Annotated in this window: 37 protein-coding genes (1 of these 37 running past the window's edge); 16 read left to right on the top strand and 21 right to left on the bottom strand. The window is 55.4% G+C overall.

Annotated features, from left to right (window positions below):
- Window positions 1–301: 301 nt before the first annotated feature.
- Window positions 302–1903, top strand: a complete 1602-nt coding sequence (locus WG929_RS15245; protein ID WP_416206757.1) for a DUF4124 domain-containing protein — start codon at window positions 302–304, stop codon at window positions 1901–1903.
- Window positions 1904–1940: 37 nt separating this feature from the next.
- Here the strand turns inward: WG929_RS15245 and hrpB are convergent, their stop codons facing one another.
- Complete coding sequence (hrpB, locus tag WG929_RS15240; protein ID WP_416206756.1) at window positions 1941–4544, bottom strand: ATP-dependent helicase HrpB; 2604 nt, start codon at window positions 4542–4544, stop codon at window positions 1941–1943.
- A 61-nt stretch (window positions 4545–4605) separates the two neighbouring features.
- On the opposite strand from hrpB, the gene WG929_RS15235 reads away from it, so the two are divergent.
- Window positions 4606–4788, top strand: coding sequence for a tRNA (uracil-5-)-methyltransferase (locus WG929_RS15235; protein WP_416206755.1), 183 nt, complete (start codon window positions 4606–4608; stop codon window positions 4786–4788).
- Window positions 4789–4881: 93 nt separating this feature from the next.
- Window positions 4882–5148 (top strand): sulfurtransferase TusA, encoded by a 267-nt coding sequence (gene tusA / locus WG929_RS15230; RefSeq protein ID WP_416206754.1) that lies wholly within the window; start codon window positions 4882–4884, stop codon window positions 5146–5148.
- A gap of 47 nt (window positions 5149–5195) precedes the next feature.
- Here tusA and WG929_RS15225 read toward each other — a convergent pair whose 3' ends face one another.
- Both WG929_RS15225 and WG929_RS15220 read right to left on the bottom strand, forming a co-directional pair.
- The gene (locus tag WG929_RS15225; protein WP_416206753.1) at window positions 5196–6404 is read right to left on the bottom strand and encodes a PQQ-dependent sugar dehydrogenase; all 1209 of its coding nucleotides are present in this window, start codon (window positions 6402–6404) and stop codon (window positions 5196–5198) included.
- 244 nt (window positions 6405–6648) lie between these two features.
- Complete coding sequence (locus WG929_RS15220; RefSeq protein WP_416206752.1) at window positions 6649–9366, bottom strand: DUF349 domain-containing protein; 2718 nt, start codon at window positions 9364–9366, stop codon at window positions 6649–6651.
- A 230-nt stretch (window positions 9367–9596) separates the two neighbouring features.
- Here WG929_RS15220 and sbcB point away from each other — a divergent pair, with 230 nt between their 5' ends.
- Complete coding sequence (gene sbcB, locus WG929_RS15215; protein WP_416206751.1) at window positions 9597–11039, top strand: exodeoxyribonuclease I; 1443 nt, start codon at window positions 9597–9599, stop codon at window positions 11037–11039.
- A 3-nt stretch (window positions 11040–11042) separates the two neighbouring features.
- Here sbcB and WG929_RS15210 read toward each other — a convergent pair whose 3' ends face one another.
- Window positions 11043–11318 carry a hypothetical protein gene (locus WG929_RS15210; RefSeq protein ID WP_416206750.1) on the bottom strand — a complete coding sequence of 92 codons (276 nt, stop codon included), beginning with the start codon at window positions 11316–11318 and terminating at the stop codon, window positions 11043–11045.
- On the opposite strand from WG929_RS15210, the gene WG929_RS15205 reads away from it, so the two are divergent.
- From WG929_RS15205 to WG929_RS15195, 3 genes are all read left to right on the top strand, one after another.
- Window positions 11311–11562: a helix-turn-helix domain-containing protein gene (locus tag WG929_RS15205; protein ID WP_416206749.1), complete on the top strand. Its 252-nt coding sequence runs from the start codon at window positions 11311–11313 to the stop codon at window positions 11560–11562. The genes WG929_RS15210 and WG929_RS15205 overlap by 8 nt on opposite strands.
- 217 nt (window positions 11563–11779) lie before the next feature.
- Entirely contained in the window at window positions 11780–11926 is a 147-nt protein-coding gene (locus WG929_RS15200) for a hypothetical protein (protein ID WP_416206084.1), read from the top strand.
- 44 nt (window positions 11927–11970) lie between these two features.
- On the top strand, window positions 11971–12177 hold the full coding sequence (locus WG929_RS15195; RefSeq protein WP_416206748.1) for a CPXCG motif-containing cysteine-rich protein: 207 nt from the start codon (window positions 11971–11973) through the stop codon (window positions 12175–12177).
- Window positions 12178–12332: 155 nt separating this feature from the next.
- Here WG929_RS15195 and fabF read toward each other — a convergent pair whose 3' ends face one another.
- The 9 genes from fabF to WG929_RS15150 form a co-directional block, all read right to left on the bottom strand.
- Complete coding sequence (fabF, locus tag WG929_RS15190; RefSeq protein ID WP_416206747.1) at window positions 12333–13625, bottom strand: beta-ketoacyl-ACP synthase II; 1293 nt, start codon at window positions 13623–13625, stop codon at window positions 12333–12335.
- Window positions 13626–13777: 152 nt separating this feature from the next.
- A complete protein-coding gene (locus WG929_RS15185; RefSeq protein WP_416206746.1) occupies window positions 13778–16852 on the bottom strand; it encodes an efflux RND transporter permease subunit in 3075 nt (1024 codons plus the stop codon).
- Window positions 16849–17949, bottom strand: a complete 1101-nt coding sequence (locus WG929_RS15180) for an efflux RND transporter periplasmic adaptor subunit (RefSeq protein WP_416206745.1) — start codon at window positions 17947–17949, stop codon at window positions 16849–16851. The genes WG929_RS15185 and WG929_RS15180 overlap by 4 nt, the downstream gene beginning before the upstream one ends.
- 560 nt (window positions 17950–18509) lie before the next feature.
- Window positions 18510–19124: a TetR/AcrR family transcriptional regulator gene (locus tag WG929_RS15175; RefSeq protein WP_416206744.1), complete on the bottom strand. Its 615-nt coding sequence runs from the start codon at window positions 19122–19124 to the stop codon at window positions 18510–18512.
- Window positions 19125–19183: 59 nt separating this feature from the next.
- Window positions 19184–20233, bottom strand: a complete 1050-nt coding sequence (locus tag WG929_RS15170) for an extracellular solute-binding protein (RefSeq protein ID WP_416206743.1) — start codon at window positions 20231–20233, stop codon at window positions 19184–19186.
- Complete coding sequence (gene potC, locus WG929_RS15165; RefSeq protein ID WP_416206742.1) at window positions 20233–21018, bottom strand: spermidine/putrescine ABC transporter permease PotC; 786 nt, start codon at window positions 21016–21018, stop codon at window positions 20233–20235. The genes WG929_RS15170 and potC overlap by 1 nt, the downstream gene beginning before the upstream one ends.
- Complete coding sequence (potB, locus tag WG929_RS15160; RefSeq protein ID WP_369857625.1) at window positions 21002–21871, bottom strand: spermidine/putrescine ABC transporter permease PotB; 870 nt, start codon at window positions 21869–21871, stop codon at window positions 21002–21004. The genes potC and potB overlap by 17 nt, the downstream gene beginning before the upstream one ends.
- 16 nt (window positions 21872–21887) lie before the next feature.
- Entirely contained in the window at window positions 21888–22988 is a 1101-nt protein-coding gene (potA, locus tag WG929_RS15155) for a spermidine/putrescine ABC transporter ATP-binding protein PotA (protein ID WP_416206741.1), read from the bottom strand.
- Window positions 22989–23224: 236 nt separating this feature from the next.
- Window positions 23225–24391, bottom strand: coding sequence for an MFS transporter (locus WG929_RS15150; protein ID WP_416206740.1), 1167 nt, complete (start codon window positions 24389–24391; stop codon window positions 23225–23227).
- Window positions 24392–24580: 189 nt separating this feature from the next.
- On the opposite strand from WG929_RS15150, the gene WG929_RS15145 reads away from it, so the two are divergent.
- The 7 genes from WG929_RS15145 (at window position 24581) to WG929_RS15115 (ending at window position 31468) form a co-directional block, all read left to right on the top strand.
- Window positions 24581–25531: a LysR family transcriptional regulator gene (locus WG929_RS15145; protein ID WP_416206739.1), complete on the top strand. Its 951-nt coding sequence runs from the start codon at window positions 24581–24583 to the stop codon at window positions 25529–25531.
- Between the two features lie 320 nt (window positions 25532–25851).
- Window positions 25852–25923: a pyrroloquinoline quinone precursor peptide PqqA gene (gene pqqA / locus WG929_RS15140; protein ID WP_283171941.1), complete on the top strand. Its 72-nt coding sequence runs from the start codon at window positions 25852–25854 to the stop codon at window positions 25921–25923.
- Window positions 25924–26150: 227 nt separating this feature from the next.
- A complete protein-coding gene (gene pqqB, locus WG929_RS15135) occupies window positions 26151–27065 on the top strand; it encodes a pyrroloquinoline quinone biosynthesis protein PqqB (protein WP_369857629.1) in 915 nt (304 codons plus the stop codon).
- A gap of 177 nt (window positions 27066–27242) precedes the next feature.
- Complete coding sequence (pqqC, locus tag WG929_RS15130) at window positions 27243–28022, top strand: pyrroloquinoline-quinone synthase PqqC (RefSeq protein WP_416206738.1); 780 nt, start codon at window positions 27243–27245, stop codon at window positions 28020–28022.
- The gene (gene pqqD / locus WG929_RS15125; protein ID WP_369857631.1) at window positions 28019–28291 is read left to right on the top strand and encodes a pyrroloquinoline quinone biosynthesis peptide chaperone PqqD; all 273 of its coding nucleotides are present in this window, start codon (window positions 28019–28021) and stop codon (window positions 28289–28291) included. The genes pqqC and pqqD overlap by 4 nt, the downstream gene beginning before the upstream one ends.
- Complete coding sequence (gene pqqE, locus WG929_RS15120; RefSeq protein ID WP_416206737.1) at window positions 28263–29459, top strand: pyrroloquinoline quinone biosynthesis protein PqqE; 1197 nt, start codon at window positions 28263–28265, stop codon at window positions 29457–29459. Before pqqD ends, pqqE begins: the two co-directional genes overlap by 29 nt.
- Window positions 29456–31468 carry an alpha/beta hydrolase family protein gene (locus WG929_RS15115; RefSeq protein ID WP_416206736.1) on the top strand — a complete coding sequence of 671 codons (2013 nt, stop codon included), beginning with the start codon at window positions 29456–29458 and terminating at the stop codon, window positions 31466–31468. Before pqqE ends, WG929_RS15115 begins: the two co-directional genes overlap by 4 nt.
- A gap of 84 nt (window positions 31469–31552) precedes the next feature.
- Here the strand turns inward: WG929_RS15115 and WG929_RS15110 are convergent, their stop codons facing one another.
- Together WG929_RS15110 and WG929_RS15105 are read right to left on the bottom strand one after the other, a co-directional pair.
- Window positions 31553–33511: a methyl-accepting chemotaxis protein gene (locus WG929_RS15110; protein WP_416206735.1), complete on the bottom strand. Its 1959-nt coding sequence runs from the start codon at window positions 33509–33511 to the stop codon at window positions 31553–31555.
- A 341-nt stretch (window positions 33512–33852) separates the two neighbouring features.
- Window positions 33853–34404 (bottom strand): hypothetical protein, encoded by a 552-nt coding sequence (locus tag WG929_RS15105; protein ID WP_416206734.1) that lies wholly within the window; start codon window positions 34402–34404, stop codon window positions 33853–33855.
- Window positions 34405–34690: 286 nt separating this feature from the next.
- Here WG929_RS15105 and WG929_RS15100 point away from each other — a divergent pair, with 286 nt between their 5' ends.
- Entirely contained in the window at window positions 34691–35332 is a 642-nt protein-coding gene (locus WG929_RS15100) for a cytochrome b/b6 domain-containing protein (protein ID WP_416206733.1), read from the top strand.
- A 102-nt stretch (window positions 35333–35434) separates the two neighbouring features.
- On the opposite strand, the gene WG929_RS15095 is transcribed toward WG929_RS15100, so the two are convergent.
- The 5 genes from WG929_RS15095 to bioF form a co-directional block, all read right to left on the bottom strand.
- Complete coding sequence (locus WG929_RS15095; RefSeq protein WP_416206732.1) at window positions 35435–35902, bottom strand: c-type cytochrome; 468 nt, start codon at window positions 35900–35902, stop codon at window positions 35435–35437.
- 239 nt (window positions 35903–36141) lie between these two features.
- Complete coding sequence (bioD, locus tag WG929_RS15090) at window positions 36142–36948, bottom strand: dethiobiotin synthase (RefSeq protein WP_416206731.1); 807 nt, start codon at window positions 36946–36948, stop codon at window positions 36142–36144.
- A gap of 5 nt (window positions 36949–36953) precedes the next feature.
- Complete coding sequence (locus WG929_RS15085) at window positions 36954–37847, bottom strand: methyltransferase domain-containing protein (protein ID WP_416206730.1); 894 nt, start codon at window positions 37845–37847, stop codon at window positions 36954–36956.
- Window positions 37844–38695, bottom strand: a complete 852-nt coding sequence (locus tag WG929_RS15080) for an alpha/beta hydrolase family protein (RefSeq protein WP_416206729.1) — start codon at window positions 38693–38695, stop codon at window positions 37844–37846. The genes WG929_RS15085 and WG929_RS15080 overlap by 4 nt, the downstream gene beginning before the upstream one ends.
- Window positions 38692–39954: an 8-amino-7-oxononanoate synthase gene (gene bioF, locus WG929_RS15075; RefSeq protein WP_416206728.1), complete on the bottom strand. Its 1263-nt coding sequence runs from the start codon at window positions 39952–39954 to the stop codon at window positions 38692–38694. Before bioF ends, WG929_RS15080 begins: the two co-directional genes overlap by 4 nt.
- Window positions 39955–40201: 247 nt before the next feature.
- Between bioF and bioA the strand changes: the two genes are divergently transcribed.
- A complete protein-coding gene (gene bioA, locus WG929_RS15070; RefSeq protein ID WP_416206727.1) occupies window positions 40202–41587 on the top strand; it encodes an adenosylmethionine--8-amino-7-oxononanoate transaminase in 1386 nt (461 codons plus the stop codon).
- Window positions 41588–41631: 44 nt separating this feature from the next.
- On the opposite strand, the gene WG929_RS15065 is transcribed toward bioA, so the two are convergent.
- Window positions 41632–42832, bottom strand: partial view of a PAS domain-containing hybrid sensor histidine kinase/response regulator gene (locus tag WG929_RS15065; protein ID WP_416206726.1) — the 3' portion only. The gene runs 599 nt beyond the window's last position; 1201 of the gene's 1800 nt are visible here — the last part of the coding sequence; the start codon falls outside the window, past its right edge; the stop codon is at window positions 41632–41634.

Here is a 42832-nt window from a genome sequence, read left to right as displayed (position 1 = left end):
TAACCGTTGTAACCGTTGTAACCGTTGTAACCGTTGTAACCGTTGTAACCGTTGTAACCGTTGTAACCGTTGTAACCGTTGTAACCGTTGTAACCGTTGTAACCGTTGTAACCGTTGTAACCGTTGTAACAAGAGTAACGCCAGGATATATCCTGGCGTTACTCTAATATCTGTCGCAGATTTCCATGCCCGCGTAGCCTGAGTTAATAGCATCCGGTTATTCGTCATCAATGTGAAAAGGCCGACACCTTTTTATCAAAAATTCCATTAATATAATCGCCTGAATTATTCTGGAGTTGCCATGAACCTTGTCTGGATTGCACTGTTATTGTCGTGCCTGATGGGGTCTCAGGTGGTTGCTCAGGTCTACCAATGGGTCGACAGTGATGGCCGCAGCCACTTTTCTGATCGTGCGCCTTCCGGACGTAATACCGAAAACCCGGCTGAACAGGCTTTTGTCAGCCAGAGCAAGCATCCTGCCTCCCACTCGTCGATTGTTCTGGAAGGTATCTCCAGTCGCGATTATCTGCATTTACGCAAGTTGTTGCGGGCACGCCAGTTTGGTGTGCTGAATGACCGCCTGGAGCAATATCAGCGGACGCTGGATGAGGACATCCGTTCTGAGTCGCACTTGGCAGCTGTCTATCAAGTGTTCGATTTGGGTAAACCCGGCATGGAACATTACTTCAATGACTGGGTGCGCACCTATGCCAGCCTGGAGTATCCGTATCTTGCCCGCGCCACCTACCTGACCGGGCTGGGTTGGGATATTTACCACCAGTCAACTGCCAATCGCTCGCCTGAACAAACTGATACCATGCGGCGCTATTTTTATGCCTCCCTGACCGATATTGATGCCGCTTTGCGAGTGAATCCGCGTTCGGGACTGGCCTACAGTTTACTGATCGGTGCGGCGGTGGCTCTGGGAGATGATTCCCAGCATCAGGTTTACCTGCAGCATGCGCTGGAGGTTGTGCCTGAATCGCTGCTGGTAGCACGAACAGAACTGAGTTTTCTGACGCCCCGCTGGGGTGGTTCGAAAGCCAGAATGCAGGCCTTTGCCAACAGGATTATGGTGAATAAGGCCAGTAATCCGGCACTGGCGATATTGCCCGGATATGTGCAGGCCTTACTGGCTGAGGCCCAGCTTGGGCGTCGCCAGTATGTAGCGGCGGAAGCTGGATTCAGCCGCGCCCTGGCTTATGGCAATGTTGCCGGTTTTTATCGTCAGCGCGCAGAAGCGCGGTTGGCATTAAAAGACTATCCTGAGGCACTGGATGATTTTGCTCAGGCGCTGCAACTGCATTCTGCCGATGCCGACAGTTATCTGGGCCGCGCACAGATCTATGGTGATTTGCGGCAATATCGTAATGCGGCGGCAGAACTGGCTTATGCCACAGAAATTGATCCAGAATCAGCCAAACTTCGTCTTTATCGTACCCAGCTGGTCACTAGTCTGACTGGCCTGGGCTTACGCGCCCGAGAGAGTGGTCATCCAGATGAGTCTCTGGACTATCTTGGCAAAGCCTTGATGCTGGATCCTGCGGATGGTTCGGCCAGTTATCAGCGGGCAGTCACCTGGCTGGGAATGGGAAAACTGGCCAATGCCGAAAGTGATGCGGAGGTGGCGCTGGCATCACCCAATGCCAGTTCCGAATGGTTTGTACTAATGGATAATCTGCTTACCCGCCGGCAGCGTTGGGGCGACATGGTGACCCTCTGGGATGATTACATCTCCCGTTTTGGTGAAACCCAGGATGCCTTGCTGGCACGGGCCAATGCCTATTTTGCCAAGCAGGAATATCAGGCTGCGATGGCTGATGCCAGTAAGGCCGCCGAATTGGGTGCCCCCACCGCCGCCGGTCTAATTAGCAAGGTTGAGCCTTTTCTCGATAAACCCTGATATGTCCAGATATATCCAAATAGCAGCTCTGACTATTTCAAGATGATTTTACCTGGCGTCGGGCCAGTGCCGCTTTGGTCAACGCGGTTGCCTCGGCACTGAGCGGGTCTTCCGGCCAGGGATGCTTGGGGTAACGGCCGCGCATTTCCTTGCGCACCTCGGCATAACCATGACGCCAGAAATGGGGCAGATCCTGAGTCACTTGCAGGGGTTTTTGGCCCGGCGATAATAGCTGGATTTTCAGCGCCAGACGCCCGGACAGTACCGCAGGCTGTTGCGGGTAACCGAACATTTCCTGCAGTTTGACCGCCAGTACTGGCGGTGTCTCCGTGTAATCAATACGAATACGGGAGCCACTGGCAACCTGCCAATGGGTCGGAGCCTGTTGTTCCAGCTGTTGTTGTTGCGGCCAGTCGAGCAGGCTGGTCAGCAGGGTCACCAAATTGAGTTGCTGCAGTTGCCGTTCATTACGACAGCCATCCAGATAGGGTAACAGCCAGTCATCCAGACGTGCGAGCAAGCCCTGGTCGGAGACATCCGGCCAGCCTCCCGCAGTGCTCTGGCACTGGTCATGATTGTGCAAAAGTAATAGCCGCTGCCGTAACTGTGTGGCTTCCGCATTCCAGTTGAGGCTGGCCAGCCGCTGCTGAACCTTGACTGCGGAGCTGGCCGCCGAATTAAAATAGTCACGCCAGACCTGTTGCCATTGTTGGCTGCCGAGCGTGTCCAGCTTGCGACGACGCCAAATCAATTCACCAATCCGACTTTGTTCTTCCGCCAGCAAGTTGCCTTGTGACTGCCATTGCACCACCGTGTGCTGTGACAGCCAATGCGGATTGGCTGCCAGAGTGGCCGCCAGTTCAGACTCATCAATGGCAATGGCGAGACGAATCAGATGGTTGCCCGCGCCAGACAGATCCAGAACCACCAGCCAAGGGCTGCCGATCAGGTCGGAATTCGGGTGCAGTTCCGCGCCGCTGCCGCTGGCCATCAGATAGCGTAAGGCATTGTGGGTATTGCCAGTGCCTGGTGCACTGCTGTTGGAGCGGCAGCGGGCCAATCGTTCAGGGAAGGCCAGCAAGGCCCAACGAGCCAACGCCACCGGTGCGCCATTGATGACTCGGGTTGTGCCGACGGGCAAACACTTGAGCCAGCGCTGAGCCAGAGGGGCGACCCGTTGTTGCCACAACGGCGTCGAGCGGCTGGCATTCCACAGTCGCTCGACATCGTCACTGCGGCGCTGCTGGTGGGGCCATTGCTGTAATAACGCGATCAATTCCGCAGCCGGGCGAGCTTGCCCTTGTTGTTGGGCTGCCACCAGGGCGGAGGCCCAACGGGGTTCAATACCGAGACGGGCGCATTGTTGGCCATGCTCAGACAGGACGTTACTGTCGGGGGATGAGAGGTAACCCAGACCATGAAGCAGACTGCGGGCCTGATTGAGTGCCGCCGTTGGAGGCGAATCGAGCCAGAGTAACTCATCGACCTCGGCACCCCATAACAACAGTTCCAGTAACAGTGATGCCAGATCGGCATTCAACAGCTCCGCTTCAATATGGGGTGGGCGCTGCTGGTGCGTGCTTTCCGGCCATAGCCGGTAACAATGGCCAGACTGCTGCCGACCCGCGCGCCCCATGCGTTGGGTCGCGGATGCCTGGCTGATCGGGCGGGTTTTTAATTCACTGAGACCGTTGGTCGGGCTGAACTCCATACGTCGTTCAAGGCCACTGTCAACCACGCAGGTGACGCCGTTAAGGGTTAATGAGCTTTCGGCAATATTGGTGGCCAGTATTATTTTGCGCTGACCTGCGGGCAACTCTGCCAGGGCCTGTTTTTGTTGCTGCTCACTGAGCTGTCCATGCAGTGGCAGTATTTGAATCGGCAGTACCTTAAGGGAATCAAGGGAATTGTTCTGTGGGTAACGTCGTTCCAGTTCATCGCCGAGACGCCGGATGTCGGCCACGCCGGGCAAAAACACCAGCAGGTGGCCGTCACTGCGTTGCAGTGCTTCATGAATCACCCGGCTGGCATGCTGGCTGAGTGACTCGTTGGCCGATTGTGGTGGCCGGTAATCCAGCGTTACCGGAAAGCCCTGGCCAGGGCAGTGGAGCAGGGGTGCTTGCAGCCGCTGCGACAGCTCATCGGTGTCCAGCGTGGCTGACATGATCAGCAGTTTCAGATCCGGCCGTAGCAGCTGCTGGCATTGATGCGCCAGTGCCAGTGCCAGATCGCTGTTCAGGTGGCGCTCATGGAATTCGTCAAAAATGACCAGGCCGACGCCTGTCAATTCGGGATCGTCTTGCAGCATCCGAGTCAGGATACCCTCGGTCACAATCAATATCCGGGTACGGGCAGATTCCTTGCTGTCGAGCCGCACCCGGTAGCCTACCTGTTCGCCTGCGGCTTCTCCCAGCTGGCTGGCCATAAACACAGCGGCATTGCGGGCGGCCAGACGACGAGGTTCGAGCATGATAATCTGCTGTCCGGCGAGCCAAGGTGCTGCCAGCAGTGCTAGCGGTACGCGGGTTGTTTTACCGGCACCGGGTTCAGCAGTCAGCAGTAAGGTCTGGTGGGTTGCCAGTTGTGCCGTAATGCTGGCAAGCTGAGTATCGACAGGAAATGCGGGTCGGCAAGGATTCATTGGTATAATTATGGGTCTATAGCTAGCATTGAAGTATATACCGGTCAGGAGGTAAGCCGTTATGGCAAACGACACTGTGGTGGATTTTGCGTCAGCCAGCGCAAAACATCGTCATGAGCGTTCCCACCGTGACAAGGAAGCCAGGGTGGAATCGATCCGTGAACGTTTTGAACAGGCGTTACCGAATCGTAAAACACCGGTTAAGGATTATTTACGTAAAAAGCGAGCAAAGAAAAAGCGCTGAGCAAAGGCTTCACTCGGCTTCTTATTTGAATTGTTGAGCCCGCTATCCGTTATATTGCCTCATTTATTGTCCCTTTACTGACTGGAGTTACCCTTGAGTTCGTCAGAAACCACGACCCATTTGCCGATTCAGCATCAGCTGGATGCTCGCGGCCTGTTTTGTCCGGAACCCGTCATGCTGCTGCACAACCTGGTTAACGATGCCGCATTGGGGGATTGTATCGAGGTGCTGGCAACAGATCCTTCGACGCGCCGGGATTTCACCCGTTTTTGCGGTTTTCTGGAACAGGAAATGCTGCTGCAGGAAGAGCTTGATGGGGTTTACCGGTTTGTGATTCGCAAGCGTTCAGACACGGTTTAACGAACTCTTTCCGCCGACTGCCGCTTTGGTGGCAAGCAATGATCCGCTCAAGGTGCCGGTTTCAGGCGGATAATCTTGCCATCGGCATCATCGGTTACCAGATACAGCAGGCCATCCGGTCCTTGTACTACGTCGCGTATACGCTGATCCAGGTCGGGAATGTTGATCCGTTCTTCGGCGACCACCTTGTTACCTTCCAGCTCCAGCCTGACCAGTTGGTGGAATTTTAAGGAGCCGACAAACAGGTCGCCTTGCCATTCAGGAAAGGCCGATCCGGTATAAAAGGCCATGCCGGATGGCGCGATCGAAGGCACCCAGTAATACAATGGCTGATCCATGCCGTCTTTGTGTGTTCCCTCGCCAATGCTGCCACCAATGTATTCCTCACCATAGGTGATCACTGGCCAGCCATAGTTGTGTCCGGGTTTGATCAGGTTGAGTTCATCGCCGCCTTTGGGGCCGTGTTCGTGTATCCAGAGTTCACCGGTGGCCGGGTTGATGGCGGCGCCCTGAGGATTGCGGTGGCCATAACTCCAAATTTCCGGCATTGCCCCTCGTTGGCCAACAAAGGGATTGTCATGGGGTACGGTACCGTCGGCTTTCAGCCGTATGACCTTGCCGAGGTGATTCCCCAGGCTTTGGGCATCGTCGCGCGGAAAAAAGCGCTCGCCGAGCGTGATATAGAGGTAATCCTGTTGGTCAAATACCAGACGTGAGCCAAAGTGGGCGCGTGACAGATACTTCGGGGCTTGCCGGAACAGTAATTGTTGCCGCGTCAGTCGGTAGCTGCGGTTGCCATTGTCGATGAGTTTGGCGCGCATCACGGCGGTCGAATTGGTCAGCAGGTCGCCCGCTTCGGCGTAGCCGAAATAGACCCAGTCATCGTGCCAGGCGACATCCAGCAACCCCCCCTGACCTCCGGTCCATATGTCGGGTAAACCGGTAATGGGCGGGCTGAGCAAAAACGGTGAGTCGTCGTTCAGGTAGGCGTGGCTGGCGATACGCAGGCGACCGGGACGTTCGGTAATCAGCAGTTTATCGTTGTTAATAAAGGCGACGGCCCAGGGGTTTTCCAACCCGGAAATAACCACTTCAGGAATGAAGTTACCCTGTTGGGAATGTACGGCTGCGAGTGAAGACAGAGGATGTAAAACCGGTTTTCCTGCCGGGCTGGCCATGGCTATGGCGCTGCTGGAAAGACTGCAGGTCAGCCAGCACAGCAGGGTCGCGGCCATCAATGAATGAGCAACAGACATGCCATACCCTCCCTGTCATTGTGCCGTGCGTTGACGAATAAGCCTGGCTAATGGGGATAACAGCCACGGGACAGCGCCGTGGCCGATTATATTTCAGGCAGGTCAAACAGTAGCTGATTCTTGTGTTCCGAGTAAATCGATTCTGCTGCGGATCCGCAAGCAGGGGATGAACGGTTATGGGCTGGCATTCCCTGAACTGACCAGGGAATGCCATTTTCCAGCGCTTAGTCGAAGTGGAGAACCCCTAATCCAGACTCGCTTTTAATGCCTGAATAAACCGTTGTTGCTGGGATGCGCTGGCAGGCGTTTCGAGCCATTCAAGTACCAGTGTGCGACGTTCATCGGTGTGTCCGATACTCTGCCCCATCGCTTGTGCCAGGCGTTGCACTTGCAGCTGCATGCGCCGACCCTGATCGTCAGCCGGCGACTCCAGCCCGCCAATGACTTCCATCCGAATACATAGGTCGCGGGCGGCCTCGGTGTCGACAGACACGGAAGTTTCCTGATCCATTTGCCAGCGTTGTTCAAACGCGGCCAATGGGTAAGCAGACGGCAGCTGTTCGGCCTCGTGCCAGAGTGTTTCATTGTGATCGGCCAGCGCTTGTAATCGATCCAGCAAACCCTGCCAGCGCTGACGTTCAGCGGCCTGGCTCTGGGCAGTCCGGCGGTCGTCCAGTTGAGCAGAAACGTCCGTCAGTTGCTTGCGTAGCCGCTGATGGGCGGAGCGGGGCAGTTCGATGGCTGCAAACTGTTGTTCGTACTGACTGAGCTGCTCGAGTGCATCTGCCGCTGGCAATGCACTGACCGGCAATTCTGCCGCCTGATTGATCAGTGCTTCTGCTTCCGTTACCCGGCTGTTCAGTTCAGCCTTGCGTTCGGTGCGCTGTTCATCAAGACGGGCAAAAACAGCGTCACACTGGCTGCGGAACTGGCGCCAGTATTTTTGATCCGGCGCTCGTGGGGTAATGCCGATTTCTTTCCACTGTTGCTGCAACTCTTTGACGCGATCCACGACATCGACCAGATCATCCGCTTCTGCCAGTGCTGCGGCGTCTTCAACCAGGGCGGATTTGGCTGCCAGGTTGCGGTCGTATTCGGCTTTGAGGTGACTGTAAACGGCGTCACAGATGTCACGGAAGCGTTCCTGGGTATCCTTGTGGGCTGCCCGATCAACCGGCGAATAGCTACGAAAGACTTCCCGAGCGGTTTCCAGGGTTTTTTGCACCACCTTCCAGTCGGCGTTGTCCCAGTCGAGATGGGCTTCGTAGTGACGTAATTCGTCGATCAGCTGATTACGTAATTCAACGTTGGTTTCCCGTTGCCGCGCCACGTTGGCAAACCAGGCCCGGCATGGTTCGAAAGCCTTGTCGCCAGCGGCCTGAAAACGATCCCATAATTCCTTGTCGGGTTGTGAGGAATTGAGTGTTTTCCACTCATCCTGCAGTACCTGGATTTTGTCGGCCAGTACATCGGGGCTGATATCGGCGTCGACCAGGGCTTCCATCGACTCGCACAGGGCTTCTTTTTTCGGCGTGGTGACAAAACCTTGCCAGTCACGCATTTCATTCAGCCGCGCCGCCAGAGACTTGATGCGGTTCTGGAAGGCATGGGCAGCCTTGCTGTCAATCTGGCGCAGGCTCTGGTGAACCTGACCATAGAGCTTGCTGGCGTCTTTCAGGTGACCGTCGTCGATGTGCTGTTCAAGTGTGTCGAGCTGGCGTTGCAGTGCATCGGTACGGGCTGTTTGCTGGTTTTCCAGATTGGCCAGCTGGGCTTCTGCCAGCTGACGCTTGCCAGACAGGGCCGCCAGCCATTCCGGTTGTTCCAGATGGGTTGGCCATTTCAGCTGGGCTTGCCATTTTTTGCCGCCCTGGATCACCTGTTGCAAACCGCGCATATCGGCAGGAAGATCTTTCTCCAGCCATTGTGCCAGCTCAGCCTGTTTGGCGTTGACTTGTTCCAGAGTGGCTTGCAAGGCGAGCGCTTGTTGCATGGTATTTTCGAACTGTCGCTGGACGTCGGCGGCGGCTTTTTGCTCTGCCTGAGTTGCACGCCAGCGCTCATCAAGCGTCAGTAATTGCTGTTTCAGTTGTTCCGGATCGGCACTGGCGGCCGGTGCTGCTGTCAGGGCATCGTCGAGCTCGGTAATCAGCTGTTGCTGTGCCGCCAGAGCTTCTGTACGGCGTTGTTGTTGTTCTGCCAGACGCTGTTCTTCCGCGTCGTGTTGTTCAAGAATCAGGGCGGCCTTGACCAGTTCTGCTGCCAGTGCTTGGCGCTGGCTTGTGGTCAGGCTGTCGTCCAGCTCCTGTTGCTGGCGCTGCAATACCTGCAGGCGGCCGTTAAAATCGGGGCCATAACCAACCCGATTCAGATAAGCGGCCTGATCCAACACATGACTAATCTGTTGTTCTCGGGCGGCGATGGCTTCCTGATTCGCTTTGGCGGCGGCCAGTCGCTCCTTGCACAGTCGATAGACGGCCTTGTCTTTGGCCTGGGCAAATTCCAGCAATTGCTGTAACAGCGCCCGTTGGTCGATACCTTCGGCAGCGGCCAGACGCACTTTGGCGACCGGGTGGTCTCGGGCAATCGACAGACGTTCGTGCTGATCGGAAATTCGCGCAATGGCGTCGAGGCGCAGCTGCTGGTCTCGGGTCAATCCGGCGATACGCACCAGCGTGGCACTGTGAGTGATGCTGTTGATGTTTGCCGAGGCGGGCAACAGCAGGGTCAGCCAGTGTTCGCGGGCGGCATCACGAACATCCTGATGGTTGTGGCCCAACAGGCTTTCCAACAGGGCTTCATCACGAATACGTATCACAGCGGCCTTGCGAAGTTCGGCTTCAGGCTCCGTGTCGATAAAATTGGTGAGTTGTTCGGCGGCCATCTCGGCCAGTGCCTGGCGTCGAACATCCGGATTGGCGTGTTGCCATTTTGGTTTCAGAAACTTCTTGAATAAAGACATCGAGCTGATCCGTCCAACCTGCACAAAGGAAAAAAGCGTGGCCATTGTACAGTGCACGGCATATTAGGGAAGTCCGTCACGGTTTGAATCGTACCGTCGGTTTGTCTCGGGCGTTATGACCGTACAGTAAGGGCGGCGTGCGTGGTGGGGGTTCAAGCTGTTACCATGCGCACCTATTTGACCGGATGCACAGAGTCCGGGTACAGCGTCGGCGATAGCAGGAGAATCATGTGAGCAGCATTGTCTGGTATGACTACGAAACCTTTGGAGCCAGCCCGGCGTGGGATCGTCCGGCACAGTTTGCTGCCATTCGTACCGACGAAGACCTGAATGAAATCGAGCCACCGATCGAGCTGTTTTGCAAACAAAGCGATGACTACCTGCCACACCCGCAGGCGGTGCTGATTACCGGCATAACACCGCAGGACTGTCAGCAACGGGGGTTGCCCGAGGTTGAGTTTATTCGCCAGATTAATGAGGTGTTCTCGGTGCCGGGCAGCTGCAGCGCCGGTTACAATAGCATCCGCTTTGATGACGAATTCACCCGTTATGCCTTGTATCGCAATTTTTTTGATCCTTACGCACGGGAGTGGCAGGGCGGCAATTCCCGCTGGGATTTGCTGGATGTGGTGCGTTGTGCCTATGCACTACGCCCGGACGGTATTGAGTGGCCACAACACGAAGACGGTCGGGTCAGCTTCAAGCTGGAGCACCTCACCGCCGCCAATGGTCTTAATCATGGCAAAGCCCATGATGCGGTGTCTGATGTGCGGGCAACCATTGCCCTGGCGCGCTTGATTCGTGATAAACAACCCAAATTATACCGTTATCTATTTGAGCTGCGCCGCAAGCCAGCCGTCGCCGATCTGATCGATGTGGCTCAGCGCAAGCCGCTGGTGCATATCTCCGGTATGTTTCCCGTTGAGCAGGGCTGCATGGCGATCGTTGTTCCCTTGTGCATGCACCCGAAAAACAAAAACAGCGTGATTGTGTTCGACCTGCACCAGGATCCGACGCCACTGTTTGAGCTGACAGCGGAAGAAATTCGCCAGCGGGTGTTTACCAAAACCGATGACTTGCCAGAGGGAGTGGAGCGCTTGCCGTTAAAAGAGCTGCACCTCAACAAGTCACCGGTGCTGGCACCAGCCAAAACCCTGACGCCGGATCAGGCCGCACGCTGGAACCTCAGTGGTGATACCTTGCGCAAGCATCTGGGCATGATCAAGCAGGGCGTGGATATCACCGCCAAGCTACAACAGGTGTTTGCCGAGCGTGAGTTTGCCGCGCACACTGATGTGGATACCCAGTTGTACGATGGCTTTTTCTCGCCCGCTGATCGTAATCTGATGAACGAACTGCATAACGCCTCGCCGTGGGATCTGCCTTCATTTCAGGGGCGCTTCAAGGATCGTCGCGGCGATGAGATGTTATTCCGCTACCGCGCCAGAAACTTCCCGGAAACGCTGGAAGGCAATGATCGTCTGCGTTGGGAAAGCGTGCGTCGCGAACGCCTGTTTCATAACAACCCCGCCTGTCGGGCATTAAATTTCCAGCAATTTGCCGATGAATTGCAGCTGGCGGCAGAGCAGGTGATGGATGACTCACGTAAGCTGCACTGGATGCAAGACCTGCAACTTTACGCCGAATCGATTTATCCGTTGGATGAGGACTAACGGCTACAACGTCAGCGCCATCCGCATCGATTGAGTAGCAATCAACAACCCTGCCGGTTCTACCCACTGCAGAACTTTGGCGATGCTGTTTATCAAGCCATCGTACGAGATACTGCCCAGTCTGCTGCCCATCAGTGCAAGAGTGTGTGCCCGTAAAACAGCAGCATTCAACGCCAGCGAAGTACCGGCCAGTGAGCCAATATTCACAAAGCGCAGCGGCTTTTGTCCATGACCATCGGCCAGCTTACCGACATCATCAACGCCTGACACTATGGGCAAACGGGATCCGCTGCTGTTCCTGCCTTTACCTGACGATCCACGGCTTCTCAACATTTGTTACCAGCTGCAGCAACAGCCAGAAGACAGCCGCACGCTGGCCGAGTGGGGCGCTCAAGTCGGCGCATCGGAGCGAACATTGCAACGGCTGTTTCAGAAACAAACCCGGCTGACGTTCCAACAATGGCGTCAACAGCTGAGGTTACAGATTGCACTGCAACGCCTGATAGACAGTGTGATTCCATAACGGCCATTACCCTTGGTCTGGGTTATGATTCGGCTTCTACTTTTGTTGCCATGTTTCACCAACAGTTAGGCAAGACTCCTGGCGACTACTGTAAATGGAAATAGATGGCTGCTCATTTCCAACAATATCAATGAGTCTCTGGAGACCTTATGGGGACATCTATTTAATCCTGCACGGCTCTGCGCGAGTGTTGCCGTTGTTCAGGGCAAGGCGACGAATGCAGCGAAATGACGCGTCCTTTTCAAATTCGTCAACACTGCACTGGACGGCGGCAACCCGCGCCCTTCGGGGGCTGCCGGATGATCTCGACTCGGTGTCGCCGACTTTTGACTTGACCCGTCAGGCCTGCAAGTCGGCTTCGTGATTCGAAACCATCCGGTGGCCCAGAGTGAGCACCGGATTAAATAGATGTCCCCTATGCACCTACTGCAAGAAAAACGAATTGGCTGCCCCTATTGTGGCGAACTGATCGGAATATTGATTGATCTTTCAGAACCAGAGCAGGAATACGTAGAAGATTGCAGCGTCTGCTGCCAGCCCATGCGGCTGGTGGTGACGGTTCCAGCCGATGGTGAAGCCGACGTTCAGGTGCTGACGGCGGATGACAGCTTTTGAAATAGTCTTTCTCGCAAAAGCCGGGTTTATTTTTCAGTTGATGTGGATGATGTCTGCATCCACATAATCACCACAATACTTGAACACCCTTTAGGGGACATCTATTTAATCCAGTGCCCGCGCAGTGCGGTGCAGGATTAAATTAGACGATTCCTTTACGATTCCGGCTGCCAGCGACGGAACAGGACGCTGGCATTTACGCCGCCAAAACCAAACCCATTCGACAAGGCATAGGTCATCGGCATTTTCCGGGCTTGCAGACCAACCAGATCCAGTCCGTCTGCTGTCGGATCGGGATGAATTAGGTTGAGTGTAGGCGGCACGATTTGATCGCGAAGCGCCAGCACCGTAAAGATGGCTTCAATGCCCCCGGCGGCTCCTAACAGATGACCCGTGGCGGATTTGGTGGAGGTGATGGCAACGCCGGAGCCGTTGCCGAATACCGCACGAAGTGCAGCCAGTTCGCCCTTGTCGCCGACTTGAGTTGAGGTCGCGTGGGCATTGATGTGATGCACATCGGCGGGGTTTACGCCAGCCTGTCGCAGCGCCTGCTCCATCGCCCGTCGCGCACCGCTACCGTCTTCAGGGCCTGCTGTCAGGTGATAGGCGTCGGCGCTGGTGCCATAGCCTGACAACTCTGCCAGTGGTTGCGCGCCACGGGCGAGGGCGTGCTCAAGTGATTCAATCACCAGCAGTCCTGCACCTTCGGCCATAACAAAACCGTTGCGGTCGCGCTCGAAAGGGCGTGAAGCCTCTTGAGGGGAGTCGGCAAAACCCGTGGCAAGCGCTCGTGCAGCAGCAAAACAGCCGAGGGTTACCCGATCAATCGCGGCTTCTGTACCCCCGCAGATGGCGATATCTGCCTCGCCACTCCGGATCAGTCTGGCAGCATCGCCGATGGCTTGCCCACCCGCCGCACAAGCGGTTACCGGGGCACCGAGTGGGCCTTTGAATCCATGCTGAATAGAGACATATCCGGCTGCCATATTGGCGAGAAAGGAGGTTGCCGTAAACGGTGATAATTTGCGTGGCCCCCGATTATCGGTGGTGCGAATGGCATCCGCAATTGCTCCAAAACCCCCAACCCCTGACGCGATGATGGTCGCCGTCCGTTGTTGGTCTGTTTCGGCGGTTGGATGCCAGTCTGCCTGTTCCAGCGCTTCGTGGGCCGCCATGAGTGCAAACTCGATGAAGCGATCCATCCGCTTGCGATCCCTGCTCGAAAGCAGTCGATCCGGGTCGTAGCCTGCGACGCTGTCTTGCTCGTGGGTCGGTACTTGTGCACCGACGATAATACCGGTGCCGTCGGTAATCTCGCTGGGGAGGTTGCGGATACCAGACTGTCCTGACAAGAGTCGCTGCCAGGCTGTTTCAACACCGCAGCCCAGCGGGCTGACAAGACCGGTTCCTGTTACGACGATTCGTTTTTGGCGATTGATATTCATCATTACATTTCTCTTTGCCACGGTCGGCATCCGCTGACGGGGGATGATATGCCGCAATATCTATAGGGCACATTTTCAGATGCGCCCTATATAGATAGATTGATGAGTGCAGATGACCAACAAATGACAAGCACGTTTTGCTGGTCGTTTGCCTTTCATATTGGTTTTGCCGTTTTGGCGGGGCGAATCTTGAACCAGATGGCGTACAGCGCTGGCAAGAACACCAACGTCATCATCGTGCCGCCAAGGGTGCCGCCAATTAGGGTGTAAGCCAGTGTTCCCCAGAACACGGAGTGGGTGAGTGGGATAAAAGCCAGAATCGCCGCCAGCGCGGTGAGCAGCACCGGGCGAGAACGCTGAACGGTCGCTTCGATCACGGCGTGGAACTGACTCAATCCCTTGCGTTCATTGTGCTGAATTTGTCCAATCAGGATCAGGGTATTACGCATCAGAATGCCCGACAGCGCGATCAAGCCGACCAGGGCGTTAATGCCGAATGGCTGTTGGAACAGCAGCAGTGTCGGTACGACGCCAATCAAGCCCAGTGGTGCGGTGAGGAACACCATGGTCATCGCGGAGATGGAGCGTACTTGCAGGATGATAAACAGCAGCATCATGGCAATCATGATCGGAAACAGCGGCAACATGGCCTGACTGGCCTTGCCTGATTCCTCAATCGCACCCGCTTGCTCAATCCGATACCCGGTCGGGAGGTGATCGATGATGGTTTGTAACTCTTTGGTGATTACCTTGGAGACGTCGGGCGGCTGCAGGCCGTCAGCAATATCACCACGTACCGTGATGGTTGGTGTGCGATCACGGCGGCGTAAAACGGCATCTTCCATACGCACGCTGACTTCGCCAACCTGGGACAGTGGGATGCGCTGACCGGCGGAGCCTATCAGTGTGACGTTGGTTATTTTCTCCGCATCGTTACGTATGTCGCTTGCGGCACGGCCAATGACCTCGACGGAACGAATGCCTTCGCGGACGCTGGTGATGGTTACTCCGGAGAGCAAAAATTGCAGTTGTTGGGCGATGGCTTGGGAGGTGAGACCCATTGCCTGGATACGATCCTGGTCGAGTGAAAAATGCAGCGTAGGAAGCCGTGATCCCCAGTCGCTATTGACGGTTCTCATCATCGGATTCGCTTGCATCACAGCGTCTACCTGAGATGCAATTTCACCTAGTCTGGACGGATCCGGTCCCATCACCCGATAAGCCACGGGGTATGGCGAATACGGCCCAAATACCAGCTGGGTAACCCGCACCTGTGCTGCGGGTGCCAATCCGGCAGCAACCGCCTCGCGCATACGCAACTTGAGTGCATCGCGTTTTTCCTGACTGTCGGTCAGCACGACAATTTTAGCGAACGAAGGGTCGGGCAGCTCCGGTGCCATTGCCAGATAAAAGCGCGGGGCACCTTGGCCGATGTACGAAGTGACAATTTTGGCTTCGTCCTGCTGTTGCAGCCAGGCTTCTATGTTGGCAGTGGTGGCGCTGGTCTGTTTTATCGACGTGCCGTAAGGCAGCTGTACTTCGATCAGAACCTCTGGCCGGTCGGACGTTGGGAAGAACTGTTTATTGACGCTGCCCAGACCAAGCACGGCGGCTATAAACGAGGCAATGACGACACCAACCACCAGCCATTTATAAGCAATAACCTGCTCCAGTGCGCGGCGAAAACGGTTATAACGGGGGGTGTCATACAGGGCTGTGTGGCTGCCTGTGACAGATCGGTGCTCCGCTAGCAGATTGACACCGAGATAGGGGGTGAACACCACCGCCACCACCCAGGAAGCGATCAGGGCGATACCGACAACCCAAAACATATTGCTGGTGTACTCACCGGCGGTCGATTGGGCAAAGCCGTTAGGCATAAAGCCGATCGCTGTCACCAGGGTGCCAGAGAGCATCGGGGCTGCTGTGCTGCTCCAGGCGTAGGCCGACGCCGCTATACGGCTGAAGCCTTCCTCCATTTTGACCACCATGATTTCGATCGCAATAATGGCATCGTCGACCAGCAGACCCAGCGCCAGAATCAGTGACCCCAGGGTAATACGGTCGAAGTTCTTACCGGTGGCCGCCATGACCAGAAACACCACCGCCAGGGTCAGTGGAACAGCCGCCGCGACGACAATGCCTGCCCGCCAACCCATGCTGATGAAGCAAACCACCATCACCACCAGCAGTGCGACAAAGAACTTGACCATAAACTCGTTTACGGCTGAGCGGATGTTTACCGATTGATCCGTTACCTTGCTCAGTGTCATACCCAGCGGCATATCGGCGTTGATTCTGGCCGTCTCGGTGTCGAGCGCCTTGCCCAGATCCAGGCCATTCCAGCCTTCGCGCATCACGATGCCGAGGAGCAGCACGGGTTCGCCGTCGTTACGGACAATAAACGTTGCCGGATCTTCATAACCACGCTCGACCGTAGCCACGTCGGACAGCTTCAGGGTTCGCCCATGCGCGGCAATTGGTGTGTCACGGATTTTCTGCAGCTCATCAAAAGCGCCTTCCAGACGCAGCAAAATCTGCGGGCCGGTGGATTCGATCGCGCCTGCAGGGGTCAGCATGTTCTGGCTGTTCAGTATTGAAAAAATGTCCTGCGGCGAGATCCCCAAGGTGGCCAGCCGCTCATGAGAAAAGGAGACAAAGATACGTTCCTGTTGCTCGCCAAGAATATTGACCTTTTTCACGCCAGGGACGTGTAACAACCGTTGGCGCAATGATTCGGCATTACGGACCAATAACCGCTGCGGTTCGCCTTTGGCTTTTAAAGCAAAGAGGGCAAAAGTCACATCAGAATATTCGTCATTCATCATCGGCCCGATGACGCCTGCGGGCAAATTTCTGGCTTCATCGCCAAGCTTCTTGCGGGCCTGGTAAAACTCGTCCTGCACTTTTGCTGGCGGTGTGTTGTCGAGTAATGACAGGGTTGTAAAGGCCATGCCGGGACGGGTGTAGGTTTCTGAACGGTCGTACCAGGTCAGTTCTTGCAGCCGTTTTTCCAGCGGATCGGCCACCTGATCTTGCATTTCTTGCGCCGTAGCGCCTGGCCATGCCGTGATCACGGTCATCTGTTTGACGGTAAAGGGGGGATCTTCTGCCCGTCCCAGCTTGAAGAACGACAGTGTGCCAGCAATAAAGATCAGGATGATCAGAAACAGGGTAATGGAGCGCTCTTGAACGGCGAGCGCAGACAAATTAAAACGCGGCTGGCTCATAGCCGTTCCTCAACACTGTCCTGTTGTGTCAGTCTGACTTTTTCTCCATCCCGCAGCAGCTGTGCGCCCAGTGCCACGATCTGTTCTCCAGGCTGGAGATTGCCTGTGACCTTGGCCAGCTCGTAGCCCAAGCCCTGCAGCTGGACTGGTCGCCAGGTCACTGTTGCCGGAGTGCCAGCGATGACCCATACGCCGGTGCCTTTGCCAAAGTCGTAAACGGCCGCGATGGGTATTCGTAAACTCCGGGTTGGTGTTGGGCCTGCGGTGATTTGCAGGGTAACGGTTGCACCGAGCGGTGCAGAGGACAAATCTCCTTCCAGTACATACCGTGCTTCGAAGGTGCGGGTGACGGGGTCGGCAGCGTCGGAAAGTAAGCGCAGTGTCGCTCTGACAGGGGCAATCGGGTTGCCATACTGGGTTGCCTGAGCGACCGATCCTACGTTTGGACGCAGGGTCTCTGGCAGATGAATGATGGCCTCCCGTTGCCCGGCCTGTGCCAGTCGAACCACGGGTTGTCCGGCACTGACGACTTGTCCGGGTTCGGCCAAGGTCTGCACCACAACCCCATCGGCATCTGCCACCAGAGTGCTATAGCCAGAGGCATGGCTGGAAACCATCGCCTGGGCTTCTGCGGCGCTGAGATTAGCCTTGGCAGTAGCCGCTGCGGCCTTGATCTGTTCATAGGCCGATACCGAAACGGCTCCGGTGTCGATCAGGTCGCGATAACGTGTTTCCTCGAGTGCGGTTTGTCTGGCCAAGGCATGAGCTGCGGCGACAGATTGTTGTTGTACTTGCGCTTGCAAGCCAAGGTCTATCGGGTCGAGCCGCATCAGTGGCTGGCCACGTTTGACCGTTTGTCCGGTATCGATCAAGCGTTCCAGCACCTTGCCAGAGACACGAAAGCTCAGTTCAGCTTGCACGCGCGCGGCGACAACGCCGCTGAAAGAGCGCGAGCTATCGGACGCCTGCTGAACGGTAGCGGCTTTGACTAGCAGGGGCTGATTACGGGGATCTTCAATGGCAGTAGAGCCTCCACACGCTTCCAGCATGAGAGACAACAAACCAGCGGCGATAAGAGTGGATAGATGTGGAAACATGGATTCCCTTGTTTGATAAACAGAACAAGTGCTAATCCTGTTTCTTGTGACCAAAAAAGTCAATGGTCACAGAGTGGTGAATACCAGGGGGCGTTCTCAATTAGTTAACGCGTCCTGTTATGGAGAAAAAATCCATCAGGCAAGGCGTTGAACGCAGAGAATGGTGGGCCCTTTTCAAGTTCAACAACACCGCATGATGGATGTTTAACCATAACCCTTCGGGCTGAGGCCAGTTGACTCCAGAACGGTGTTATTCGTCACTTATTTAGCACGCCCTGTTTATTAAACACAGGAGGCACTCCTCATGGCTTGTTCTGAAGCCAACGGGCTCTCAGCAGGTCCGATTGACCAATTGAGAACGCCCCCTAGCCCCATTCGTTGATTTATTGTCCGCCATTTTTTAGCGGCTTACGTGCATGTGCACCGGTTGCCGATTTAACGCTGCAGGTTTAACCGCATGGGGCCATGAACAAGCCCCGGTGAAAAATGACGGTTACCGATAAAGGGAACAGAAATACGAGAGAGCAGAACACACCATTCCATCAGGGCACTAAAAACACCTAAGGTGCCAGGCTTCGTAATATCAGTGTCGACAGCAGGTCTGCCGCTTCTGGTGCCTGTTCCAGGTTGTGTTGTAATTGCACCGGATTGGCGTATGGCCGCATGATCAGGTAGATGCCATCGGCGACTTCGTCCAGTGGCGTTTGGGTTTCAAACTCACCCGACTCGCGCCCTTCACGGATGATTCGCTGGATGAGTAAGCGCAGGTGCTCACAGTGCTGCTGAGCCGATGGCCAATGCTCCCGCGAGGAGACAGCAGCAATGTCGTAGAGTTTACGGTCATGGAAAAACAGGTTGCTGCCGCCGTTGACCAGCGCCAGAAAAAGACGCCTCAGAGTCTCAGAAGCGTTGGGCGCAGCCGCTGTTTCAGCGTCGACAACTTGCATCAGTTCAGCGAGTCGATTGGCACATATGACTTCTCCGATCGCCTGCTTGGAGTCGAAGAACTTGTAGATATAAGCCTTGGAGTAACCAATGGCTTTGGCCAGATCGGACACGGTGGTTTTTTCATAACCATAGTGTCCGAAGTGTTCTGTGGCCGCCTCCACTATCTGATCGCGGATGCTGTGTTCCGAAGGCCCCCGCAGGGGTGGTTCGTGTCTGGATTCAGTCATTGCTACAACTTGGTTCGAATAATCTGGAACGTAATAGTGACCGGTTTAGAGCAATCCAGCTACATCCCGGTTTTTAATGCTTCCCAGTACTGGTTAAACAACGCATTGGCTGCTTCACCGACATCTTCCTGGAATTCACCATGGCTGATGATTTCCTGTGATGGGAAAATAATCGGGTTGCTACGGGTTTCTTCATCGAGCAGCGCCAGCGCATCCTTGTTGGGGGTGGCGTAGCCGATGTAATCCACGGTACGGGCCGCAATGTCAGGGCGCAGCATAAAGTTGATGAACTTGAGGGCGGCGTCCTTATGTTCCGCGTTGGCGGGAATGGCGAAGCTGTCGACCCACAGAATCACGCCTTCGGACGGGTAGATGTAGTCCATTTCTGGCATGTCTTCCTGCGCCATGATCACTTCGCCGTTCCAGATCATACCGAGGCTGACGTCGCCTGCCAGATAAGGCTCGCGTGGGGCGTCAGAGTTGAATACCAGCACGTTGGGCATCAGCTTCTTCAGCAGTTCGTAAGCCTGTTTTATTTCAGCCGGATCACGGGTGTTGGCGGAGTGGCCGTTGATGGCCAGTGCCATCTGGAATACTTCCCGCACGTCATCGGTCAGCAGCAGGCTGCCTTTCCATTTTGGATCCCAGAGGTCTTTCCAGCTGCTGATGCTGTTCTTGTCGATCGTTGCCGTGTCGATGCCAATACCGGTGCTACCCCAAGTGTAAGGCACACTGTATTGGTTGCCGGGGTCGTAAGGCTTGTTCAGCAGGGTGGTGTCGAGGTGTTTGAAGTTGCTGAGTTGGCTTTTGTCGATGTCTGCCAGCAGGCCTTCTTTGGCCATGCGGGAAATGTAGTAGGCAGATGGCACGATGACGTCATAGCCAGTGGCATTCTGGATCTTGATTTTGGAATACATCACCTCGTTGCTTTCATAAGTGTTGTATTCCACCTCGATGCCGGTTGCTGCGGTGAACTCTTGCAGTACGCCTTCCGGGATGTACTCGGTCCAGTTATACACCACGACCTTGTCAGCTGCGCTGGCAGACATCGCCACCATCAATGCCGCCACGGTGGTGGACACAAAACGAAATACAGAGGTCATTGTCATCAAGATTTCTGCCTTTTAATGAGAGAGGATATTACGGCAACCAGTACCAGCGACATCACCAGTAGCAGGGTAGCCAATGCATTGACTTCGGGCGATACGCCCACTTTTACCATCGAAAAAATACGGATTGGTAAGATTTCAAAGCCGGGGCCGGTAACAAACGAGCTGATAATTACGTCATCCAGCGACAAGGTAAAGCTCAACAGCCAGCCCGCCAAGATGGCCGGTGCCATGAGTGGCACAATGATCACTTTAAAAATACGTGCTTCGCTGGCACCGAGGTCTTGTGCGGCTTCGAGAATATTGGGATCGAGACTTTTCATCTGGGCGTAAACGGTGATCACCACAAACGGCAGACAGAAAGTGATATGGGCAATCAGCAACGACCAGAACCCGAGCTGTACTCCCAAGGCGATAAAAATAATCAGAAAGGTAATGGCCAGGACAATATCGGGCGACATCATCAACACAAATAACAGGCTGCTGGCGGAGGCTTTCAACGGGAACCGGTAGCGGTGGATGGCCAGCGCCATCAGGGTGCCAAGCAGGGTGGCGGCACTGGCGGCCAGCATGGCAATTAACAGCGAGTGGCCGAACGCCTGCATCATGGCGTCGTTGTGCCAGAGTTTTTCATACCACTTGAATGAAAAGCCGGACCAGGTGTAACCGTAGCGGGACTGGTTAAACGAGTTGCTCACCAGCACCGCCATCGGCAGGTACAAATACAGAAAGACCAATCCGATAAACAGCCATTTGCAGACGCCGGTGCTAGAGATTCTGGTCATCCATGCCTCCCTTGCGTTGGACGTACTGGTTGGCTTTGAAGTACAACCACAGCAACAAACCCATTAAGACAATCAGGAAGACGCTGAAGGCCGAACCAAAGGGCCAGTCACGTGCCACCAGAAACTGGTTTTTGATGACGTTGCCAAGCAGCAGGCTTTTGGCACCACCAAGCAGATCGGCGACATAAAACATGCCCATGGCGGGCAAGAAGACAATCAAACAGCCCGCAATGACGCCGGGCATGGTGAGTGGCAGAATAATTTGCACAAAACGCTGGCGGGCACCGGCTCCGAGATCACGTCCGGCTTCAATTAACGCGGGGTCGAGTTTGTCGAAGCTGGCCATCAGTGGCAACACCATAAAAGGCAGCAGAATATACACCAGCCCGAATATCACCGCGAAGTCGGTGTAAATCAGTTGCATGGGCTGGTCGATGATACCACTGCCCACCAGCAGGGTATTAAACAGACCTTTTTTACCCAGCAGCATTTTGATGGCGTAAATCCGGATCAGGCTGTTGGTCCAGAAGGGCACCACCATCATAAACAGTAACAAGGCCCGGACGGTGGTGGTCATGCGGGATAACAAAAACGCGAACGGGTAGCCGACAGCGAGGCAGATCAGCGTGGTGATACCCGACAACACCAGGCTGTCCAGGAATACTCCGGCGTAGATTGGATCCATCACCTGACGGTAATTGTCGAAGGTGATGGGCCAGACGGCAAAATGCTCGGAATCGGTGGTGAAAACGCTGGTCAGTATCACCATCAGGTGGGGTAGCAGGACAAACAGTCCCAGCCAACCAAGTGTCAGGCCAATAACAACCCGGCGGAAATTGATGTGCTTCAGCATTTTGTTCTCCCGCCGTTCAGAGGCCATCGGCCCTGATCACGTGTTCCCAGCCATGCACCCAGTTGACCCAGACTTTTTGCTGAATGTTGTAGTCAAAATCCGGGTCGTCTTCATCAAAAAATTCACTGGCGACCAAGGTATGGCCGTTGTCCAGCTTGATCACGGAGTCGAGGGTTTTGCCGGTGTAGTTACGTTCCACCACGCTGCCAAAAAAGCCGGGGCGTTCGTCGGCGTCTTCTATGTACTCAATACGCAGATCTTCCGGGCGCAGCAGTACGTGCACCACTTCGTTGGCAACCAGTCGCTGGTTGGCAATGATTTTCCATTCCTTGCCGTGGATTTCGGCCATGTATTCGTAGTCGTCCAGGCACTGGGTGATACGGCCATCAAATACATTGATTTCACCGATAAAGCGCGCCACAAACAGGTTGACCGGCGATTCGTAAATTTCTCGTGGCGTACCGACTTGCTGGGGTTGGCCATTATTCATGACTAACACCCGGTCGGACATCGACAAGGCTTCTTCCTGATCATGGGTGACATAGATAAAAGTGATGCCCAGCTGACGCTGGATGCGCTTCAGTTCGATCTGCATTTGCTGGCGCAGCTTGTAATCCAGTGCCGACAGTGACTCGTCGAGCAGCAGTACCTTGGGGCGATTGACGATGGCACGGGCGATGGCGACCCGCTGTTTTTGACCGCCAGACAACTGGTGAGGTTTGCGTTGCTCAAAACCGGACAGCTGTACAACTGTGAGGGCGTCGCTCACCCGTGCGAGGATGTCTGCCTTGTCGGTGCCAGCCATTTTCAAGCCGAAGGCGACGTTGTCGAACACCGTCATATGGGGGAACAGGGCGTAGCTCTGGAATACGGTATTGGTCGGGCGCTTTTCTGCATCAAGCTGGCTGATGTCCTGACCATCAAGAATAAGCTGGCCTTCATCCGGTGTTTCAAAACCGGCAATCAGTCGCAGCACCGTGGTTTTGCCGCAACCGGAGGGGCCAAGGATGGTAAAGAACTCGCCATCCTCAATGGTGAGGTCAAACCCGGTCAGCACTTCCTGGGTCTGAAAGCGTTTGGTGACCTTGTTCAACGACAGAAACGAAGAAGCGCTCACGCAAGCTCTCCTGAATGATAAACGATGAATTTTCAGCAACCATAATGCAGTTTCGTGATGAATACATCCGTGATTCCGAATTGGTTGGAAAGGCCGTTGCGGCTAGCATATTGATGAGACAAAGCGCTGCCTATAGTCCCGTCTACGGTCACGGCGACGGGACTATAGACAGCGGCAGACCGGTATGCAATACGGCATTTTTTAATAGAAAATTCATCGTTTTAGACCGGGTCGCTTCAGGCTGCGGCCAGCTGCGCTTTTTTCTTGCTCTGCTGAAACAGCAGTACCAACACCAGTCCAAACGCTGACGTACCGGCACCGGCCAGTGCGACAGCAGGCAGGCCCAACCCCAGATGAATCACGCCACCACCCAGCGCGGCGCCGAAAGCATTACCCAGATTAAAAGCCCCAATGTTCATGGCCGAAGCCAGGTTGGGGGCATCATGAGCTTCGCGCACCACTAACGCCTGTAAGGGCGGTACAATGGCAAAGCTTGAAATCCCCCAGAGGAAAATCACTGGGGCGACGATCAGCGCAGATTGCATCGTCGCGGCAAACACAACCAGCAACAGAATGGTTGCGACTAGGCAGACAATCAGCGCACCACTGAGGTTACGGTCGGCAAACCGGCCCGACAGATAGTTACCCACGGCCAGCCCGACGCCGTACAACACCAGCATACAGGTAACAAACAGGCTACTGGCGTGGGTTTCGTCCAGTAAAATCGGCGATATATAGCTGAACACCGTAAACATCGAGCTGGCCCCCACCACCGTGAGTAGTAGCGCAAATAACACCGATCCACGCTTCAACACCTTGATTTCATCCGCCATGCTGGTTTGGCCATCCAGAGCCAGCTTCGGTAATGAAACACGTAGGGCCACCAGAGTAATCAAGCCGAGTGCTGTCATACCCAAAAAGGCGCTACGCCAACCGATGGTTTCGCCCACCCAGGTGGCCAGTGGCACGCCGCCGATATTGGCAATGGTCAGGCCGGAGAATACCGCCGCTACAGCACTGGCTCGTTTGTCGGCGGGCACCAGCTGGGTTGCCACCACAGCACCGACACCAAAGAAGGCACCGTGATTAAACGAAGTAATAATGCGGCCAATCAGCAGCGTGGTGTAACTGTCGGAAAGAGCAGAAACCAGGTTACCCAGAGTGAATATGCTCATCGACAGCATTAACAGCCGCCGTCGTGACATGCTGGCGAACCCGAGGGTCATGATCGGAGCACCAATCACCACACCAAAGGCGTAGGCGCTGATCAGCATTCCGGCGCTGGGAATGCTGACATCCAGATCCCTGGCGATCACCGACAACATACCCATCGGGGAAAATTCGGTCACGCCAATGGCGAAGGCGCCAAGGGCCAGTGCCAGTAGTGGCGTATTCAGTTTCATTGCTAAAGCTCCCGTATTTATGCTTTCGGCAATATAGTGGCATGCTGTAGCCCTGAATAGATCGCTTGTCGGTCAGGCAGCTGTGCGTAAGAATCACAAGTTGGCTCAATATTCTGCTGCTGCTTCAGTACCACGAACACGCCAAAACACACAGATAAACACACACATTAACGACACAGGAGGCGCATCATGGAGTTGGGTAGAACCGATCGTACCGGAGATATGGCGATTTTCTTGGCGGTGGCCTGTGCCGGGTCGCTCAGTGGTGCGGCCCGAGAGTTGGGGCTGACGCCATCGGCGGTGAGCCGAGTGGTGTCGAGAATAGAAAAACGCTTGCGGGTGCAGTTGATGGTACGCACCACGCGCAGCTTGCGATTAACCCGTGAAGGCGAAGACTACGCCTTGGCGGCCCGGCGAATTTTGGCCGATCTGGATCATACCGAGTCGGCCATTGCCGACCGAGCCAGACCCACAGGCCGGGTCAGGGTCAGTTCGGCCATGGCGCATGGACGTATGGTGATTGTGCCCTTGTTGCAGGAGTTCAGCCGTCGCTACCCGGATATCCTGGTGGACATGCAGTTGAGTGATGAAATATCCGATGTGCTGGCGGGACAGGCCGATGTAGCGATTCGGTTTGGCGCGTTGGCCGATAGCCCACTGACGGCCCGCCGCTTGGGAGCAACTGGTCGTATGGTGGTGGCGTCACCGGAGTATCTTGAGCGTGAAGGAACACCACAAACGCCGACCGAGCTGGTGCATCACAATTGCCTTGATTTCAGCTTCCGACGGATTGAACCGGGGTGGCCATTCCGCCAGAACAATGAGTACGCCATGTTACCGGTGAGTGGCAATATTCAGGCGAACAACGGTGAAACCTTGGTGCAATTGGCATTGCAAGGGGTGGGCATTACTCGGGTTGGTTTATTTCATATTCAACAAGAATTGGCGAAAGGGGAGCTGGTGCCGTTATTGGAAGCATTTAACCCCCGAGACTTTGAAGATATACATGCGGTGTTTGTTGGGGGAGCCAACATGCCCGCCCGAGTACGGGTGTTTGTCGACTTTCTGGTGGAAAAACTCTGCCCACCGCCATCCAAAACCGAGACCGGTAGCAGGACACACCGGGGAGTACACGCCTGACGATGACAACCAGATTTCCATCGTCGTGACCAGTGGGTTAAAACCAATACTTTGGGCCTATATTCAGGGCGCTAAAGTAGCCTTTAAAGAATTCGGCGAGTGGAAGAAACTGGATCTATCATCATCAGTAACGGCAGTGCCAATCATTTTGGCGGCCTGAAGGCTGGTGGTGTTCACAACCGGGTTTCCCCATTCAATGGGTGTAAGACCTACGGTGTGTATCCATAGACCCAAGGTGTTCTGGTTCACTCACAGATGCTTTGGGAAGCTGTTCAGGGAGCAGGAATAAACCTGTTTCATAACAATAAGAGGAAACAACTATGTGGACTAAACCAGCCTACAACGACCTGCGTATTGGCTTCGAAGTCACCATGTACTTCAGCCACCGTTAAGCCTTGAGGGGATACAGGCATCGGTTCATCTCTCTGCCAATGCCTGAAACCCGAAAGGTGGAACCGTGTGTTCCTTTAAATGCCTGGGCGTAGTTGCTATTCCCGGGCATTTTTGCAACTGCTGACGGTCTTTTTGCAGCTGTAAGAGCAACCGAATTTCCAGCGATCAACAGCGGCTGTGCGTACCAGCAAAACAATAATTAGAACAACAGATAACAGGCCATTCTATGAAAATTCACGTACTCGGCTCCGCTGCCGGTGGCGGCTTCCCGCAGTGGAACTGTAACTGCGTTAACTGCAAGGGCTATCGAGACGGCACCATCAAGGCCACCGCCCGCACCCAGTCTTCTATTTGTGTTTCTGCCGATGGCGAACGCTGGTTGCTGTTTAATACCTCGCCGGATATTCGTGCCCAGCTGGCGTCCTTTACGCCGTTGCAGCCTGCGCGTCAGGATCGTGATACCGGTATCCACGCGATTGTGCTGATGGATGGTCAGATTGATCATTCCACCGGTCTGTTGATGTTGCGGGAAGGTCTGCCGCTGGATGTATACACCACCGCGCCGGTGCACGAAGACCTCAGCAGCGGGTTTCCATTGTTCAGCATGCTGACAAAGTGGAACGGCGGTCCGGCGCATCATGAGATTCCGCTGGATGGCCGTTCGTTCTCGATACCCGGTATGGAAGCATTAACAATCACCGCCATGCCGCTCGACAGCAATGCACCGCCGTACTCGCCACGCCGTGGCAACCCCATGCCGGGCGACAATATCGGTATTTTTATTGAAGACACGACCACCGGGGGCACGCTGTTTTATGCGCCGGGGCTGGGCGTTATTGAAGATCACCTGTTGCCCTGGATGGCAAAGGCCGATTGCCTGCTGGTGGACGGCACGCTGTGGACGGATGACGAAATGATCAATATGGGCTTGAGCCAGTCGACCGGCCAGATGATGGGTCACCTGGCCCAGTCGGGCGACGGCGGTATGCTGGAGGTGCTGGCAAATTACCCGGATGCTCGCAAAGTGTTGATTCACATTAACAACACCAATCCGATTTTGAACGAAGAGTCGGAGCAACGCGCCATCGTCGAGGCACAGGGGGTTGAGATTTCCTTCGATGGTATGGAAATCGATATCTAACGGGCGTTGGGCATTAAAAAATAACAAACAACCACCGGCTTCGTGATTCGAAACCATCCGCAAGCCCAGAGCGGGCACCGGATTAAATAGATGTCCCCCTTGAGGTGCCGGTGTGAGGGGAAGCGCAGAACAATAACAATATCCCCATCAGTAACCTCTTTGAGGTGGAGACACAGCATGACAGAACACCACCGTAACCCGCCCTGGTCACGCGAAGAATTTGAACAACGCCTGCGCGCCAAAGGGGCGCTGTACCATATTCACCACCCTTATCATCAGGCGATGCACAACGGCGAATGCAACGAAGCGCAAATTCGTGGCTGGGTCGCCAATCGTTTTTACTATCAGATTAATATTCCGGTAAAAGACGCCAATGTGCTGGCCAACTGCCGCGACCGGGATGAGCGCCGTCAGTGGGTGCAGCGTATTCTCGATCACGACGGTTACGACGGCGCCCATGGTGGTATTGAAGCCTGGTTGATGCTGGGCGAAGCGGTCGGAATCGATCGCGATACCATGCTGTCACAGGAGCTGGTGCTACCGGGGGTGCGGTTTGCTGTTGATGCCTATGTGAATTTTGCCCGTCGCTCAAGCTGGCAAGAAGCCGCCTGCTCCTCGTTAACCGAGATGTTTGCCCCGGAAATTCATCAGTCACGACTGGATACCTGGCCACAGAATTATCCCTGGATTGACGCTCAAGGCTTGCAGTATTTCCGGGGGCGGTTGAGTGAAGCCCGGCGCGATGTGCAGCATGGCTTGCGGGTGACACTGGATCATTTTGTCACCCGTCAGGAGCAGGAGCGGGCGCTGGATATTCTGCAGTTCAAGCTGGATATTCTCTGGACCATGCTGGATGCCATGACCATGGCTTATTATCAAAACCGGGCGCCGTACCACAATATCGAAGCCGACGGTATGGGCAACCCGGTGCGTTATCACCACGGGGCTTATCGATGATCACCGCCGAGCAGATACCGCTACTGAACCGCTTGTACCGGATGCAATGGGAAGAAAGCCAGCAGTCACACGTCCTGTTGTACCCGGAAGGCATGGTGCAACTGAATGGCAGTGCCGGAGAAATCATGGCGCTGGTGGATGGCACACGTTCCGGGGCCGATATTATTGCGCTGCTGGAACAGAAGTTCCCGGAAGCCGGTGACCTGAGTGCCGATATTATTGAATTTCTCGGAGTCGCCCATGAGCACAACTGGATCACCTTTGGCTAACCCGGTTATTCAGCCTTCGGCGGATAACCCTCACGGTGCCGGACGACCGTTCTGGCTGCTGGCCGAGCTGACCTACAAATGCCCGTTGCAGTGCAGTTATTGCTCCAACCCGCTTGATCTGAGTGGCAGTGGCACCGAACTTACCACCGATCAGTGGCTCAGTGTGTTTGAGCAGGGCCGCAAGATGGGCGCGGCCCAGTTGGGATTTTCTGGCGGTGAACCCTTGCTACGTCGTGACCTGGAAGTGCTGATTCGTGAAGCGCGCAACATGGGTTATTACACCAACCTGATCACCTCCGGGCTGGGCATGGATGATCGCCGGGTGTCGGATTTTCGTGATGCCGGGCTGGATCATATTCAGGTCAGTTTTCAGGCCAGCACCGAAGAGCTCAACAACCAGTTAGCCGGTAGTCAGAAGGCGTTCGCGCAGAAGCTGGCGATGGCCAAGGAAGTAAAAGCCCAGGGCTATCCGATGGTGCTTAACTTCGTGATTCACCGCGACAATATCGAGCAAATCGACAAGATCATCGAACTGTCGATCGAATTGCAGGCTGACTTCGTTGAACTGGCCATTGCCCAGTACTACGGTTGGGCGTTTATCAATCGTGCTCACTTGCTGCCCACCAAAACACAGTTAATCAAAGCCGAAGCCATTACCAATCAGTACCGGGATCAGTTAAATGGTAAAGGCCCGAAATTGATTTTTGTGACCCCGGATTATTATGAAGAACGGCCAAAAGGCTGTATGAACGGCTGGGGTAATATCTTCCTCACTATTGCCCCGGATGGCACCGCCTTGCCCTGTCACAGTGCTCGGGAATTGCCGATGCAGTTCCCCAACGTCAAAGACGAATCACTGGCCGACATCTGGTATCGCTCCACCGGTTTTAATCACTTTCGCGGTTACGAATGGATGAAGGAGCCGTGCCGCTCTTGCGATGAAAAAGAAAAGGACTTTGGTGGTTGCCGCTGTCAGGCATTCAAATTGACCGGTGATGCCGCCAATGCCGATCCGGTGTGCAGCAAGTCGGAGCACCACAGCAAAATTGTGGCGGCACGCAACGAGGCCGAGCAGCTGGCAGCAGGGGTTGCACCACAATCGCCATTGCTGGCCCGTAATACCCGTAATCAGCGGATGGCACTTGATATTATTGCTCGCAGCGAATGACCGCCATCAGCGCCCAGCAGGCTGCGGCTCAAGGGAAACAATGGGCTGAACTGCGCAGTGCCGGTGGCTGGCTTGGCTGGCTGGAATTTGATCCGGTCACGGCTGTTAACCGGGTGCTGGTGGCAGCCGCAACTACACAGCCGTTAGCCCCCTGCGTTGTTACACCAACAGGATTTTCTGCCCGCAGCCGGGTACATGAATACGGCGGCGGTAGTTGGTGCCTGTTTGCGCATGGGCTGATTATTGTTAATGAAGCCGATCAGGCGTTGTATCGAGTGGATCTCTCCAATGGTCTGGCGGCGGTGTCGGCTCCTGAACGCCTGTTTCATCGCCAGGGTTGTCGGTATGGCGACCTGGTGTGGGATGCTATTCACCAGCGGGTACTGGCGGTCGAAGAAGATCATTCCGGGCCTGCGTCGGAGCCGGTCAATCGGCTGGTGGCGCTGAGCCTGACCACGCAGCAAACGCAGCAAATACCGCTGCTCTCTCAACCACTCGCCGTACCGCAACGCCAGCTACTGGCAGAAGGATGGGATTTTTATTCCAGTCCGGCGCTCGCAGAAGATGGTTGTGCGCTGGCCTGGTTATGCTGGAATCATCCTCATCAGCCTTGGCGATCGACAACGTTGCAACTGGCGGAGCTGGATGCCGCAGGGCAGCTTCAGTCACTGGTCACCGCCGCCAATCCAGTGCAAGCCGAGGTCTCGTTATGTCAGCCAGGCTTTTTAGCCAACGGTGAGTTATGGGTTGTCTCGGATCAACCAGCAGGCATGCTGTCACCTGGGCAGCAGGAGGCGGATTCTTATTGGAATTTATACCGTTATCTATCTGAATCGTCATTGGCGCCGGTGTTCCAGCTGGCGGCAGAATTTGCGACGGCTCAGTGGCAATTGGGTTTACGTCACTGGGTTGCCGGTGCCGCAGGCGTGGTGGCCAGTTTTTTCCAACAGGGCCAAGCGGGCATCGGCTGGCTGAATCCTCAATCCGGTATGTTTGAGCGTCTGTCACCCAATGACTCTGCGGCTGCTCGCTACCATGGCCTGTGTTGGAATGCACAGAGCGGGCGTTATTACGCCTTGCAGGAACGTTGGGACTCGGCATCGCAGTTGGTGAGCTGGGATCTGTCGCTTCAATCAGGGCGTGATTCAGCGTTATGTCATGCAGGGCTGGATGTCGGGGTTATGCCTGCTGTGATTACCCGTCCCCAGCCTTGTGTCATGGCTTGTGTGGCAACGCCTGAGCTGGCAGAGCAAGCGCTGTTCGGTTGGTATTACCCGCCGACAGCAGAATATTCGGACGCTCACCAACCGGCACTGATTATTCAGTTGCATGGTGGGCCTACCTCAATGGCGGATAGCAGTTTTGATCCGCAAAAGCAGTTCTGGTGTGATCGCGGTTTTGGCCTGTTAACGCTGAACTATCGCGGTAGCAGTGGCTTTGGTCGTCGCTATCGCCAGCGTCTGGCAGGGCAGTGGGGAGTATTGGATGTGGATGATGTGCTGGTGGCTTGCCAGTACGCGCTGGCTCAGGGCTGGGCGCTACCGGGCAGAATACTGGTGCGTGGCAACAGTGCCGGTGGTTATACGGTATTGCGGGTGTTGTCAGACTCGCGGGCGGCAGCGGCCGGGATTGGCGGTGGCGCAAGCCTTTACGGGATCAGTGATCTGGCCTTGTTGAATGAGCATACCCACAAGTTCGAATCAGATTATCTGTCCTGGCTGATCGGTGACCCTGAAACCGCTGCCGAGTATTATCGGCAGCGTTCGCCGATTTTCCAGCTGGATGATTTCCAGCTGCCGGTGATTTTCTTTCAGGGCCGCCGGGATCGGGTGGTGCCGCCACAACAAACCCGCCAGTTGTTTGATGCCTTGCAGGGGCGGGCGGTAACAACCGAGTACGTGTTGTTTGATGAGGAGGGCCATGGTTTTCGGCAAGCGCAAAACCGTACGGTTGTATTGCAGCGGGAGTTCGCCTTTTATGATCAATTACTGGCGGCTTCTTCTGTTTAAAGCCGTCTGTTTGGATCGCTAACCGCCAGCGGGAAGGTTGTGCACGCTCCCGCAGGCTGTGGTTGTGACGGGACGTTGAGAGAGTCAGACCCGGAAGCGGTTGACCATCTTGTCGAGTTCGCTGGCCAGCTGGTTGAGGTTTTCACAGGAGGAGCGGGTCTGTTCTGCGCTATTGACGGTCTGGTCGGCGGCATTCCGCACGTTACTCAGCCGCTCGTTGACTTCCCGCGCCATGCTGGATTGCTCTTCTGTGGCACTGGCAATATTGAGGTTACGATCGTTGATCTGGCTGATGACCGTGGCAATCTGATCGAGGGCTTCGCCGGACTTGCGCGATATATCCAGCGCCTGTTTGACACTGAGATTGCTGCTGTTCATCGCGTTCATTGCCTTGTCACTGCCATTCTGCACTTCGCTGATAATGGTGGAGATTTCTCGTGTCGAGGCTTCGGTACGATGCGCTAATGAGCGTACTTCGTCAGCGACAACGGCAAACCCTCGGCCACTTTCTCCGGCCCGGGCCGACTCAATGGCGGCGTTCAGCGCCAGCAGATTGGTTTGTTCGGCAATGGCTCGAATCACATCCAGTACGGTGCCGATTTTGCCCAGCTGGCCCGCCAAAGTGGTCATCATTTCGGCGGTGGCTTCGGTCTCGCTGGTTAGCCCGGTTATGGCACTGACGATACTGTTGACGCTGGCTTGTCCGGCTCGTGACTGTTCTGCTCCGTCGACCGAGGCATCTGCAGCCAAGGCAGCATTGCTGGCAACTTCTTGAAACGCGCTGGCCATTTCTGACAGCGCAACCGCTGCCTGATCGAGGTCGGTATGCTGTTTTTGTAGGGAATTACTGGAGGTGTTGGCCTGATGGGTCAGTTCTGTAGCCGTGCCAGTCAACGCTTTGGAGGAGGTCATGATCTGACTCACGGTGTGGCGCAAGTCGGTCTGCATCCGACCCAGGGCACTGAGTAGTCGTCCTCCTTCATCGTTGCCACTGGCCTGGATGTCTTGGCTTAAATCTCCCTGGGCAATACGTTCTGCCGCTTGCATGGCAGTGGTCAAACGCTGTAGCAGTGGCCGGGTAATCGCATAGACCAGCAATACCAGCACCAGTGCACCAACGACGGTACAGATGATTGCCGTCGTCATCATTTGTTGGCGTAAACTGATCAGCGGTGCGGTGTATTCCGACACTGGCAGAGCGGCAACCAGAATCAGTTTGCCATCGTTAAAAGCCTGGTGATTGGCAATATAATCAATCCCCTCAAGCTGGAAGTGGCCGGTGGCATTACGGCCGGATTGAATCTGACTGAAGTAGTCTTGCAGGTGAGCATCTTTGGAAAAGTCGAGTTTGAGAAAATGGTTTTTATTTTCAGATGACAGCACCAGTCCATGGCTATCCAGCAGGAAATTATTACTTTCACTGTCATCATTGATTAGCCGGGAAGCAATATTTTGCAGATCGATCGGAGTATTCAGCGTGCCGACTACCTTGCCGGAACGGTTTTTGACCGGTGCTGTAATCATTAACACCGGACGGTCGGTCACCGGGGAAAGCAGGGTATGACCAATTGAGACGTCATCCGATAACAGGGTACCGACATCTTCATCCGCTCTTGAAAAGCCTTCGGATTTACCGCCAATGCCATCAACACCAAGTGTGTAGTCGCTACGCATGATAAAGACGTTTTCATAAACACCGGCGCCATCAGTCATCACCTTGCCGAGATAACGGCGTAATTGATCATGCAGCTGCGGGTCTTGCTGACCAGTGTCAGCGAAACCTGCAGCGTAGTCGACGACTGCGGGTGCATTGGCGATGATCTGGCTGATTTGTAATTGTTTCTGCAGCACTACATCAATTTGTCCGGCTTTGTCCTTAACCGTGTGCTGAATGCTGGCATGCGCGCGCGCTTCCAGGACATTACTGGCCAGGCCGGTGGCTATAAAAATCAGTACCGCCATGGCAACGCCAAGGCAGATAACAGCAGCGATAACAATTTTGGTAAACAGCCGGTTTTTGCTGGTTTCAACTGGGGCGTTCATTACTACCTCGCACGATGGTCTGATGGCTCAACAACACAAGGTCGTTTGGTCAGTTATTTCGTATTTCAGTGTAGTCACGAATCGGACGTTGTGTATCCGCTGATGGTTAAGTTACCGTCGCGCCATGATTGGCTGGGTGTGAGCAGGTCTTGTAAAGGGAAGGAGGGGGCACAATGGAGGGTTGCCAAGAAAGTCATGACTGGTGGGAGGCCAATATCCAGCCCTGTTGCGGTGCAGACAGCACCAGTGCGGCTATTTTGTCGAGCGCCAAGAGGCCATGCGCTTGAGCATGGCTTCGTTAGCATCATATAAAATAAGGGCTTCGAACATAGACTGGCGTGTTATTCGATACGGCGTCCTTGAAGTACCTTGCGTTCCGTCGTCTTTTCTTTTAGCGAATCTGCATCAATCCACAGCCGAGGTTGCGAATAGACCTTGCCTTCGCATTCGCCAGCGGTGTTATCAATGGTGTAATACCATTCGCCATCGTAATACACCTGAAAGTGATCATCCTTGTTGCGGCCAAGTGGAGTGTAATCCCCCTGGGGAAGACCCTGTTCCACACCAAAAGTTAACGCCGTACCTTCTTCAAAACTGACCGCCAGAAAGTGCTCATCCACCTGGACAGCAACGCCCGGTGTCCATTGCGGCACGACGATTTCATTCACCAGTTGTCCCTGACGCCGAATCAATTTGCCGCTGGAGATGTTTTTTTCGACCATCCTGAACTGGCGTTCGGCCTTGAACGGCGGGCAGACATAATACTGTAGCTGTTGCAGATCGGCGTTGTTAAAGCCCTCACTGAAACGCAGCTCCTGGGTAAACGGGATGTACGATTGATGGCTACAAGCAGTGAGCAATAAAAGACAGCCTGCTGAGACGATCGCTCTCATGAAAATCCTCATGTCGTAACGGTGATCTGTTCATTTTTAAACATCTGCCGCTGCCTTTCGCCAGCGTGTTGCCGGATCGGCATTAAATGCGTATGGCGGTTATTATGCCAGTCATTAGCGTGTTTTAGGCAACCGCCCCTTGTCATTATTGGTAAATCTGCCAAATCCGGGCGGCAATCAGCGCTCTTTATGCGGCGAAACGCGGTTTGTTACAGAAAATGATAGCGCTGATCTCGTAAACTGATGATGGCAAAACGGAATATAGAGTGATGGAAGAGAGGTGATTATGAAGGTTTGGGACGGTTTTATTCGTGGCTACCACTGGTTACAGGTCATGTTACTGGTGGCTTGCTGGTGGACAGCGGAAGAGGGAGAGATGGAATGGCATATGAGTCTGGCGGCATGCCTGGTTGCTCTCTGGGTGACCCGATTGGTATGGGGTGTGCTCGGATCATCGAACGCGCGTTTCAGTCATTTTGTGCAGGGGCCACAAGCGGTCACCCACTTTGCCCGTTGCCTGTTAGTGGGTAAGGGCGTGCCGCGTCATGCCGGACATAATCCACTGGGTGCGCTGATGGTGGTGGCTTTACTGCTGCTGATTGCGCTGCAGTGGATCAGTGGACTGTTTGCCACCGATGAAATTTTTACCGAAGGACCGCTGGCGAGCTGGGTCTCTGCGGATACCGCGACCTGGCTGACCCAGTGGCATCACCTGAATTTTAATCTGATCACTGGTTTGGTGGTGCTGCATATTGCGGCGGTGGTGTTGCATCAATGGCGGGGTGAGCCGCTGGTGCAGGCGATGGTAACGGGGAAACGAGACGATTTGAGGGATGTTCAGGCCCCTGTTCTGGTACCTGCATGGCGCGCCTGGGGGGTGTTTCTGCTGTTGTGGGCGGTCAGCTACTATTTGATTGTGGCTGGCTGATGGCTGCTGCTGCGTGCAGGCAGTTGGGAATGGACGGGTGTGAATAGCGGGATCAGGAGGCAGGCCTGATGGCCTGCATCCTGAGCGATGGCATAATCGGTTTTAACGATTTTTAAAGTCGGTATGACAGCTTTTACAGTTTTTGGCGGTTTCCATAAACACTGGTTTGATGGTGTCCATATTGCCGGATTGGGCGGCTGTGGCCAGCGCGCTTGAATCCTTCTGGAACTTGGTCAGCTTCTCGCGGAACAGCTCCGGTTTTTCCCATACGGCGGGTTTGGCCTTGGTTTCACCCTTGTCTGAACCAGGTACGGTAAATCCTTCCAGTGGCATTTTTGCCAGTGCGTCCAGGCTGTTGGCGCGATACTGGAATTCCACTGCATCAAAATTTTTCTTGCCTTTTACCATGTCGCCCATATGGCCGAAGTGGGTAGCGACCAGATGGAACACTGCCTGGCGGTATTCGATAGCGTCTTCAACGTCGTCATTACCATTACCGTGTGCCAATGCGCTGAAAGCGCAGCTGGATGCCAGAGAGATTGCCACGAGTTGTTTGCTGATGTGATTCATCAAGAGTCCTTCTTTTGGTTGCCGGGGTTGATTATTCGAGGGGCTTCGTTCAGGCCCCTGGGTGTAGCAGTATTGCCTGAAGGTACAGTGTACACAGGGCATTTTTACCCTGCATCAAACCGCACTGGCGTTATGTGACCGTGTTGGTGTTAAAAATGCTGCACTCTGGCGAAATTCTGGCAGGATTTTTTGAGAGGTTTTACCTTTATTGACCTTCACGGTGCTAGCCGTGTGGGATATCAGCTGAACATCGCTTCCAGAGACTGACTGGCGCGCAGGGCAGCATTGGCCTTATTGTCGAGCAGCTGCTGTGGCGGAGTATCAGCCGCTTGTTCCAGCATCTTGAGGTATGGCACATGGCCCAAAAGGGGGATGTGTTGCTGCGCCAGGACGTCGGTCAGGTATTCCAGGTTGGCCTGTTCGACATCCATGGCTGGACTCAGGCTATTGGCGACCCAGCCTGCCAGTGTCAGCCCGCGAGAGTGTATGGCTTCGACGCTGAGCAAGGCATGATTGATACATCCCAAACGTAAGCCGACCACCAGAATCACTTCCAGTGGCTGTTGCGCATCGTCACCGCCGAGTTCAACGGCGAGGTCGGCCAGTGAATGGGTGGTATTGATTGGTACCAGCCAGCCACCGGCACCTTCGATCAGTTCAAAGCTGGCATTCGCTGTTGCGAGAGAGTGGCGGCAGGCACGGGTCAGCTCATCCAACTTCAGCGGTCGTTGTTCTTGCCGGGCGGCGATATGGGGTGCGATCGCGGCCTCAAATGCAAACGGATTATGGATGGCATAGGGCTGCTCGACATTACTGAAGCGTTGCAGCAACAGTGCATCGTCGTTACGCAGTTGGCCGGGGTGCTGTGCGTTGCCATCTGTTATGCGCTCGCATCCGGCCGCGACTGGCTTTAACCCAAAGGTCTGATAGCCCGCCCGGCCAGCGGCTGCCAGCAGCGCGGCGGAGATCAGTGTCTTGCCAGCATCGGTATCGGTTCCGGTAATAAATACGCGGCGGTTAGGCAGAGCGGGGGCAACAGGCGTCATGGGTCTTATCCGTGGTCGGGTTTGGTCGCTAATATCCAGCAGAGCTGGTAGCTCAACGGGCATTGGCCGTTGGCATCTTTGGGGTAGTGTTGATCAAACAGTCGGATCAGCTGGCGTCCGGCCAATCCTGGACGGCGGCCACTGTTGACGTTCGTCGCACCAATCGCTTTTAACCCCTGTAACAGGCTGAGGCTATCCGGGTAGTGTTCCTGATAGCTGGCCTGCTGCTGCAGCTGAATATCAAAACCGGCCTGTTGCAGCGCAATGCTCAGCTCCTCGGCACTGGCAAAGCGGTTGATATGGCGGAAGTGATCTATCTGCTGCCAGGTGGCGGCAATTTCACGGTGGGTGCCGGGCAACAGCGTGGCAATGGCAAGGGTTGCGCCAGGAGCCAGTACCCGATACCACTCTGCCAGAGTCTGTTGCGGGGCTTCGCTCCATTGCAGCATCAGGCTGGAAATCGCCCCGCAGGGGGACTGTTGGTTAACGTCGGGGGCAGCATCGATTGTGCTGTCGATCGTAGTATCGGAGCGACGGCCAGCCGCCAGCGGTAGCTGATCGGCATCCGCCAGCAACAGGGTACGGGAACACAGTGGTTGAGAAGACGATCCTGGCGCTGACAGCGGACGTCGGGCTGCCACCTCCAGCATTCCGGCGGCCATATCAATCGCGGTGATGTGTTGCGCTCCCATGGCGGCCAGTGGTTCGAGGGCGGCACCAGTGCCGCAACCGATATCGAGCCAGTGGCCGTACAGACCGTCTGGCAGGTGCTGCTGCAAGCGCTGCAGTAATTGCTGTTGTGCCCATTGCTGTACCGTGGCGGCCTGATCATAACTGCGCGCCGCACGGCTGAACTGCTGTCCGACCTGGCGTTTGTCGCGCATCGGGAGTGGATTCATGGCTGCTTCCCGGCGCTGGCGTTTATCAGTTCGAGCAAGGCGCGTTGCAACAGGGGAATAGTGGCTTGCTCCAGCAACAGGGCGTGGCTGCTGCCACAAGATGGTATCGTTGACAGTGCTGCGCTGGATGTCAGTCCGGCCGGATGCAACGCGTCATGTTGGCCGTACCAGGCCAGTCGTAAGATGTCAGCGTGTTGGTTGTTGAGCTGGCGGTCGTCGAGTTGATATTGAGTCAGCCAGTCCAGCGAGGTGGCCAGCAGCGGCGCATGTTGCTCAGTTAATTGCTGGCTGGACAAGGCCGCGATGCAAGCTCGTGGTTGTTCCGCTCCCTGGCAGCACAAGGCGAGGAAACGTTTCAGTGTTTTGGCGGGGAAGCGCTCAAAGCCGTTACGAAAAGCGCTGAATGTGGCTTCATCCATCCCTTGTTGCGAGGTGTCTGACTGGCGGAGAAAACGGCTGCCAGTGGCGAGGGTGCACAGCGCCCGTGGCTGAATTCTGCTCGTGATATCGGCCGCTGCCTGGCTCTGTATATCGTGAGAAAGCCGGTCATGAGAAAGCGTGGCATGGGCCAGTGCTCCTCCCAACGACCAGCCGACCCAGAGCGCATCAGCGCTGGCGGTCTGACGTAACAGTGTGACAGCATCGTTGAAAGTGGGGGTCTGCCCGGATTGAGTCAGACACTGATAGAACGCCCGATAGTCGAGGCCCAGATGCCTGCCCGGCAGAGCGGCCAGCAAGGGTTCGAAGATAGTCGCCGTGAAGCTCCAGCCGGGCAGCCAGTACCACAGCGGCTCGGACCTTGAGGCGGTGTGGGCATTCAGTGGCACCCAGAAATCGGCCTGGCTCACAGGGTGCTTCCCTGTGACGGCAGCGCGTTGTCAGTAGCGCTGCGCAACGACTCCGGGATCAGTTCATCCAGCGCAGAGAGTAGTGTGTCGATCTGCTCGGTGGCATGGGCGGCGGTCAGGGTGATTCGTAAACGGCTGCTGCCATCCGGCACGGTGGGAGGGCGAATCGCCGTGACCCATAAGCCACGCCGCTGCAATTCAGCGCTGATGGCCATGGCAGCGGCTTCGTCGCCGATCATCAAGGGCTGAATCGGTGATACCGATGGCATCAACTGTAGCCCGAGTTGGCTGGCCTGCTGGCGAAAATAGCGAATATGCTGATTGAGGGTTTGCCGCAGAGCATCATCTTGCAGACGTTCGAGGTTCGACAGCATGGCCTCGGCAACGGCGGGAGGCAGGGCGGTGGTGTAAATGTAGGGGCGGGCAAACTGCACCAGATAGTCGATCAGGTTTTGATCTCCGGCGACGAAGGCGCCAAAGCCGCCGAGGCCCTTGCCCAGCGTGCCGATATAAACCGGCAGTTGTGCGGCGCCGAGATCAAAGGCCGAACGGACACCTGCACCATGGGTACCGATAACGCCCAAGCCGTGGGCATCATCCACCATCAACAACGCTTGTTGCTGCTGGCAGATCTGACTGAGCCTGGCGACATCCGCCAGATCGCCATCCATACTGAAAATGCTGTCACTGACCACCAGTGTCAGTGCTTGAGTGTTTTGGGGCTGTTGTTGACGTTGTTGGAGTTGTTGCTGGCGATGTTCCAGCCGTTGTTGCAGCTGGGCGTAATCGAGATGGCGATAACGTAAGAAATCGGCTCGACTGAGCAAGGCACCGTCGATCAGGGAGGCATGGTTCAGCTTGTCTTGCAGGATCAGATCACCGCGCTGGGTCAAGGCATTGATACAGCCGACATTGGCCATATAACCGGTCGAAAACAACAAGGCTGCCGGATACCCGGTGTGTTTGGCTAACGCCTGTTCCAATTCCTCGTGGGCGCTTGAATGCCCGCAGACCAGGTGTGATGCACCGCTGCCCAGACCCCAGCGCTGGGCACTGTGGGCCAGTGCTGCTGCGCCACTGGCGGCCAGGCCGAGGTAATCATTGCTGCAAAAATTGATCAGTTGCTGGCCGTCCCGCTCAACCAGCGGCCCTTGCTGGCTGCTCAGGGTTGAGCGCTGACGCCATTGATTGAGATTGCGGCGCTGTTGGCTGGCGTCATTCAGGCGTTGTTGCCAGGGCGTAGAGCAGGAACTGGGCATGGTAACGGGGTCGACCTGTGGTTGTATTCGTATCAGTGAGTGGGCAGTACTTGGCTGCTTGACAATAAGACGGTGGCGGAACAGGTCAATACGGTCAGCAAGTTTTGGTTTACTAATGGTGAGGGTGGCTCCGGCTGTTTAGCAAAAAGGCTGAAATAGCGCCGCCAGGGCGGTTTGTCAGTGGGTTGTAGCGGAGTTGAAGACTGAAATCCGTTAACCTTTGTTTTGTTGATTTTTTTGAGAGCGAATGATGACAGGTCATGACCACCAAGCCGCCAAACCCTGGTCTGAATCGGCATTGACCGATACCGAGTTTGATCGCCACCATTTATGGCACCCCTATAGCTCGATGACCACACCGTCACCGGTGTGGCAAGTGGCGTCGGCCAGTGGGGTGCGCTTGCGCTTGCGTGACGGCCGTGAATTGATCGACGGCATGGCATCCTGGTGGTGTGCGGTACATGGCTACAATCATCCGCGCCTCAATCAGGCCGCGACCGAGCAGCTGGATAGCATGGCTCATGTGATGTTTGGTGGTTTGACCCATGGGCCTGCGATTGCCTTGGGGCGACGGCTGGTGGCACTGACACCACCAGGGCTGGACAAGGTGTTTCTGGCCGATTCTGGTTCGGTGGCGGTCGAAGTTGCGATGAAAATGGCGATTCAGTACCAGCAGGCTCGGGGCAAGCCGGAGAAGCAGCGATTACTGGCACTGCAGCGCGGTTATCACGGCGACACCATGGGCGCGATGTCAGTCTGTGATCCACAGCGGGGTATGCATCATCTGTTTGCCGGTGTTTTGACGGCGCAGCATTTTGTTCGTGAACCTCAGGCGGTTTTCCCCCGAACTGGGCCACTTCAGCACGAGCCACTTCAGCACGACCAACCCCGGGACGACTCGATACTGGCTGCGGATATCGCCGCACTGCGTCAGGCGCTGGCGTTACACCACCAGCACCTGGCGGCGCTGATTCTTGAACCTGTGGTGCAGGGTGCTGGCGGTATGCGCTTTTACCATCCGGACTATCTGCGGGCTGCCCGGCGCCTGTGTGATGAGTTTGATGTGTTATTGATTGCCGATGAAATTGCCACCGGTTTTGGCCGTACCGGCAAGCTGTTTGCCTGTGAACACGCCGCTATCACACCGGACATCCTCTGCCTTGGCAAGGCGCTTACCGGTGGTTATATGACCTTGTCAGCGACGCTGGCGACGACCTTGGTGGCGGAAACCATCAGTCAGGGAGACGCCGGTTGTTTTATGCACGGGCCAACCTTTATGGGAAATCCGCTGGCGTGTCGAGTGGCGTGTGAAAGCATCGACCTGTTGCTGGAATCCGACTGGCAAACTCAGGTGCAGCGTATCGAACAGCAGCTGGAGCAAGGGCTGACGCCACTCAGGGGTCAGGCGGGCATCAAGGATGTGCGGGTATTGGGCGCGATTGGTGTGGTGCAACTGGAACAGGCGGCTAATGTGGCCGAGCTGCAGCCGTTATGTGTGGCACAGGGAATCTGGGTACGCCCGTTTGCCGATTGCGTTTACGTGATGCCGCCCTTTGTGATGAACAACGACGATCTCGCCACCCTGACGACAGGTATACAAACTGCCTTGGGGCAGTATCTTGCCGCTGAATAATGGCCAAGTGTAAGGTGTGGTGCCTGTCATGTGGTGCCCGTTATTTATTGTTCCAGTAAATAGGCCATCAACGCACGGAGCTTGGCCGGTTTTACCGGCTTGTTCAGTCGGGTTGCCCCCAGGCGCGTGATTTCCTGGCGGATGTTGTCGCTGCGGTCGGCAGTGATCACGATCAGCGGAGTTGTTAAAACATCGGAATCCTCGGTCGCCAGCGCACGAATCACGACAGTGCCGGTTTCATTATGGTCGAGGTGGTAATCGGCCAGCACAATATCCGGGCGAAAGTGGTACCAGGCATCCTGGGCGACTTCACCATTACTGGCGGTAATCACGTTACAGCCCCAGGCTTGCAGCAGGCTTTTCATGCTGAGGCGGATGGTTTCTTCGTTATCAATCACCAGTACGCGCACGTGGTCAAGCCGAGCACTGGTCGCCAGTCCTGCGGGCACCGTATCCGCCCGGTCGGCACAGAGACTGCTGACCTGATCATCCGGATGAGCCAGCGGCACGGTGACAGAGAAGCAGCTACCGACCCCGACACGGGAGTGGATCGCCACCGGGTGATCCATCATGCGGGCAATCCGCTCGACAATGGCGAGGCCAAGACCAACGCCCTTGCTGCGTCCCTGGTTGGCATTATCGAGCTGGCGAAACTCACGAAAAATCTCGCTACGCTGGTGTTCGGCAATACCGGGGCCGGAATCACAGACCATCAATTGCAGCTGTTCACCACGCCGACGACAGCCAATCAAGACTCTGCCAGCCGGGGTGTAGCGAATGGCGTTACTGACGAAGTTACGCAAAATGCGCATCAGCAGGCGGGAGTCACTGCGAATACGCAGGCGGCTTTGCACCATGTGTAATGCCAGGCTGGCTTGCTGGGCCTGGGGCTGAAATTCACTGTAGAGCGTGTTAAACAAATCGCTGACGGCAAATTCTTCATTGTCGGGAGTGACGGCATTGGCATCAAGCCGGGAAATATCGAGTAAATCGGCCAGCAGTTCTTCTGCGCCGGTCAGCGCGGTATGGATACGTTCAACCAGAATCTGATTGTCGCTATCGAGCGGGCGTTCTTGCAGTGTGGCTACCAGCAAGCGGGCGGCATTCATCGGCTGCAACAGATCGTGGCTGGCGGCGGCGAGGTATTTGTCCTTGCTGGCGTTGGCGGCTTCGGCTTCTTGTTTGGCGGCTTGCAACTCACGGGTACGGATTTCGACGCGCTGTTCCAGTTCGTTGTTAATGCGG

This window comes from Oceanobacter antarcticus, from assembly GCF_044962685.1.
Classification (GTDB): Bacteria; Pseudomonadota; Gammaproteobacteria; order Pseudomonadales; family Oceanobacteraceae; genus Oceanobacter; species Oceanobacter antarcticus.
This window is presented reverse-complemented; position numbering and strand designations above follow the sequence as displayed.

Coding starts and splice junctions, on each gene's coding strand:
- WG929_RS15245 (WP_416206757.1), top strand. CDS start 302: ATGAACCTTGTCTGGATTGCACTGTTATTGTCGTGCCTGATGGGGTCT.
- hrpB (WP_416206756.1), bottom strand. CDS start 4,544: ATGAATCCTTGCCGACCCGCATTTCCTGTCGATACTCAGCTTGCCAGC.
- WG929_RS15235 (WP_416206755.1), top strand. CDS start 4,606: ATGGCAAACGACACTGTGGTGGATTTTGCGTCAGCCAGCGCAAAACAT.
- WG929_RS15225 (WP_416206753.1), bottom strand. CDS start 6,404: ATGTCTGTTGCTCATTCATTGATGGCCGCGACCCTGCTGTGCTGGCTG.
- WG929_RS15220 (WP_416206752.1), bottom strand. CDS start 9,366: ATGTCTTTATTCAAGAAGTTTCTGAAACCAAAATGGCAACACGCCAAT.
- WG929_RS15205 (WP_416206749.1), top strand. CDS start 11,311: ATGGGCAAACGGGATCCGCTGCTGTTCCTGCCTTTACCTGACGATCCA.
- WG929_RS15200 (WP_416206084.1), top strand. CDS start 11,780: ATGCAGCGAAATGACGCGTCCTTTTCAAATTCGTCAACACTGCACTGG.
- WG929_RS15195 (WP_416206748.1), top strand. CDS start 11,971: ATGTCCCCTATGCACCTACTGCAAGAAAAACGAATTGGCTGCCCCTAT.
- fabF (WP_416206747.1), bottom strand. CDS start 13,625: ATGATGAATATCAATCGCCAAAAACGAATCGTCGTAACAGGAACCGGT.
- WG929_RS15185 (WP_416206746.1), bottom strand. CDS start 16,852: ATGAGCCAGCCGCGTTTTAATTTGTCTGCGCTCGCCGTTCAAGAGCGC.
- WG929_RS15180 (WP_416206745.1), bottom strand. CDS start 17,949: ATGTTTCCACATCTATCCACTCTTATCGCCGCTGGTTTGTTGTCTCTC.
- WG929_RS15175 (WP_416206744.1), bottom strand. CDS start 19,124: ATGACTGAATCCAGACACGAACCACCCCTGCGGGGGCCTTCGGAACAC.
- WG929_RS15170 (WP_416206743.1), bottom strand. CDS start 20,233: ATGACAATGACCTCTGTATTTCGTTTTGTGTCCACCACCGTGGCGGCA.
- potC (WP_416206742.1), bottom strand. CDS start 21,018: ATGACCAGAATCTCTAGCACCGGCGTCTGCAAATGGCTGTTTATCGGA.
- potB (WP_369857625.1), bottom strand. CDS start 21,871: ATGCTGAAGCACATCAATTTCCGCCGGGTTGTTATTGGCCTGACACTT.
- WG929_RS15150 (WP_416206740.1), bottom strand. CDS start 24,391: ATGAAACTGAATACGCCACTACTGGCACTGGCCCTTGGCGCCTTCGCC.
- WG929_RS15145 (WP_416206739.1), top strand. CDS start 24,581: ATGGAGTTGGGTAGAACCGATCGTACCGGAGATATGGCGATTTTCTTG.
- pqqB (WP_369857629.1), top strand. CDS start 26,151: ATGAAAATTCACGTACTCGGCTCCGCTGCCGGTGGCGGCTTCCCGCAG.
- pqqC (WP_416206738.1), top strand. CDS start 27,243: ATGACAGAACACCACCGTAACCCGCCCTGGTCACGCGAAGAATTTGAA.
- pqqD (WP_369857631.1), top strand. CDS start 28,019: ATGATCACCGCCGAGCAGATACCGCTACTGAACCGCTTGTACCGGATG.
- pqqE (WP_416206737.1), top strand. CDS start 28,263: ATGAGCACAACTGGATCACCTTTGGCTAACCCGGTTATTCAGCCTTCG.
- WG929_RS15115 (WP_416206736.1), top strand. CDS start 29,456: ATGACCGCCATCAGCGCCCAGCAGGCTGCGGCTCAAGGGAAACAATGG.
- WG929_RS15110 (WP_416206735.1), bottom strand. CDS start 33,511: ATGAACGCCCCAGTTGAAACCAGCAAAAACCGGCTGTTTACCAAAATT.
- WG929_RS15105 (WP_416206734.1), bottom strand. CDS start 34,404: ATGAGAGCGATCGTCTCAGCAGGCTGTCTTTTATTGCTCACTGCTTGT.
- WG929_RS15100 (WP_416206733.1), top strand. CDS start 34,691: ATGAAGGTTTGGGACGGTTTTATTCGTGGCTACCACTGGTTACAGGTC.
- WG929_RS15095 (WP_416206732.1), bottom strand. CDS start 35,902: ATGAATCACATCAGCAAACAACTCGTGGCAATCTCTCTGGCATCCAGC.
- bioD (WP_416206731.1), bottom strand. CDS start 36,948: ATGACGCCTGTTGCCCCCGCTCTGCCTAACCGCCGCGTATTTATTACC.
- WG929_RS15085 (WP_416206730.1), bottom strand. CDS start 37,847: ATGAATCCACTCCCGATGCGCGACAAACGCCAGGTCGGACAGCAGTTC.
- bioF (WP_416206728.1), bottom strand. CDS start 39,954: ATGCCCAGTTCCTGCTCTACGCCCTGGCAACAACGCCTGAATGACGCC.
- bioA (WP_416206727.1), top strand. CDS start 40,202: ATGATGACAGGTCATGACCACCAAGCCGCCAAACCCTGGTCTGAATCG.